Consider the following 57671-nt stretch of genomic DNA (forward strand, 5'->3'; position numbering starts at 1 on the left):
TCCGGGGGTGGGGTGCGAGCGGGTGGGCTTCCGGGGCTGCGCCCCGGGCCCCCTGCTTCCGACTGCGGACCGTGGGGGCCGTTCGCGCAGTTCCCCGCGCCCCTGACCCCGTACTCGTCCGTCCACCGTGCGTGGCTGGTCGCGCAGTTCCCCGCGCCCCTGGCAGTGCCGGTGGCATGGGCATCCTCAGCCCGTCCGGCGATTGAGGACGAGCGCCGTTCAGGCGCGAACGGGGGTGCAGGGGGCGGAGCCTCGGCGGGCTACGGGGTGCCGAACTCGGCGCGGCACGGGGCGAGCCCCGTGACCCGGACCTCCATCGTCCGCACCCTCTCCCACTCCACCCGATCAAGCCGCAGCCGGCACAACGTGGCGGGCCGGTCGCGTACGACGGTCGTGGTGAGCCCGTCGTCGCGGTAGCCGAGGCGGCGCGAGACGCCGAGAGAGCGCGGGTTGTCGGCCATCGCCGCCGACACCGCGGCGCGCGCGCCGAGCCCGGCGAACGCCAAGTGCAGAGCCGCGGCCCGCATCTCCGTGCCGATGCCCCGGCCCTGGTGGGCGAGCCCTACCCAGGACCCCGTCTCCACCTCGCGAGTCACCGCGAAGCGCCGCCCCATCAGGTCCTGGCGGCCGACCGCCCTCCCCTCGTGCAGCACGGCGAGGCTCAGGTGCCAGTTGTCCGGGGACCAATTGGCAATGGTGGACAGGACGTTCTGATAGGTGGCCCGGCCGCGGTCGGCGGGGGAGCCGTCGGTCCACGGGACGGAGAACGGCATACGGTCCGGTTCGTGCAGACCGTCAGCCGCCACCTGGGCCAGCTCGGACAGCAACTCGCCCTCGGGCAGGCGCAGTTCGAGGCGAGGGGTGTGTATGCGGAGGCCGTACAGGGGCCACCAGGGGTTCGGTTCTGCGAGCGGGGGTGCCATGAAAAGACTCTGCCGGGCCGAGCCGCCCCTGTCGAACGAATAGCCCGCCCCTACCTGCCCAGCAGGGACGCCTGGCGGGTCAGGGGGGCGTAGGTGAAGCGGACCTTGTGGGAGGCGCTCGGCTCGTAGCTGCGGCGGCAGGCCGTGCAGTGCCAGTGCCAGCGGTCCGCGGCGCCCGGGGCCGTGGAAGAGGTGTCCTTCCACAGCGGGGGACGGCTCGCGCAATTGGGGCAGTTCGGCGGGTTCACCCTGACAGGGTGGGGCCCCGGGCACCCCGGAGCGGCGGCGACGCGTGCGCCACCACTCCATCGGGGGACCCGGGGCCCAGGGGCGCAACGGTCAGGCGGGCAGACCCAGTTCGCGGGCGATCAGCATCCGCTGCACCTCGCTCGTGCCCTCGCCGATCTCCAGGATCTTGGAGTCGCGCCACATGCGGGCCACCGGATACTCGTTCATGAACCCGTAGCCGCCGAAGATCTGCGTGCCCTCCCGGGCGTTGTCGACCGCCACCGTCGAGGAGTACAGCTTCGCGAGCGCCGCCTCCTTCTTGAACGGCTCGCCGTGCACCAGCCGGGACGCGGCGTCGCGCCAGCCGACCCGCGCCATGTGGGCCCGCAGCTCCATGTCCGCGATCTTGAACTGGATGGCCTGGTTCTCGCCGATCGGCCGCCCGAACGCGTGCCGCTCCTTGGCGTACTTCAGCGACTCGTCCACACAGCCCTGCGCGAGCCCCGTCGCGAGCGCCGAGATCGCGATGCGGCCCTCGTCCAGGATGCGCAGGAACTGGGCGTAACCGCGGCCCTCCTGGCCCAGCAGGTTCGCCACCGGGACGCGGACGTCCGAGAACGCCAGCTCGCGGGTGTCCGAGGCGTTCCAGCCGACCTTCGAGTACGGCGCCGCGACCGTGAAGCCCGGCGTGCCGGACGGCACGATGATCGAGGAGATCAGCGGGCGGCCGTCGTCCTTGCGGCCGGTGACCGCCGTGACGGTGACCAGGCCCGTGATGTCCGTACCGGAGTTGGTGATGAAGCACTTCGAGCCGTTGATGACCCACTCGTCGCCGTCCCGCACCGCCGTGGTGCGCGTGCCGCCCGCGTCCGAGCCGCAGTCCGGCTCGGTCAGGCCGAACGCGCCCAGCAGCTCCCCGGAGCACAGCTTCGGCAGCCACTGGCGCTTCTGCTCCTCCGTGCCGAACCGGAAGACCGGCATCGCGCCGAGCGAGACGCCCGCCTCCAGGGTGATCGCCACCGACGAGTCGACCCGGGCCAGCTCCTCCAGGGCGATGCCGAGCGCGAGGTAGTCGCCGCCCATGCCGCCGTACTCCTCGGGGAAGGGCAGCCCGAACAGGCCCATGCGGCCCATCTCGCGGACGATCTCGTACGGGAACTCGTGGCGCTCGTAGAAGTCGCCGATCTTCGGGGCGACGACGTCGTGCGCGAACTCCTCGACGGTACGGCGGAGTTCCTCGTGCTCGGCAGTGAGGCGGTGGTCGAGGGGCATGGCTACGACTCCTGGTGGGAGAGGGCACGTACGGTGCGTGAGGGGCTGGGGCGGCCCAGTTGTCCGGCCATCCACACGCTGGTGGCGGTGAGCAGGCCGAGGTCGACCCCGGTGTCGATACCGAGGCCCTGGAGCATCCACACGAGGTCTTCGGTGGCGAGGTTTCCGGTCGCGGACTTGGCGTACGGGCAGCCGCCGAGGCCGCCCGCCGACGCATCCACGGTGCTCACTCCGTGCTGGAGGGCGGCGAGGGTGTTGGACAGGGCCTGGCCGTACGTGTCGTGGAAGTGCACCGCGAGGGAACTGGTCGGCACGCCCTCCTCGTTGAGCTCGGCGAGCAGGCTCTGCACATGGGCCGGGGTGGCGACCCCGATGGTGTCGCCCAGGCTCAGTTCGTCGCAGCCCATGTCGACGAGGGCCTTGGCGACGCGGACCACCTGGTGCACCGGCACCGCGCCCTCCCACGGGTCGCCGAAGCACATCGACAGATAGCCCCGGACATGCGCCTTGTGCTCCTTCGCGCGCGTCACCACCGGCTCGAACATCGCGAGCGACTCGTCGACCGTCCGGTTCAGATTGGCCTTGGCGAAGGACTCGGTGGCGCTGGCGAACACCGCGATCCGGTGGGCGCCGAGCGCGAGCGCCCGGTCCAGGCCCCGCTCGTTCGGCACCAGGACGGGCAGCGCCACGCCGTCGAGATCGCCCAGCATCGGGAACAGGGCTTCCGCGTCCGCGAGTTGGGGCACCCACTTGGGGTGCACGAAGCTCGTCGCCTCGACGGTGGTCAGGCCGGCGGCGGCCAGCCGGTGCACGAACTCGGCCTTCACCTCGGTCGGTACGACCGACTTCTCGTTCTGCAACCCGTCGCGCGCTCCCACCTCGTGGATGCGGACCCGGGCGGGCAGGTCCTGCGCCGGGACGACCATGGGGAGGGTCATGAGGTCTCCTCGGGTGCGGCGGAACCGGCATCGGCGGCCGGGGTGACGACGGCCAGGACCTGGTCCATGGCCACGGTCGAGCCGGGGGTGACGTCGAGCTCGGTGACCGTGCCCGCGTGCGGCGCGGAGATCACGTGCTCCATCTTCATCGCCTCGACCACCAACAGGCTCTGCCCGGCGTCGACTTGGTCGCCGACCGCCACCTTGACGACGGTGACGGTGCCGGGCATGGGCGCGGCAAGCGTGTCCGCCCCGGCGTGCGTCCGGCCGGACAGGGCGGCCTCGACGGCGTCGTGGTCCAGCACGTTCCAGCTGTCGCCGTCGCGGCCCAGCCAGCTTCCGGACCGGTGGAAGGTGTGCGTGATCCCGTCCAGCTCCACGGTGACGCGGTCGGCCGTGACCGTGGCCGCCGGTGCCGCGTGCGTGACGGGTTCGAGTCCCGCGATGCGCAGCGGGAAGGCGAGCGGGGCCGGCTCGCCGCCCAAGCGCCAGCCGCTCGGCACCGAGAACGGGTCGGTCCAGCCCTCGGCCGGGGCGGGCCTCAAAGCGTCGAGGCGGACCGCCGCCGCTGCCGCGTACACCTCGTCGGGCACGCCGTCGGGGACCAGGGAATCGGCCTCGCGCTCGACCAGGCCGGTGTCCAACTCGCCTGCCACCACGTTCGGATGGGCCAGCAGGCGGCGCAGGAACCCGGCGTTGGTGGGCACGCCGAGCGTGACCGTGTCGGCGAGCGCGGCGCGCAGCTTGCGCAGCGCGGTCGCCCGGTCGGGGCCGTACGCGATGACCTTCGACAGCATCGGGTCGTAGAGGCTGCCGACCTCGGTGCCCTCGCTCAGGCCCGAGTCCGTACGCACTCCGTCGCCCTGCGGCTCGCGCAGCGCCAGGACCGTGCCGCCGGAGGGCAGGAAGCCGCGGGAGGGGTCTTCGGCGCAGAGGCGGGCCTCGATGGCGTGTCCGGTGAGCGTGATGTCCTTCTGCTCGTACGGCAGTCGCTCGCCGGCCGCGACCCGCAGCTGCCACTCCACCAGGTCGACGCCGGTGATGAGCTCGGTCACCGGGTGCTCGACCTGGAGGCGGGTGTTCATCTCCATGAAGTAGTACGAGGACGGGTCGCGGCCCGGGACGATGAACTCGACCGTGCCCGCGCCCGAGTAGCCGCACGAGCGGGCCGCCTGGACGGCCGCCTCGCCCATCGCCGCGCGGGTCTCCTCGTCGAGCAGGACGCTGGGGGCCTCCTCGATGATCTTCTGGTGGCGGCGCTGGAGCGAGCACTCGCGCTCACCGAGGTGGATCACGTTTCCGTGGCCGTCGGCGAGCACCTGGATCTCGATGTGGCGCGGCCGGTCGACCCAGCGCTCCACGAGAAGGGTGTCGTCGCCGAAGGAGGAGCGGGCCTCGCGGCGCGCGGCCGCGATCTCGTCGCCGAGCAGCGCCTCCTCGCGCACCAGGCGCATGCCCTTGCCGCCGCCGCCCGCGCTCGGCTTGAGGAGCACCGGCATGCCGATCTCCCGTGCGGCGAGCGCCAGTTGATCGTCCGTCAGGCCGCTGCCCGAGGAGCCCGGCACGACCGGGACCCCGGCCTCGCGCACGGTCGCCTTGGCGCGGATCTTGTCTCCCATCAGGGAGATCGCCTGGGCGCTCGGCCCGATGAAGACCAGGCCCGCCTCGGCGCAGGCCGCGGCGAAGCCCGCGTTCTCGGCGAGGAAGCCGTAGCCCGGGTGGACCGCCTGGGCGCCGGTGCGCAGCGCCGCGTCGATGAGCAGCTCGGGGCGCAGATAGCTGGCGGAGGCCGCGGCGGGGCCGATGCGCACCGCGGTGTCCGCCTCGCGGACGTGGCGCGCCTGGGCGTCCGCGTCCGAGAAGACGGCCACCGAGCGGATGCCGAGCCGGCGCAGGGTGCGGATGACGCGGACCGCGATCTCGCCCCGGTTGGCGACGAGCACTGTCGTGAACATGGGAGCCCTCAACGTAGAAGTCGACGTGGGTGCCGTCTCAGGTGTCTCAGCCATCGCGGGCGTCACATCCGGAAGACGCCGAAGGCGGGGTCGGCCAGCGGGGCGTTGGCGCAGGCGGTCAGGGCCAGGCCGAGCACCTGGCGGGTGTCGACCGGGTCGATCACCCCGTCGTCCCAGAGCCGGGCGGTGGCGTAGTAGGCGTTGCCCTGCGTCTCGTACTGCTCGCGGATGGGGGCCTTGAAGGCCTCCTCGTCCTCGGCACTCCAGTCGTCCCCCAACTGGTCGCGCTTGACGGTCGCGAGGACGGACGCGGCCTGCTCGCCGCCCATGACCGAGATCTTGGCGTTGGGCCACATCCACAGGAAGCGGGGGCTGTAGGCCCGGCCGCACATCGAGTAGTTGCCCGCGCCGTAGGAGCCGCCGACGACGACGGTCAGCTTCGGCACGCGCGTGCAGGCGACGGCCGTCACCATCTTCGCGCCGTGCTTGGCGATGCCGCCCGCCTCGTAGTCCCGGCCGACCATGAAGCCCGAGATGTTCTGCAGGAACACCAGCGGGATGCCGCGCTGGTCGCACAGCTCGATGAAGTGGGCGCCCTTCTGGGCGGATTCGGAGAACAGGATGCCGTTGTTGGCGACGATCCCGACCGGGTGGCCGTGGATCCGCGCGAAGCCGGTGACCAGCGTCTGGCCGAACTCCGCCTTGAACTCCTGGAAGCGCGAGCCGTCGACGACCCGGGCGATCACTTCCCGTACGTCGTAGGGGGTGCGCGAGTCGACCGGCACCGCGCCGTAGAGCCCGAACGGGTCGGCCTTCGGCTCCTCGGCCGGCTCCACGGACCAGGGCAGCGGGCCGCGCTCGGGCAGGGTGGCCACGATGTTGCGGACGATCCTGAGCGCGTGCGCGTCGTCCTCGGCCAGGTGGTCGGTGACGCCGGAGACCCGTGAGTGCACCTCGCCGCCGCCCAGCTCCTCGGCCGTGACGACCTCGCCGGTCGCCGCCTTCACCAGCGGGGGGCCGCCCAGGAAGATCGTGCCCTGGTTGCGGACGATCACGGCCTCGTCGCTCATCGCGGGAACGTACGCGCCGCCGGCCGTGCAGGAACCGAGCACGGCGGCGATCTGGGGGATGCCCGCGCCCGACATCCGGGCCTGGTTGTAGAAGATCCGCCCGAAGTGCTCGCGGTCGGGGAAGACCTCGTCCTGCATCGGCAGGAACGCGCCGCCCGAGTCGACCAGATAGAGGCAGGGCAGCCGGTTCTCCAGCGCCACCTCCTGGGCGCGCAGGTGCTTCTTCACCGTCATCGGGTAGTACGTGCCGCCCTTGACCGTGGCGTCGTTGGCGACGATCACGCACTCGCGGCCGCTCACCCGCCCGATCCCGGCGATCACGCCCGCGGCGGGCGCCTGCCCGCCGTACATGCCCTCGGCGGCCAGTGGGGCCAGCTCAAGGAAGGGCGAGCCGGGGTCGAGGAGCGTGTCCACGCGGTCCCTCGGCAGCAGCTTGCCGCGCGCGACATGCCGCGCGCGGGAGCGCTCGCCCCCGCCGAGCCGGGCCGCGGCGAGCCGGGTCCGCAGCTCGTCGCCGAGCGCGCGATGGGCCGCCTCGTTGGCCTGCCAGGCCTCGGATGCGGGATCCTCCGCACTCCCCAGGACCGGTGCCTGCTGCATCGTGTCGAGCCCCCTTGCCCGTACGCGCCGAAGTCAACGGATGTTAGTGACCGTTAACTCATTGCCTTCAGGTTAACGAGCGCTAACCGCATTGTCTAGAATGAATTCCCATGAGCACCCGTACCGACGCCCCCACCCGCCGCGAGCAGATCCTGCGCGAGGCCGCCCGGCTGTTCGCGGAACGCGGCTTCCACGGCGTCGGCGTCGACGAGATAGGCGCCGCGGTCGGCATCAGCGGCCCCGGCCTGTACCGGCACTTCGCCGGCAAGGACGCGATGCTGGCCGAGCTGCTGGTCGGGATCAGCGGGCGGCTGTACGACGGCGGCCGCAAGCGGGTCGCCGAGGCGGCGGGCGACCCCGAGCGGCTGCTCGGCTCGCTCATCGACGGGCACATCGACTTCGCCCTGGACGACCGGTCGCTGATCACCCTGCACGACCGCGAGCTCGACCGGCTCCGCGACAGCGACCGCAAGCTGGTGCGCCAGCTCCAGCGGCAGTACGTCGAGCTGTGGGTCGGGGCCGTGCGGGAGCTGTATCCGCCGGTGCCGGAGGCGGAGGTGCGCGGGGCGGTGCACGCCGTGTTCGGGCTGCTCAACTCGACGCCGCACCTCGGCTCGAACGGCTCCGGGCTGCCCGGCCGCACCGCCACCGAGACGCTCCTTCGCCGACTGGCGCACGGGGCCTTCGCCTCGCTCGACGCGGGCTGAGCGGGCTGAGCGGGCCGGACGGGGTGCGGCGCCGCGGGCTGCGGTCCGGCCCCTCTGCGTTTCGCCGCGCGGTCGGTACGGGTCCGCTGCTCGGGACGGACAGGTCGTGCGCGGCTTGCTCGGGGCAGAATGGGCGGCATGCCGATACCCAGCCGTGCCGCCCTTGTCGACCACCTCGTCCGCACCCGTATCGCCGGTGATGTCGCCACGCCCCGCGACAACAACCTCTCCCACTACCGCAAGCTCGCCAACGGCGACCGCCACTACTGGCTGGGCCTTGAGCTGGGGGACCGCTGGACGGACGAGCAGGACGTGCTCGCGGTGATGGCCGAGCGCTGCGGCGTCGTGGACGACCCCGGGCACCGCACCGGCCAGGACACCATCGACCCCGAGCTGACCGTCGACGGCCTGGACCGGATGGCGGCGCGGCTGCGCAAGGCCGCGGCGGGGCGGGAGCGGGTCCTTTTCGCCACCGGGCACCCCGGTGCGCTCCTCGACGTGCACAGCCGGACCGCGGCGGGGCTGCGGGCGGCGGGCTGCGAGATCGTACGGATCCCCGGCGGGCTCACCGCGGACGAGGGGTACGTCGTGCAGTTCGCGGACGTGGCCGTCTTCGAGCGGGGCGCGTCGCTGTGGCACACCCATTCGCCGGAGCCGATGCGGGCGATTCTGGACGCGCTGGAGACTCCGCCGGACCTTGTGGTCGCGGACCACGGGTGGGCGGGGTGTGCGGGGCAGCGGGGCGTGGACTCTGTGGGGTACGCGGACTGCAATGACCCCGCGCTGTTCCTTGCGGAGGCGGAGGGTTTGCTCCAGGTGACGGTTCCCCTGGACGACCACGTCCTGGACCCGCGCTTCTACGAGCCCATGACGGCGTACCTCCTCGCGGCGGCGGGCCTGGAGGCCTGACCCCCGCCCCATCCCGTTGCCCGGGGTTGGTTGGTTCCGGCCCCTGGGGGCTCCGCCCCCAGACCCCCGTTCGCGCCTGAACGGCGCTCGTCCTCAAACGCCGGACGGGCTGAAATGCCCCGGTGCGGGCCGGCACAGTACTGCCAGGGGCGCGGGGAACTGCGCGACCAGCCACGCACGGTGGCCGGACGAGAAGGGGGTTGGGGGCGCGAGGAACTGCGCGAATGGCCCCTACGGTCTGCGGACGAAGGCGGGTTCAGGGGCGCGGGGAACTGCGCGACGAGCCACGCACGGTGGGCGGACGAAAACGGGGTTGGGGGCGCGGGGAACTGCGCGACGAGCCACGCACGGTCTGCGGACGAAGGCGGGTTCAGGGGCGCGGGGAACTGCGCGACCAGCCACGCACGGTGGACGGACGAAAACGGGGTGGGGGGCGCGGGGCGCGAGCCACCCCGGGGCCGGGGCCGGGGCAGGGCGCTACGCGGCGGAGGGGGTCGGGTCCAGGTAGACCCGGCGGATGGCCGGGAAGCGGGCGCGCAGGCGGGCCTCCGCCTCGTCGCAGGCCCGCTCGACCTCCGCCGCCGTCGACACGTCCCGGAAGTCGATCTTCGCGGCGATCAGGATCTCCTCCGGCCCCTGGATCAGCGTGGTCAGGTCGAGCACCGCTTCGACGTGCGGCACCCCGAGCAGCACGGCCCGCACCCCGTCCCGCATCTCCGGCGGCAGCGGACGGCCGATCAGCAGGCGCGCGTTGGACCGGCCCAGCTCCCACGCCACGTACACCAGGAGCAGGCCGATCAGCACGGACGCCGTACCGTCCCAGACGCCGGAGCCCGTGAGCTGGCCGCCGAGCAGGCCGCCCGCGGCGAGCAGCAGTCCGGCCAGGGCGGCGGAGTCCTCCATCACCACCGCCTTGACCGCGGTGTCCGGGGTCAGGCGGAAGTAGCGGCCCACCGGCGCCCCGAGCCGCGCCGCCTCCGCCTTCACCTGGCGCAGGCCGGTCCGCAGGGAGTAGCCCTCCGGGAGGAAGGCGACCGCGAGGACGAGGTAGGAGACGAGCGGGTCGCCCAGTTCCTCGCCCGCCACCAGCGTGTGGATGCCGTCGTAGACCGAGAACACCGCGCCGCCGACGAACGTGGCGACCGCCGCGAACATCGCCCAGATGTAGCGCTCGGGCCCGTACCCGAGCGGGTGTTCCTCGTCGGCCGGCTTCTCGCTGCGCTTGAGCGCGGTGAGCAGGAGCAGTTCGGTGACCGTGTCGGCGAGCGAGTGCGCGGCTTCCGACAGCATCGCGCTGGACCCGCTGATCACCCCGGCGACCGCCTTCGCCAGCGCGATCCCGAGGTTGGCGGTCGCCGCGACGACGACCGTGATCGTGCTCTCGCCGCCGCCGCCGCCGTCGCCGACGACGCCCTCGTCCGATGCGCTCATACCCGGACGGTATGTCCGATCCCCGGGCCCGGCGACGTCAGCGCGGGATGCGGACGACGCCCTCCTGGATCACCGTGATCGCGAGCCGCCCGTCCTGCGTGTAGATCCGCGCCTGCCCGAGCCCGCGTCCGCCGGACGCCGAGGGCGACTCCTGGTCGTAGAGCAGCCATTCGTCGGCGCGGAAGGGGCGGTGGAACCACATCGCGTGGTCGAGCGAGGCGCCCACCACGTCCCCGACCGCCCAGCCGCCCCGCCCGTGGGCGAGCAGCACCGAGTCGAGCAGCGTCATGTCGGAGACGTAGGTCGCCAGGCACACGTGCAGCAGCGGGTCGTCGGCGAGCTTGCCGTTGGTGCGGAACCACACCTGCGAGCGCGGTTCGCGCGGGGTGCCGACGCTGCCCCACGGCGGCGCGTCCACGTACCGCAGATCGACGGCCGCGCGGGCCTCGATCAGCCGGTCCACCACGCCCGGGTCGCGGAAGGCGTCCGCGTACCGCGGCAGCATCTCGGCGGCGGTCGGCAGCGACTCCGGGTCCGGCGCGGTCGGCATGCCGGCCTGGTGCTCCATGCCCTCCTCGTACGTCTGGAACGACGCGGAGAGGTGGAAGATCGGCTGCCCGTGCTGGATGGCGACGACGCGGCGGGTGGTGAAGGAGGCGCCGTCGCGGATGCGGTCGACGGTGTAGACGATCGGCGCGCCCGGGTCGCCGGCCCGCAGGAAGTAGGCGTGCAGCGAGTGCGCCATCCGGTCGGCGGGCACGGTGCGGCCCGCGGCGACCAGCGCCTGCGCGGCCACCTGGCCGCCGAAGACGCGCGGCACGAGTGCCGAGCGGGACCGGCCGCGGAAGATGTCCTCCTCGATCCGCTCCAGGTCGAGCAGATCGAGGAGGGTCTCAAGTGCCTGATGCATGAAGGTAGTTGTATCCGACCGCCGTGACGGTTCCTACAGGCCCATGTTCTTGGCGATGATCGACTTCATGATCTCGCTCGTGCCGCCGTAGATCCGGTTCACCCGGTTGTCGGCGTACAGGCGGGCGATCGGGTACTCGTTCATGAAGCCGTAGCCGCCGTGCAGCTGGAGGCAGCGGTCGATGACGCGGTGCGCGACCTCGGTGCAGAACAGCTTCGCGGACGCGGCCTCGGCCGGCGTCAGCTCGCCCGCGTCCAGCGCCTCCAGGGCGCGGTCGGCGACCGCCTCGGCGGCGTCCACCTCGGCCTGGCAGGCGGCCAGTTCGAACTTGGTGTTCTGGAACGAGGCGACCGTCTTGCCGAAGACCGTGCGGTCCTGGACGTACTCCTTGGCGAACCGGACGGCCGCCTTGGCCTGGGCGTACGCGCCGAACGCGATGCCCCAGCGCTCGGAGGCGAGGTTGTGGCCGAGGTAGTAGAAGCCCTTGTTCTCCTCGCCGAGCAGGTCCTCGGCGGGGACCTTGACGTCGACGAAGGCCAGCTCGGCGGTGTCGGAGGTCTTCAGGCCGAGCTTGTCGAGCTTGCGGCCGACCGAGTAGCCCTCGGACTTGGTGTCCACCGCGAACAGCGAGATGCCGTGGCGGCGGTCCTCGGCGGAGGGGGCGTCGGTGCGGGCGCAGACGATCACGCGGTCGGCGTGCACACCGCCGGTGATGAAGGTCTTGGCGCCGTTGAGGACGTAGTGCGAGCCGTCCTCGGAGAGCTTGGCGGTGGTCTTCATGCCCGCGAGGTCGGAGCCGGTGCCCGGCTCGGTCATCGCCAGCGCCCACATCTCCTCGCCGGAGACGAACTTCGGCAGGAAGCGCTTCTTCTGCTCGTCGGTGGCGAGCATCTTGATGTACGGCAGGCCGAGCAGCACGTGCACGCCCGAGCCGCCGAACTGGACGCCCGCGCGGGCCGTCTCCTCGTACATCACGGCCTCGAACTTGTACGAGTCGATGCCGGCGCCGCCGAACTCCTCGTCCACCCGGATGCCGAAGATGCCCAGCTCGGCGAGCTTGTAGTAGAACTCGCGCGGCACGATGCCCTGCGCGAACCACTCGTCGTAGGCCGGGACGACCTCGGCCTCGATGAAGGCGCGCAGGGTCTCCCGGAACGCCTCGTGGTCTTCGTCGAATACCGTACGGCGCACGGTCGCCCTCCTCGGCTCACACATTCGGCTAAGCGCTTGCTCAGGTTGAATAACGAAGTTACCCGGCAGTCACCGGCACTGTCCAGAGGTCCGGGGATCCGGAGGCACAGAGCCAGAGTGAGACGCCCCACTGTCGGACGCCACCCGGCCCCGCTCCGCCGGGTTCAGCCCTGCTGCTTCAGCGCCAGCCACAGCTCCGTGCGGACGTCCATGTCGTCCAGGTCGGAGCCGAGCAGCGCCGCGCAGCGGCCGATCCGTTGGCGGACGGTGTTGCGGTGGACCCCGAGCGCCACCGCGCTGCGGTCCCAACTCCCGTGCAGCGAGAGCCAGGTGCGCAGGGTGGTGCGCAGGGTCTCGGTGAGCGGGGCGAGCAGTTCGCGGGCGTACGCGGCGGCCTCCCCGGGGTCCACGAGCGCCCCGAATCCGGCGGACCGGTGCCGGGCGAGGGCGGCGCGGGTCGCCTCCGCGCGCTCCAGGGCGCGAGCCGCCTGGGTGTCGGCGACCGCGAGCCCGTCCAGCGCGGCCGGCGCGCTGATGCCCAGCGTCCAGCCGGGGTGCGGGGTGACCTCGCGGTCGGCCGGTGCGAGGGCGCGCAGGCGGGGGCCGTCCGCCTCGACCAGCGGAGTGCCGAGGTCGGGGGCCGGGCCCTGGCCCCGGGCGTGCACGACGGTCCACGGCCCCGCGCCGAGGAGCTCGGCGGTGTCCAGCGGGGTGCCGCCCAGCAGCATCCGCACCAGCGCGGCCGAACGGGCCGCCTCGTCGGCGCCCGGCCGCTCCGCGGTGAGCAGCGTGAGCAGCACGGCCGCGACCCCGGCGATGGTGTGGTCGCCGGGGGCGCGGTGCGGGGTGGCGAGGGCGAGCACGCGGGGCCCGGCGAGGGCGTAGGCGGTGAGGTGGGTGCCGGCCACGGTGTCGCTGGCGGTCAGTGCCCCCACGCCACCCCGCCCCTTCCCGCTGTGGCACTCAGCGGCTCCGCCGCGAGCCTCCGGGGGCGTGTACTCCGGAGGCGCTGGGCTGTTCGGCCCCTCCGGCGCTTGAGCAGCGGGGTCCGGGGCGGAGCCCCGTGTCCGGCGGCCCGCGGCCTGCACATCATCCGCCGGCGGCCTGCGGGGAGGGGCGGGGTGGGGAAAGTCCGCCGAAGGCGCCACCACCCGCACCAGCCCCCGCACCCCCGCCCGCACGGAATCGGACGGCTCCGGCCCCGCCGAATCCACCACCGACCCCGCCGGGGTCATGAGCGCCGCCCACCCCCCGAGCCGACCCGCCAGCACCCGCAGCACCGCCCCCACCGGCTCGGGCCGGGCCGCAGCCGTGGCCAGCGCCCGCTGGCCCCCGCTCACCCTCCGCAACTCGTCCTCCCGCGCCCGCGCCATCAGCAGCCACACCGCCCGGGCCACCCCCGAGAACGTCGTCTGCGGCGGCACCTCCAGAAGGGGGAGGCCGTGGCGGGCGCAGGCCGCCACCAGGGCGGGCGGGACCGCGTCGTACACGGGGGCGACGCCGAAGCCGAGGGCCGCCGCCCCCGCCGCCGCCACCCGGGACACGTACACCTCGGGGTCGGGGAGCTGCACCCCCGCCGTCAGCAGCAGCTCCCCGCCGAGCAGGTACGGGAACGGGTCGGCCATCTCGGAGGTGTGCACCCAGCGGATGGACGCGTCCGGGGGTCCCGCCAGCTGCCGCAGACCGAGGTCGGCGCGGGCCAGCAGCGCGGCGAGCGCGACCGGCGGGGTGGGGGGTGCGGTCGGCGCGGCCGGTGCGGTCGGGCTGGACGGGCTGGGCGGGTCGGTCGGGTCCGGCATGGTGGACGATCCATCCATCGGCGGCGTCAGGAGTGGAGGAAACGTACACTTCAGCGTTGCTTTCCGGCCACCTAGGGTCGTGCCGAACCGAAGGCCGCGGGTACGGGCGGATGTCCCCGCGAACAGCCGACGGAACCTCGGTGCCCCCCTGGTACGCCGAGGTCTCCCCGCACGACACGCCACCGAGTGAGCGCGAAGGAGGGCCCCGCATGGCCGTCGACTACACAGTGATCGTCGTCTATCTCGCCGGGATGCTGGCGATGGGCTGGTGGGGCATGCGCCGCGCCCGGTCGAAGTCCGAATTCCTGGTCGCCGGGCGGCGGTTGGGGCCCGCGATGTACTCCGGCACCATGGCCGCCATCGTGCTCGGCGGCGCCTCCACCATCGGCGGCGTCGGCCTCGGCTACAAGTACGGCCTGTCGGGCGCCTGGATGGTGTTCACCATCGGCCTCGGCCTGCTCGCGCTCTCCGTGTTCTTCTCCGCCCGCATCGCGCGGCTGCGCGTCTACACCGTCTCCGAGATGCTGGACCTGCGCTACGGCGGCCGGGCCGGGCTCATCTCCGGCCTCGTGATGTGGGCCTACACGCTGATGCTCGCGGTCACCTCGACCATCGCGTACGCCACCATCTTCGACGTCCTGTTCGACCTGAACCGGACGGTCGCGATCATCCTGGGCGGGGCCATCGTCGTCGCGTACTCGACGCTCGGCGGCATGTGGTCCATCACCCTCACCGACATGGTCCAGTTCGTCGTCAAGACGATCGGGGTGCTGCTGCTCCTGCTGCCCATCGCCGTCGTCAAGGCCGGCGGCTTCGGCGCGATGAAGGCGAAGCTGCCCACCGGCTACTTCGACCCGCTCGGCATCGGCGGCGAGACGATCTTCACGTACGTCCTGATCTACACGTTCGGCATGCTCATCGGGCAGGACATCTGGCAGCGCGTGTTCACCGCGCGCAGCGACAAGGTCGCCCGGCTCGGCGGCACCGTCGCCGGTACGTACTGTCTGGTGTACGCCGTCGCGGGCGCTGTCATCGGCACCGCCGCCAAGGTGCTCTACCCGGACCTCACCAGCGCCGACGACGCGTTCGCCACCATCGTCAAGGCCGAACTCCCCGTCGGCGTCAGGGGGTTGGTGCTCGCCGCGGCCCTCGCCGCCGTGATGTCCACCTCCTCCGGCGCGCTCATCGCCTCGGCCACCGTCGCCAACAACGACATCTGGGCGCGGCTGCGGGGCAGGTCCGGGCAGAGCGGCGCCGACCACGACGAGGTCCGGGGCAACCGGGTCTTCATCCTGATCATGGGGATCGCGGTGATCGTCATCGCGACCCGGCTGAGCAGCGTCGTCGAGGGCCTCACCGTCGCCTACGACCTGCTCGTGGGCGGGCTGCTCGTGCCGATCCTCGGCGGGCTGCTGTGGAAGCGCGGCACCGCCTCGGGCGCGCTCGCCTCGGTGGCCGTCGGCGGCCTCGCGGTCGTCGCGCTCATGGTCCGCTACGGCATCCTCGCCAACGAGCCCGTCTACTACGGACTGCTCGCCTCGCTCCTCGCGTACGTCGTCGTGTCGTACGCGACGAAGCCGACCGACGCCGCGGTGCTCGCCGTCTGGCGCGAGCGGCTGGCCGGCCGCGGGGCGCATCCGGACGGGGACGAGCCGGCGGCGGCCGAAGCGGCACCGGCACACAGCTAGAGTCACACTGATAAAGCGCATAAACGCTGAAACGAAGGGCAATTCAGATGAGCAGCAACGAAACGCCGCGCGGTCCGATCGACTCGTCCCGCATTCCGCGGTACGCCGGGCCCGCGACCTTCGCCCGGCTGCCCCGCCTCGACGAGGTCGGCACCGCCGATGTCGCCGTGGTCGGCGTGCCCTTCGACAGCGGTGTCTCCTACCGGCCCGGCGCCCGCTTCGGCGGCAACGCCATCCGCGAGGCCTCCCGCCTGCTGCGCCCGTACAACCCGGCGCAGGACGCCTCGCCGTTCGCGCTCGCCCAGGTCGCCGACGCCGGTGACATCGCGGCCAACCCGTTCAACATCAACGAGGCGGTCGAGACGATCGAGGGTGCGGCCGACGAGCTGCTCTCCACCGGCGCCCGCCTCATGACGCTCGGCGGCGACCACACCATCGCGCTGCCGCTGCTGCGCTCGGTCGCCAAGAAGCACGGGCCGGTCGCGCTGCTCCACTTCGACGCGCACCTCGACACCTGGGACACCTACTTCGGCGCCGAGTACACCCACGGCACCCCGTTCCGCCGGGCCGTCGAGGAAGGCATCCTCGACACCGAGGCGCTCTCGCACGTCGGCACCCGCGGCCCGCTGTACGGCAAGCAGGACCTGACGGACGACGAGAAGATGGGCTTCGGCATCGTCACCTCCGCCGACGTCTACCGGCGCGGCGCCGACGAGGTCGCCGACCAGCTCCGCCAGCGCATCGGCGACCGCCCGCTCTACATCTCCATCGACATCGACTGCCTGGACCCGGCCCACGCGCCCGGCACCGGCACCCCCGAGGCCGGCGGCATGACCTCGCGCGAGCTCCTGGAGATCCTGCGGGGCCTCGCCTCCTGCAACCTGGTCTCCGCCGACGTCGTCGAGGTCGCCCCGGCCTACGACCACGCCGAGATCACCAGCGTGGCCGCCTCGCACACCGCCTACGAGCTGACCACGATCATGTCCCGGCAGATCGCGGCCGCCCGCGCCTGAGCGCGGAACGGAACGGACCGGGAAACGATCAGCGGCCGCGGCCCGGCGGCCGGGGGACCGGCGCCGGGCCGAAGCCGAGCTCCAAGGACTCCAAGGAGAGGACGCGATGACCCACGACCACGACCTCGTGCTGCGGCCCACGCCGCGCCAGGTGGAGGCCGCCCTGAACCCCCCGCCCGGGCGCAACGGCGGTGACCTGGTGGTCGAGACCCTCGCGGGGCTCGGCGCCACCACCGTGTTCGGGCTGCCCGGCCAGCACGCGCTCGGCATGTTCGACGCGCTGCGCCGCTCGGACCTGCGCTACATCGGCCTCCGGGTCGAGAACAACGCGGGCTTCGCCGCCGACGCGTACGGCCGGGTCACCGGCGAGGCCGCCCCGCTGCTGCTCTCGACCGGCCCCGGCGCGCTGACCTCGCTGGCCGCGCTCCAGGAGGCGGCGGCCGCCTCGTCTCCCGTCATCGCGATCTCAAGTCAGGTCCCCACGGCGGGACTTGGCGGCGGACGGCACGGCTATCTGCACGAACTGCGCGATCAGAAGGCGTCGTTCCGCGATGTGGTCAAGTCGGTCCACACCGTACGCAGCCAGTCGCAGATCCCCTCCGCGATCGCGGCGGCCTGGGAGTCGGCGCTGACCGCGCCGCACGGTCCGGTGTGGGTGGAGATCCCGCAGGACGTGCTGCTCGCCGAGACGGCGCTGCCCGTCGTCACCCCCATGGACGCCTTCCCCGAGGATGTCGTCCCGCGCCCCGAACTCACCGCCGTGGCAGCCGAGTTGCTGGCGAACGCGGTCCGCCCGGCGATCATCGCGGGCGGTGGTGTGGTACGCGCCGACGCCGCGGGCAAGCTGCTCGCGCTCGCCGAGCGCCTCGACGCGCCGGTCGTGACGACCTTCGGCGGCAAGGGCGCCTTCCCGTGGGAGCACCCGCTCTCGCTCCAGTCCTGGCTGGAGGACCGGCACACCACGGACTTCCTGGAGGACGCGGACGTCCTGCTGGTGGTGGGCTCCGGGCTCGGCGAGCTGTCGTCGAACTACCACACGTTCAAGCCGCGTGGCCGGATCGTCCAGATCGAGGCGGACCTCGGCAAGCTGGAGTCCAACCACCCGGCGCTCGGCATCCACGCGGACGCCCGGATCGCGCTCCAGGCCCTGCTCGAAACGGTCACGGAGCGTCACGACGAGACGGCCGCCGAGCAGGTGCGGACCGTCCTCGACAAGGTCCGGGCCCGGATCGACGCCCAGGACCTCGGCGAGGAGCGGCGCATCCTGGCCGCCGTGCGCGAGGCGCTGCCCACCGGGGCGCCCAGCTTCTGGGACATGACGATCCTGGCCTACTGGGCCTGGTCGGCGTGGCCCGGCGCGATGCACTCGGCCCAGGGCGCCGGCGGCCTCGGCTACGGCTTCCCGGCGGCGCTCGGCGCGGCCGCCGCCGATCCCGGGCGCCCGGTCCTCGCGGTGTCCGGCGACGGCGGCGCGATGTACTCGATCGCCGAACTCGCCACGGCCAAGCAGTACGACCTGCCCGTCACCTGGCTCATCGTCGACGACGGCGGCTACGGCATCCTGCGCGAGTACATGACCGACACGTTCGGTGCGGCCACCGCCACCGAACTGGCCCGGCCGGACTTCGTGGCCCTCGCCGAATCCTTCGGCGTCCCGGCCGCCCGCACCACCCCGGACACCCTGACCGCCGACCTCGCCAAGGCGCTGGCGGCCCCCGGGCCCTCGGTGGTCGTGCTGCCCGCCCTCCTGAAGATGTTCGCGCCGACCCACCTCTGAGGCCCGGCCGGACTTCGGACAGTACCTAGGACCTGGGTCCCGTATTTGTTGCGGCGGGATGAAATCCGCAGGCCCCCGTGTTGGGGCTTGCGGCAGGACCAGGTACCAACGGGAGGAAAGTCGTGACGGAGGGTGCGCAACAGGGGTGGGCGCGCAGGCTGACCGGGTACGCCTGGCGGTACCGGCGCAATGTGGTGCTCGCGCTCGGCTCCTCGCTCGGCGGCATGGCCGTCATGGCGCTCGTCCCGCTGATCACCAAGGTGGTCATCGACGACGTCATCGGCGCCCACACCCGCTCCCTGGCCGTCTGGACCGGCCTCCTCATAGCCTGCGCCGCCGTCGTGTACGGGCTCACCTACATACGGCGGTACTACGGAGGGCGGCTCGCCCTCGACGTCCAGCACGACCTGCGGACCGAGATGTACCGCACGATCACCCGGCTCGACGGGCGGCGCCAGGACGAGCTGTCCACCGGACAGGTCGTCGGCCGGGCCACCAGCGACCTCCAGCTGATCCAGGGCCTGCTCTTCATGCTGCCGATGACCATCGGCAACGTCCTGCTCTTCGTGATCTCCATCGTGATCATGGCGTGGCTCTCGCCCCTGCTCACCCTCGTCGCCCTCGCCGTCGCCCCCGCCCTCTGGTTCATCGCCAAGCGCAGCCGCACCCGCCTCTTCCCCGCCACCTGGTACGCCCAGGGCCAGGCCGCAGCCGTCGCCGGGGTCGTCGACGGGGCCGTGTCCGGGGTCCGGGTCGTCAAGGGCTTCGGCCAGGAGGACCAGGAGACCGGCAAGCTCCGCGAGGTCGGCCGCAAGCTGTTCGCGGGCCGCCTTCGCACCGTCAAGCTGAACGCCCGCTACACCCCCGCCCTCCAGGCCGTCCCCGCGCTCGGCCAGGTCGCCATGCTGGCCCTCGGCGGCTGGCTCGCCACCCGCGGCCAGATCACGCTCGGCACGTTCGTGGCGTTCTCCACCTACCTCGCCCAGCTCGTCGGGCCGGTCCGCATGCTCGCCATGGTGCTCACCGTGGGCCAGCAGGCGCGGGCCGGCGTCGAACGCGTCCTGGAACTCATCGACACCGAGCCGTCGATGCGGGACGGCAGCAAGGAGCTGTCGCCCGACGCCCCCGCCACCGTCGAGTTCGACGACGTGAGCTTCGGCTACGACGCCGAGCGGCCCGTCCTGAAGGGCTTCTCGCTCGACATCCGGCCCGGCGAGACCGTCGCGGTCGTCGGCTCGTCCGGCTCCGGCAAGTCCACCGTCTCGCTGCTGCTGCCCCGTTTCTACGACGTCGAGCACGGCGCCGTCCTCGTCGGCGGCCACGACGTGCGCGAGCTGACGCTCTCCTCGCTGCGCGCCGCCATCGGCCTGGTCCCCGAGGACTCCTTCCTCTTCTCCGACACCGTCGGCGCCAACATCGCCTACGGAAAGCCGGACGCCACCCAGGAGGAGATCGAGAAGGCCGCCCGCGCCGCCCAGGCCGACCGTTTCATCGCCGAGCTGCCCAAGGGCTACGACACCACCGTCGGCGAGCACGGCCTGACCCTCTCCGGCGGCCAGCGCCAGCGCATCGCACTGGCCCGAGCCATCCTCACCGACCCCCGGCTGCTCGTCCTGGACGACGCGACCTCCGCCGTCGACGCCCGCGTCGAGCACGAGATCCACGAGGCCCTCAAGTCGGTCATGGCGGGCCGCACCACGCTGCTCATCGCGCACCGCCGCTCCACCCTCGCCCTCGCCGACCGCATCGCCGTCCTCGACGGCGGACGGCTCGCCGCGATCGGCACCCACGACGAGCTCCAGCGCGACAGCGCCCTCTACCGCCGCCTGCTCACCGACCCCGACGAACTCGGCGCGGTCTCCCCGGGCCACACCCCGCCCGCCCCGCACACCGGGGACGAGGACCACTCCGTACGGGACGAGCTGGACGCGGAGTACGACGTCGAACGCGGCATCACCCCGCCGCTGTGGATCCGCGAGGAGAAGACCGAGTCCGCCGCCCCCGGCGGCATGCCGGCCACCCCCGAACTGCTCGCCCAGGTCGAGGCGTTGCCGCCCGCCACCGACGTACCCGCCATAGACGAGGCCAAGGCCGTCCGGGCCGAGGACTCCTACGGCCTGCGCAGGCTGCTGCACGGCTTCGGCCTCCCCCTGCTCGTCTCACTCCTGCTCGTCGCGATCGACGCGGGCGGCTCCCTCATCCTGCCGATCCTGATCCGGCACGGCATCGACCAGGGCGTCACCCAGCTCGCGCTCGGCGCGGTGTGGGCGGCCTCCGGGCTCGCCCTGCTCACCGTCACCATCCAGTGGCTCGCCCAGACCGGCGAGACGCGGATGACCGGACGCACCGGCGAACGCGTCCTGTACACCCTGCGCCTGAAGATCTTCGCCCAGCTCCAGCGGCTCGGACTCGACTACTACGAGCGGGAGTTGACCGGCCGGATCATGACCCGCATGACGACGGACGTGGACGCGCTGTCCACGTTCCTCCAGACCGGCCTCGTCACCGCGTTCGTCTCCGTCGTCACGTTCTTCGGCATCATGGTCGCGCTGCTCGTCATCGACATCCAGCTGGCGCTCGTCGTCTTCGCCACGCTTCCGTTCCTGGTCGTCGGCACGTACGTCTTCCGCAAGAAGAGCGTCCAGGCCTACGAACTGGCCCGCGAGCGGGTCAGCGTCGTCAACGCCGACCTCCAGGAGTCGGTGTCGGGCCTGCGCATCGTGCAGGCGTTCCGGCGCGAGCACGACGGCTCCGCGCGGTTCGCCGGGCGCAGCGACCACTACCGCCAGGCGCGGGTGCGCGGCCAGTGGCTGATCTCGGTGTACTTCCCGTTCGTGCAGCTCCTGTCGTCGGTGGCGGCCGCCGCCGTACTGATCGTGGGCGCGCACCGGGTCGACGGCGGCACCCTCACCACGGGCGCGCTCGTCGCCTACCTGCTCTACATCGACCTGTTCTTCGCCCCCGTCCAGCAGCTCTCGCAGGTCTTCGACGGCTACCAGCAGGCGGCGGTCTCCCTCAAGCGCATCCAGGAACTCCTGCGCGAGAAGACCTCCACGGCCGAGGCCGCCGAGCCGCTCGACGTCCTGTCACTTCGCGGCGAGATCGCCTTCGAGAACGTCGACTTCGCGTACGGCTCGGCCGACGAGCCGGAGGAGGCGCTCAGCGGGGTCGATCTGCGCATACCGGCCGGGCAGACCGTCGCCTTCGTCGGCGAGACCGGTGCGGGCAAGTCCACCCTCGTCAAGCTGGTCGCGCGCTTCTACGACCCGACCGGCGGGCGGGTCACCGCCGACGGCACGGACCTGCGCGACCTGGACATCACCGCCTACCGGCACCGGCTCGGCGTGGTCCCGCAGGAGGCGTACCTCTTCGAGGGCACGGTCCGCGACGCCATCGCCTACGGCCGCCCCGACGCGAGCGACGCCGAGGTGGAGGCGGCGGCCCGTGCGGTCGGCGCCCACGACATGATCGCCACGCTCGACGGCGGCTATCTGCACCAGGTCGCCGAGCGCGGCCGCAACCTCTCCGCCGGGCAGCGCCAGCTGATCGCGCTGGCCCGTGCCGAGCTGGTGGACCCGGACATCCTGCTGCTCGACGAGGCGACGGCCGCGCTCGACCTCGCGACGGAGGCCCAGGTCAACCAGGCGACCGAGCGGCTCACGGGGCGCCGCACCACCCTGGTCGTGGCCCACCGCCTGACCACGGCGGCCCGGGCGGACCGGGTGATCGTGATGGACGGGGGCCGGGTTGCCGAGGACGGTACGCACGACGAACTCCTCGCCGCGGACGGCAAGTACGCCCGCCTGTGGCGCACGTTCATCGGCCTCCCCGACGAGGAGGGCGAGCCCCTCGCAGCCCGCTGAGCCACCTGCCCGGGGCACGTTGCCCACCCTCCTACCCCGGGGTTGGTCGGGTTCCGGCCCCGTGGGCTCCGCCCCCAGACCCCCGTTCGCGCGCTTTCCCACCCACCTCCCGTGCGGCGGGGTCAAGAGGTCCGGCCCCTGGGGCTCCGCCCCAGACCCCGTTCGCGCAGCTGAGGATGCCCATGCCACCGGCGCCGCCAGGGGCGCGGGGAACTGCGCGAGCAACCACGCACGGTGCGAGGCCGATGGAGGGTTGAGGGGCGCGGGGAACTGCGCGAGAAGCGGGCGCGGTCCGCGGACGAGAACGGGGTTGGGGGCGCGGGGAACTGCGCGAACAATGCCGGGCGCGGACAGCCGGGTGGGCCGCCACCCCCCCACCCTGAGAACCGTCGGACGACTTACCGCGTCCCTCCCCTCGTACGCGCACGTGACGGAAGGGTGCAAGCGTGTTCGATGGGGTGAGATTGAGCGGCTCAGCGCGCCCAGGGCGCATAGGGCCCGTGCTGGCCGTGCTCGCGGCGGGTGGCCTGGTCGTGTTCGGGCCGGCCGGCGGCAGCGCGGACGCGGCGGCGGCCTGCGCGGGGCGGCCGGTGAAGACGGTGGGGTTCGGCGCGGGCGAGCTGCGCCTCTACAAGGGCAACGGGTACGCGTGCGCGGTGACCGCCGCGAAGAACCCCGGGGCGCGGCGCCGGATGTCGGTGACGATCCAGGCCCGGGGCAGCGCCCCGGCCGGCGACTCCGGCGCCTATACGCGCCTCGCGGGCCCCGTCACCGTGCACGCCGGCAGCCGCTGCGTCCGGGCCACCGGCGCGATATCGGGCGGCGGCTCGGCCCAGACGGGCTGGGTCTGCTGACCGGCCGCTGAAAGGCCACCCGTGGGGAACAACCGGGTCTGGCGGGGCCGGTGTTGACACCGCTAGGTTCGCGAGGCCACGTTCCGAGCCCACAGGGGCCCCACAGGGGAGTGTGAATGCGCAAGGCGTTCAGATGGCTGCTGTCGCTGGCCGTGCTGATAGGCACGCTGACCGCGACGGGAGCCACGGCAGGGGCGGCCACCGCCGCCGAGCCGGACATCAAGGACCGCATCCTGGCGATACCCGGGATACGTCTCATAGAAGAGAAGCCCTACACCGGCTACCGCTACTTCGTCCTCTCCATCACGCAGCCGGTCGACCACCACAATCCGTACAGCCGGGCCACCTTCCAGCAGCGCTTCACCCTGCTGCACAAGGACACCGACCGCCCGACGGTGATGTACACCAGCGGTTACGACGTCTCGACGACCCCCAGCCGCAGCGAGCCGACGCAGATCGTCGACGGCAACCAGGTCTCCGTCGAGTACCGCTACTTCCCGCAGTCCCGGCCGCAGCCCACCGACTGGTCCAAGGACGACATCTGGCAGGCGGCGAGCGACCAGCACGCCATCTTCCGGGCCCTGAAGCCGATCTACACGAAGAACTGGCTGACCACGGGCGGCTCCAAGGGCGGCATGACGGCCACGTACTACAAGCGCTTCTACCCGCGTGACATGGACGGCGTCGTCGCGTACGTGGCCCCCAACGACGTGGTGAACAACGAGGATTCGGCCTACGACCGGTTCTTCACGTCGGTCGGCACCAAGGAGTGCCGCGACAAGCTGGAGGGCGTGCAGCGCGAGGCGCTCGTGCGGCGGACGTCCCTGGAGAAGAAGTACCGGGACTACGCGACCGCGAACGGCTACACCTTCACGACGGTCGGCTCCCTCGACAAGGCCTACGAGGCGGTCGTGCTCGACTACGTCTGGGGCTTCTGGCAGTACCACCTGCTGGCCGAGTGCTCCACGATCCCGGCGGACGCGGCGCACGCCACCGACCAGGCGATCTGGGACTCGATCGACACGATCTCGGGCTACTCCTTCTACACCGACCAGGGCCTCGCCCCCTACACGGCGTACTACTACCAGGCCGGTACGCAGCTGGGCTCGCCCACCATCAAGCAGCCCTGGCTCGGCAAGCTGAGCCGCTACGGCTACCAGCCGCCGCGCAACTTCGTACCCCGGGACATCCCGATGCGGTTCCAGCCGTGGGCGATGGCGGACGTCGACGGGTGGGTCAAGCACCACGCGGACCACATGCTGTACGTCTACGGCCAGAACGACCCGTGGGGCGCCGAGCGGTTCTCGCTCGGTGCGGGGGCGCGTGACTCCTACGTCTACACGGTCCCGGGCGGCAACCACGGCTCCAAGGTGGGCGCGCTGCCGGCCACGCAGAAGGCCGCGGCGACGGCCGCGATCCTCCGCTGGGCGGGGCTGCCCTCGGCCCCCGCGAAGCCGCGGGCGTCCTTCGACGCGACCCTGGACGCAACGCCGCCGAACCGGGCGGGGGCCCTGCGCCCCTAACCCCCTGGGGCTCCGCCCCAAACCCCGGGAGTTCGCCCCGCCCCGCCCTTTCCCTAAACCCTCCGGGGGTTGAAGGACACTGGGGGCTCCGCCCCCAGACCCCCGTTCGCGCAGGCTGGGTACGCCTGTGCGGGCCCGCACCAAGGTCTTTAGGGGCGCGGGGAACTGCGCGACCAGCCACGCACGGTCCGCAGCCGAACCAGGGGGCCCGCGGGCGCAGCCCCCGGAAGCCCACCCACCCCCACTTCTACCCCCCGGAGGGTTTAGGGAAGGGGCGGGGCGGGGCCAAAACCCGGCGGGCTAGGCGCGCCGGGCGCAGCCCACCGGGGGCTGGGGGCCGGCCAGGGCGACGTACAGCGTGGTGGACGGCGGGCACAGCGCCCGGCGGGCCACCGCCGACGCCACCCGGTGCTGGGGCGCCCGCGCCCCCGACCCGTCGCACGGAGTCTCCCGCACCTGGTCCGACCCTGTCGCGTACACACAGTCCCCCACCACCGTGAAGGGCCCGCCCCCCGCCCCGGGGTCCCCGGGATGCGGGGGCTCCAGGTTCCGCATACAGGCGTAACCCCGGGCAGCAGGCGTCCCCTCGGACACGTACAGCACGAAGTCCGTGGCGAGCGGGCAGTCGACGGCCGCCCCCGCCGCAACCGCCCCCGCCCGGCGGACCAGCACCCTCGCCGCCGCCCGCTCGCTCGTGCAGGACACCTCCAAGAAGGCCGGCGAACTCGCCACCCCCTCGCGGGCGGCGCACCCACCGGTGTCGAGGAACGTCGGCGCGGGGCTCGGCGCCGACGTCGGCGAGGGCGTGCTGTCGGCCACCGGCCCGGCACCCCGGCACCCGACCACCACGAGCACCAACAGGCACACCAACCCTGCCCAACGGAACGTACGCATACTTCCCCCCGGATACGGCTCAAGCCTGTCCCGCCGGAGCGGGCGCACGCCAGGCGTTCGGGGGGCTTTGGGTCACTTGGGGTAGTGCGCCGGGTCTGCGTCGTACGCCTAGTACGTCAGGCCGTGACCGATCGGGTAGAGGTCGCGCGCAGGGTCGTCGGCCCGGGGCACGGCGACCGGAAGGCGGCCGCGCGGACGGGCTCGCCCCGCCAACACCCGTGCCGCGGACCGGAGTTCGACATCGGTCCAGCAGTACGTGGCGAGCGAGGCCGCGTACCCGCTCAGGTACGCGATGTCGTAGGGATTGCGGAGCGCGAGGTGGACCACCGGCACCCCGCTCGCACCGAGCGCGGCCACCAGCTTGCTCTGCGCGCCGCCCGGCCCCGTGTTGTACGTGCCCACGAGCACCGCGTCCTGGCCGTCGGAAGCCGCCCGCACGGCCGCGTCGATCCGGGCCTGGGACGGCAGCGTGCCCGTACTCAACACCGTTGTGCGGAAGCCGAGTTCGGTGAGCGCGCGGGCCAGCACCTGGGTGGGCGGTCCGGTCGTGCCGGAGGGGGAGTCGGGGTCGGCGCCCACGATCAGGAGCCGGCGGTGGCTGTGCCGGGAGAGGGGGAGCAGCCCGCGCGGGTTGGCGAGCAGGGTCGTGGTGCGCTCGGCCATCTCGTCGGCGGCGGCCAGATGGGCCCGGGTGCCGACCGTACGGTCCACGCCCCGCGCGGTGACGTACGGCCGGGCGAACAGCCCTCGCCGCTCCTTGAGTCGCAGGATGCGAAGGAGCGACTCGTCCAGGCGGCTCTCGCTCAACTCGCCGCTCGCCACCGCCGCCCGTACCCCGTTGAAGGCCACGTCCAGCTTGGGCGGATCGAGGAGTTGGTCGACGCCCGCCTTCAGGGCGAGCACGGGCACCCGGTCGTCGCCGTACTTGTCGCGGACGCCCTTCATGCCGAGGGAGTCCGTGATGACGACCCCGTCGAAGCCGAGCTGCTCGCGCAGGATGCCGGTCAGGATGGGACGGGAGAGGGTCGCGGGGTCGTTGCTCGGGTCGAGCGCCGGGAACTGGATGTGTGCCGTCATGATCGCGTCGATCCCGGCGGCGATCGCGGCCCGGAACGGCGGCGCGTCGAGCCGGTCCCACTGCTCGCGGGTGTGGGTGATCACCGGGATGCCGGTGTGGCTGTCGACGCTGGTGTCGCCGTGCCCGGGGAAGTGCTTGGCGGTGGCCGCGACCGAGGAGTCCTGGTAGCCGCGCACCTCGGCGGCGACCATACGGGCCACGGCGGCGGGATCCGCGCCGAAGGACCGTACGCCGATGACCGGGTTGGCCGGGTTGATGTTCACGTCCGCGTCGGGGGAGTAGTCCTGCCGGATGCCGATCGCCGCGAGTTCGGCGCCCGAGATGCGGCCGAGCGTGCGGGCGTCCTCCGTCGAGCCGCCCGCCCCCATCGCCATCGCGCCCGGGAAGAGCGTGGCCGGCGCGCCGACCCGGCACACCGCCCCGTGCTCCTGGTCGGTGGCGATGAGCAGCGGCACCGGTACGCGCTGGGCGAGCCCGGCGGCCTGGATGCCGTTGGACAGCCCCGCGATCTGGTGCGGATCGCGGGTGTTGTGCGCCCAGCTGAAGTAGATGATGCCGCCGACGTGGTACTTCGCGATCAGCTCGGCGGCATCGCGCACGCCGAGCTCGCGGAGGTTGGCGTCGATGTCCGCCTGGTCGGGGGCGGTCGCGGAGTGCCCGTAGACCCGAGTGACGAAGAGCTGCCCGATCTTCTCCTCGACCGACATGCGGCCGATGAGCGCGCGCAGGCGGCGATCGGTGCCGATGGCGTCCGACGCGTCCGACGCCCGGGCGGGGAGCCCGGGGCCGAGGGCGGTCATGGCGGCCGCGGCGGCGGCGGTGGTCAGGAGGCTGCGTCTTGAGGTGCGGTGCTGCTGGTGCACGTGCGTCGCTCCTTCCGGCGGTGGTACCCGGCGAACCAGGAAAATGGAAGAAACTTCCAAACTGAACCGATATCCGGAAAGTTATTGTCAGTCAAGGCTATGCGCACGGGCGCCGTCCGGCGTGGCTGGTGGCGGCAAGTGGGAGGGGGCTCCGCGGCCGACCCCGTGGCACGCGTCGCCTCTCCCCATTGCCGCCCCGGAGGCCGGGCCCGGTCTACCAGGCCGCGCCCGCGACCTGCCGGGTCGTGGCGTTGAGCCGGTTGAAGAGATTGGTCACGCCGATCATGAGGACCAGCGAGGCCAGCCCCTTCTCGTCGTAGTGCCGGGCGGCCTCGTCCCAGACCTCGTCGGACACCGCGTCCGGCCGGTCGGCGAGCCGGGTGGCCGCCTCGGTCAGCGCGAGGGCCGCGCGCTCGGCGTCCGAGAAGTACGGCGCCTCGCGCCAGGCGACGACGGTGGCCAGCTTGTCCTCGCCGACCCCGCCCTTGCGGGCCTGCTTGACCCCCTGGTCGATGCACGGGGCGCACCCGTTGATCTGGCTGGCCCGCAGATGCACCAGCTCCAGCGTGGACTCGTCCACCCCGCCCTCCTTCGCGGCCTTGAGCACGCCGAGGACGGCGGGCAGCGCGCTGGGGATGACCTGGACGGGGTTCGTCATACGTGCCTGCATGGCGGTGGCTCCTGTGTGTAGTGGGTGGCGTGGGAGGTGTCTCCGTTCGCCTTCACTGCACTGACCGAGCGGAGCCGCGAAATGTGACAGCCTCGCCGAAATTCTTTCCGCGAGTGCCGGACGGGGCATGACGTACGGCTCCCACGTGCGCCCCCCGTCCCGCGAAATCCGCAAACGCGAGCGGCGGCCCCGCTACCAGCGCCCCCCATGCCGGACGGCCTTCTCCCTCAGCCATGCGCGTACCTCTCCCTCCTCCTGGGCGGAGGCGGTGCGCAGATCACGCGCGGCGATCGTCGCGACGAAGTACACGAACCGGACGCGCCGCCAGTCACCGTCCGTGCCGATCACCTTGCCGGGCCCGTACACGTCCGTCCCGGTGTGGGCGACGTATGCCCCCACGTCGTGGGCTCCCATCGCACCGCCTCTCACCTTGTTCTTTATGGTCTGAGTCGGTTTCGTTCGGTGATGCTCTCGGGCCGTTTCACGGTCTTGCCCACGTCGTAGTGGATGGCGGGTCGCCGGTTCTTCGACCCAAGTGGCCGTCCAGGGCCGGGTGTTGATGGTTTCGGTGCTCGGGCCGGACAGGTGAGATGTGGGCGGAGGTTTCTGAACCCCCGGCGGACTCTGGCCGGGGTGAGCCGGCCGTGCTCGGCGGGCTTCTCCCACGGCCGCCGCAGGTCGGCGGCGGCCTCGCGTAAAAGGCGGATCTGGGTGTGGGCGGCGATGATCAGCCAGGTCCAGCGCTCACCGGCCTCGGGAGTCCGCAGCTTCGGCCGGGTCCACCCGAGGGTCTGCTTCATCAGCCTGAAATGGTGCTCGATGTCGAACCTTCGCAGGAACGCCTGCCAGCGCACGTCGACGTCCTCGCTGTTCAGGCCGGTGGCGGACGACCAGAGCCAGAGCGGGAGCGGGTCGCCTCCGCCGGGCAGGCGGTCGACCTGTAGACGGATCAGCGTGCCTTCGATGATGGGGAGTTCACCGGCGTGGTCGATCCATGCGGAGCGGGTGGTCAGGCGGGGGTGGAGGCGGTCCCATGCCATCGCGCGGGCGGTGCCGTACCGGTCGGTGACCTGCGTTGTGGCCGCGTCTGGCTCGCCCCAGGTGTCCGGATTGGCGAAGCGGAACTCCTTGCCGTGCTTCGGCGGTCGCCCGCCCTGGGGATAGGCCAGGGCGTACTCCTTGAGCGTGGGCGTCCGCCGTCGCATGACGCGGTCGGAGCGCATCCGTCCCAGTACCTCGACCGGGAGGCCGGTAAGGAGGTGAGCCATGCGCGGAGCGTCGTAGCCGGCGTCGAAGACGACGAGGATGTCGCGGTCGCCGAAGTGCCAGCGGCCCATCTCGATCAGGTCCGTGACCACACGGCGGAGCTGGGCGGCGGTGACCTCGGCGACATCGTCCTCGGGGCCGAGACGGACGGCGTCCAGGAGCTGGCACCAGGACGTCCGGCCCGATTCGAGGGCGGCGACGAACGAGTACGGCCAGCCGGGGATGAACTGGTCCGAGGACCGTCCGCTGCGGCCGTAGACGTGGCAGAACAGACGCTCCGCGCTGGTCGGCGCGTCAGGGCGGAGCCAGTTGCTGACGTCGACCGCCAGGACCAGACGCCCGTCGGCGGCCCGCGGCATCGGCAGCCCTGCCAGCACCTGCCGCAGCCGGGGCACGTCCACGTTCCCGTGGTTCAGCGCCTCGTACATCGCTCCGTGCCCGCGCCGGTGCTCGGCCACCAGCGTCAGGTCCACGGGCGAGGTCACCGGACCGTCCGCGCACAGCAACGCGTCCACGAGCTCGAACAGTTCGTCCCCGCGCGCGGTCCGACAGTCGAATAAGTCCTCCCGGAAGCGTGATGCTTGCGCGAACGCCTCCGCCGGAACAACATCAGGCAGCAGACTCACCTTCACGGCCTTCGTACTGGTCAAGTGCCTCTTTGGTCGGAGCACATGATCGTGCGGAGGCCGCCCGCACGTCCGCCGAACAGCGGAAGCAGAGATCAAGTTCGAGTGGCGTTCGGACGCCGGTAAGCAGGTCAGGCGGCAACCAGTGAGGCGTGGATCCGGCTGACGGCACGCAGGACCTCGTCTCGGTTCTTTGCCCTCTTGATCCATACCGGAAGACGGGCCACCAAGGTCATCTTCTGTCCGGTGTCGTACCAGGGCGCTCGTTCCCGCAGCGACGCCTGGACGAAACGACGGATCAAGTCGAGGTGTTCGAGGTTGTACGCCCACAACCACCCGTGCCGGGTCTCGACCTGGAGCCACAGCGGCATACCGAAGTACGGATCCGTCGCTGGTTGAGCTGTGCCGGCAGAGAGCGTGACAAGGCGGCCACTCCACACCCGCGACAGTCCGCAGCCATGACAGACCAGGCGCCGCGGCGTGAACAGAATCCGCCCCCCAGGACTGGCGTCTTCGGGCGCCGGAACGACGCGGGCGGCCTTCTCACAACCGGGACACCGCACCATGATCAAGGTGATGAAGTCGTACTCGGTGCTGCGCGGGTCTCGGAACCGAGCAGAGAACGTGGCCATGCGGTGAGTATGCAACTGCCGTACAGAACAGCGCATCCCGATTCGACCGCTGATGCTCAGGCCCGCCAGCCACCATGCCAGGGCCAGACGGAGGTTAAAGAACAAGCTCACTGTGTGTGCCGAATTGCTCACAGCTTGGGGTCGCCCTGGATAGGCTCACCAGGGGGTATTCGGTGTCAATGCGGATGACACATAAGGGAGTTAGGTGTGTGGCGATCGAGGACAACCCCGAATCCCGTACCAGTTACGGGGACGAGTTGCGCCGTCGGCGAGAGGAAGCGGGGCTCACGCAGGAGGAGTTGAGTGTGCGGGCGATTCTGTCGCGCTCCTACATTGCGCACATCGAGGCGGGCCGGAGAAGGCCGTCGGGGGATGATGCGCGCCGCCTCGACCAGGTGCGGGGTGCGAACGGGTTCTTCGAGCGGTTCCTGCCGACCCTCGACGGGCGCAAGGTCGCCGAACATTTCGAAGCGGCCAAGGAGTTCGAGCAGCAGGCGACGGTGATCCGGGAGTACGCACCAGAGCTGGTGCCCGGCATTCTGCAGACCGAGGCCTATGCGCGTGCGGTGTTCCAGACTCGTTTTCCGCCCATGACGGATGAAGAATGTGACAAGGCCCTTGTAACGCGCCTGGGGCGCTCCCGCATCCTGGACCACGCCAAGACCCCCGCCATGTGGGTGATGCTGAACGAAGCCGTGCTTCGTCGGCGAGTGGGCGGACCAGCGGTAATGGCAGCCCAGTTGAGACACCTCGTGGATCTGGGCGAACGCCGCCGCATTCGGCTCCAAGTACTCCCCTTTGGGGCAGGGGCACACTCGTTGATGGAGGGGATGGTCTCGTTGATGTGGTTCGCCGACCTCCCTCCGGTTGTATACGTGGAGGGTTGGCGAACGGGGAAGCTCTGGGAACTCCCGTCGGTGGTGCAGCAGTGCCTCTCGGCCTACGATCTTGCTCTGGGCGACGCGCTGTCACATCAGCAGTCGCTGGCCCTGGTCCGGTCTGCCGCAGAGGATTACGAGCATGAAGCGCACTGAGCACATCATCCCGGACGCCTCGGCCCTCCCGGGGTGGCGCAAGTCCAGCTACAGCGGGGCGAACGAAGGTAGCTGCCTCGAAGTCAGCGATGCCTGGCGGAAGTCCACGTACAGCGGCGGCACCAGCGGCGAGTGCCTGGAGTTCAGCGACGCCTGCTCCGCGTGCGTCCCCGTACGGGACAGCAAGAACCCGACCGGGCCGGCCGTCGTGTTCGGGCCGACGGCCTGGACGGAGTTCGTCGGCGCGGTCAAGGGCGGGGGCTTCAGTCGCTGAGGGCGGCCCAGGCGTCGTGGAGGGCGTGGATCGTGGTCTGGATCGCGGGGCGGCGGGCCGCGCCTGTGCGCCACAGGGCGTAGAGGCGGCGGGTCGGGATCGGGTCGAGGGGTAGGGCCACTACGCCCTCGGGGAGGGGGCCACGGCCGAGGCGTGGGACCAGGGCTATGCCCAAACCGGCTGACACCAGGGCGAGTTGGGTGTGGTACTCGCCGGCCTGGTGGCGCAGATACGGTTCGTGGCCGTCGGCGCGCAGGGTGCGGACGAGCCAGTCGTGGCAGACCGAGCCGGGCGGCTGGCAGATCCACGGTTCGCGGGCGAGGTCGGAGCGGTGGAGCACGGCGCGGGACGCGAGCGGATGGTCCGCCGGGACCAGTACGTCGCAGTGGTCGTCGCCGATGGCCGCGTACTCCACGCCCTCGGGGGCGGGCAGCGGGGCGATGTCCCAGTCGTGGGCGACGGCCAGGTCGATGATGCCCTTGGCCACGAGGTCGACCGAGACGTGCGGATCGACTTCGGACAACCGGGTTTCCAGGCTGGGGTGTTCACGGGCCAGGACGGCGAGGGCCTGTGGGAGCAGTCCGCGCGCGGCCGTGGCGAAGGCGCCGACCGTGAGGACGCCGGTGGGCAGACCGCGCCGCTCTTCGAGCGCGGTCTCCGTACGTTCGACGATGTCCATCAACTCCCGTGCGGCGGAGGCCAGATGGAGGGCCGCGTCGGTGAGGGCGATGCCCCGGCCGCGGCGTTCGAGGAGCGTCGTACGGGTCTCGCGCTCCAGCTTGGTGATCTGCTGGGAGATCGCGGACGGGGTGTACCCGAGCGCGGCGGCAGCGGCGGCGACCGAGCCGTGCACATGGACGGCGTGCAGTGCGCGCAGCCGGGCCAGGTCGAGCACGGGTCCTCCCAGGTGTCGTGGTGGTGACGATTAAGCGGTGCTACCGGCCATCATCAATGAATCCGCGCTGGTGCTGAATGGTCGAGGACCGTGATCCTCGACGCATGCGTCCCGTACACATCGCCCTCGCCGTGCTCGTCGCCGCCGTCTGGGGGGTCAACTTCGTCGTCATCGACGTGGGCCTCGGTCACTTCCCGCCGCTGCTGTTCTCCGCGCTGCGCTTCCTGGTCGCGGCGCTGCCCGCCGTGTTCTTCGTGGGCCGGCCCAAGGTCGCCTGGAAGTGGATCGTGGCGGTGGGGCTGGTGCTCGGGGGCGCCAAGTTCGGGCTGCTGTTCATCGGGATGAGCCAGGGGATGCCGGCCGGCCTTTCGTCCCTCGTCCTTCAGGTGCAGGCGGTCTTCACGGCGGTCGTGGCGATGGCGGTGCTGGGTGAACGGCTGCGCGGGCTGAGGCTGTTGGGGATGGGGATCGCCCTCGCGGGGATCGCGGTGGCAGGGGTGGACGAGGGCTCGGGCGGCCCGCTGCTCGGCTTCGTGCTGACGGTGGGGGCGGCGGCATGCTGGGGTGTGTCGAACGTCCTGACCCGCCGGGCCGCCCCGCCCGACGCGCTGAACTTCATGGTGTGGGTGTCCGTCGTTCCGGTACTCCCGCTGCTCGCCCTCTCCCTCCTCTTCGAGGGACCGGCCCGGGACGCCGAGGCGCTGGCCGGGTTCGACTGGAGCGGCGCGGGGGCGCTGGTGTACGTGGCGTGGATCAGTACGGTGTTCGGGTTCGGGGCGTGGGGGATGCTGCTGCGCCGCTACCCGGCGTCGTCGGTGGCCCCGTTCAGCCTCCTTGTCCCGGTGTTCGGGATGTCCTCGGCGGCGGTGCTCCTTGGGGAGTCCGTGACGCCGCTGCGGTGGGGTGCGGCGGCGCTGCTCGTGGGCGGGGTGGCGCTCACGTCGCTGGTCCGGCCGGGTGGGCCGGCGGGTGCCGCGGGCCTGCCGCGATCAGTTATGGGAGGGCGCGGCGCGGTCCGCTCGTCCGGTCCGGGCTCGGCCGGCCATGGCTCGTCCGGCGGATCACGGGCCGGGGTGGCGCCGGGCCGGGGCGAGAACTGGTCAGTGCCCTAATCGTGTTGACCGCCCCCGGCAGGCGGTGCTGGAGTCGGCACGTGGACAGCATCCCCGCCAACCGGCGGCTCTGGAACCAGATCAGCAGCGCCTACCAGCACGAGCACGACCCGCAAATCGGCGCCGCACCCCGACTGTGGGGCATGTACTCCATTCCCGACGCGCACCTGCACGCCCTCGGCGACGTCTCCGGCCGGCGCGTCCTCGAACTCGGCTGCGGCGCCGGCCAGTGGTCCAGAGTGCTCGCCGACGAGGGCGCCACCGTGGTCGGGGTGGACCTGTCCGAAGCCCAACTCACCGCAGCGGCGGCGGCGATGGGACCCACTCGGTACTCGCTCGTGCAGGGCGCCGCCGAGCAGCTCCCCTTCGCCGCCGACAGCTTCGACCTGGTGTTCTGCGACTTCGGTGGGCTCAGTTGGGCGCCCCCGCACCTGGCCGTCCCGCAGGCCGCACGCGTCCTGCGCCGGGGCGGCCGTCTGGTGTTCAACGTCGCCAGCCCATGGTTCGAGGCCTGCTACGACGAATCCGCCAGGCGCGTCACCACGACGCTTCAGCGGGACTACTTCGGGCTCAACACCATCGCCGAAGGCGACGGCGCTACCAGCTATCAGCTCACCTACGGCGACTGGGTCAAGGTCCTGCGCGGCGCGGGGCTCGCCATCGACGACCTCATCGAGCCGCGGCCCGAACCCGGAACACCCAACGGCTACAACGAGACCGACCCACCCGACTGGGCACACCGCTGGCCGGCGGAACTGCTCTGGGTGACTCACAAACCGTAAGGTCGGTTCTGCTGTCTTGTCTTGTCCTGTGCCGCGCCGCGCCGCGCCGCGCCGCGCCGCGCCGCGCCGCGCCGCGCTGCTCAGATTTCGCTCAGCGCCGTGAGGTACGCCCGGCCCGCCGCGAGCAGCCCCGGCAGGGGGGCGGCGTCCGGGTACCAGCGTTTCTCGTACTCCCAGCACAGCCAGGCGTCCGGCGGGAGTTGGGCGAGGCAGTCGCCGAGGGGGAGCGCGCCGGTGCCGAGGGGGAGGGGAGTGGTGTCCTCGGCGGACGCGATGTCCTTCACCTGGGTGTAGCCGAGGTGGGGGGCCAGGTGGGCGTAGGACTCGGCGGGGGTCTCGCCGCCGAGCCAGGTGTGCATGACGTCCCAGAGTGCGCCGATGCCCTTTCTGTCCACACGGTCGAGGAGGGTGGCTGCGGCGGCGCCGGTGCGGTGGGAGTCGTGGGTTTCCAGGAGGATGCGTACGTTGCTGTCCTCGGCCAACTGGGCTGCCCGGGTGAGCTGTTGTACGGCACGGGCGTCGGCTTCGGGGGTGCCGTCGCCGCCCGGGAACACGCGGACGTAGCTCGCGCCCAGGTCGTGGGCGAGCGCTACGAGCTCGGGCAGCTCCTGGGGGGTCAGGGGGGTGGTGACCTTCGCGTAGCCGGCGACGGTCAGGATCTCGATGCCGAGGGCCTCGAACTCCGCTCTGGCGGCGGCTCGCTCGGGCTTGCCGATGCCGGGGTGTACGGGTTCCTCGGGGTGGGCCCGTAGCTCCACGCCCTGGTATCCGGCGGCGCTGGCGAGGCGGGCCACGTCCGGCATGGGCATGCCGGGGAGGCCGAGGGTGGAGAGGGCGAGCCTGTGTGTCATGGTGCGGGTCCTTTCGACTGCGGTTCCTTTCCCCACCCCGCCCCTTCCCGCAACCCTCCGGGGGGTGTGAGGGGGCCGAGCTTTCCTAGTGCGGCGGGGCTGCGCCTCGGGCCCTGGGGCCCCCAGACCCCCTTGAGGGGCTGCGCCCCTCGGACCCCCGCAGGGGGCTCCGCCCCCTGCACCCCCGTCGCGCCTTAAGGGCGCTCGTCCTCAATCGCCGGACGGGCTGAGGATGCTCATGCCGGCCCGCATCGAGCAGCCGGACGGGCTGAAGTGCCCGGTGCGGGCCAGGAGCGAGGCATTCAGGGGCGCGGGGAACTGCGCGAGAGGCGAGCACGGTCCGCGGACGGAAACGAGTTTGGGGGCGCGGGGAACTGCGCGAGAAGCGAGCACGGTCCGCAGGCAAGGGCGGGGTTGAGGGGTGCGGGGCTGCGGCCTTTGCGTGGCTCGGCCGTGGTGGGCGCGACCGGGGGACTCCGGGTCGCCTCCAGGGGTGCGGGGCTGTGACCCTTGCGTGGCTCGGCCGTGGTGGGCGCGACCGGGGGACTCCGGGTCGCCTCCAGGGGTGCGGGGCTGTGACCCTTGCGCGGCTCGGCCGTGGTGGGCGCGATCGGGGCAGCCGGGTCGCCTCCAGGGGTGCGGGGCTGTGACCTTTGCGTGGCTCGGCCGTGGTGGGCGCGATCGGGGCAGCCGGGTCGCCTCCAGGGGTGCGGGGCTGCGGCCTTTGCGTGGCTCGGCCGTGGTGGGCGCGATCGGGGCAGCCGGGTCGCCTCCAGGGGTGCGGGGCTGCGGCCTTTGCGCGGCTCGGCCGTGGTGGGCGCGACCGGGGGACTCCGGGTCGCCTCCAGGGGCGCGGGGAACTGCGCGACCGGCCACGCACGGTCCGCGGCAAACGAAAACCGGAGCTTTCATCGCCGGAGCCACGCGGTGGCGTCGCAGGGTGGTTCAGCCGGGGAAGGGGCGGGGCGAGGCGAAGCCCGGGGGTCTGGGGCGGAGCCCCGGGAGCCGGGCCCATCCCATCCGGGGTAACGGGCGGGAGGGTGGGACAACCCCCGGGCCGGGGCGGAGCCCCAATGCACCAGGGCGGAGCCCAGCGCACCCCGGGCCGAGCCCAGCGCACCCCGGGCGGAGCCCAGCGCACCCCGGGCCGAGCCCAGCGCACCCCGGGCCGAGCCCAGCGCACCCCGGGCGGAGCCCAGCGCACCCCCGGCCGAGCCCAGCGCACCCCGGGCCGGGGCGGAGCCCAGCGGATCTCCGGCCTAGCCCAGCAGCTCCGCGAAGCGGGTCGCCGTGTCGGACAGCAGCGCGACCCCGTCCCCGGCCCACAACCCGTCGTTGAACAGCTCCACCTCGACCGGCCCCGCATACCCCGCCATGTCGACGAGCGAGGCCCACCACGCCAGGTCGATGGACCCCGTCCCCAACTGGCCCCGCCCGTTCAGCACGCCGGCGGGCAACGGCGTGACCCAGTCCGCCAGTTGGAAGGAGTGGATGCGTCCGGCCGCCCCGGCCCGTACCACCGCGCCCGGCGCCCCGTCGTCCCACCACACGTGGTACGTGTCGACCACCACCCCCACCTGTGAGGGAGGGAAGGCCGACGCCAGGTCGAGCGCCTGGTTCAGCGTGGACACCACGCAGCGGTCCGAGGCGAACATGGGATGCAGCGGCTCGATCGCGAGCCGCACACCCCGCGCGGCGGCGTACGGCCCGAGCGAGGCCAGTGCCTCGGCCACCCGTTCCCGGGCGCCCGCGAGGTCCTTGGAACCGGCCGGGAGCCCGCCCGAGACCAGGACCAGGGTGTCCGTGCCGAGGGTGGCCGCCTCGTCGATCGCGGCACGGTTGTCGGCGAGGGCGGCGGCACGGGCGGCCGGTTCGATCGCGGTGAGGAAGCCGCCGCGGCACAGCGTGGTGACATCGAGGCCCGCGTCCCGTACCAGCTTCGCCGACGCTTCGAGCCCGTACTCCGCCACCGGCTCGCGCCACAGGCCCACCCCGTGCACCCCGAGCCGTACGCACGCGTCCACCAGTTCCGGCAGGCTGAGCTGCTTCACCGTCATCTGGTTGATGCTGAAGCGGGGTGGCAGAGCGGGGATCGTCATTGGGGAACTCCGGAGACGTTCAGGAGGGACTTCATGCGGGCGGCGGCGAGCGCGGGATCGGGGAACAGGCCCAGCCCGTCGGCCAGTTCGTACGCGCGCGCGAGATGCGGAAGGGACCGCGCCGACTGGAGGCCGCCGACCATCGTGAAGTGCGACTGGTGGCCGGCCAGCCAGGCCAGGAACACAACACCCGTCTTGTAGAAGCGGGTTGGGGTCTGGAACAAGTGGCGGGACAGTTCGACCGTCGGGTCGAGGAGGGTGCGGAAGGCGGCCGTGTCGCCCTTGTCGAGCAGGCGTACCGCTTCCGCCGCCAGCGGGCCCAGCGGATCGAAGATGCCCAACAGGGCGTGGCTGAAGCCCTGTTCGTCGCCCTCGATCAGTTCGGGATAGTTGAAGTCGTCGCCCGTGTAGCACCGTACGCCGTCCGGGAGGCGACGCCTCAGTTCCACCTCGCGGCGGGCGTCGAGGAGGGAGACCTTGATGCCGTCGACCTTGTCGGGGTGCGCGGCGATGACCTCAAGGAAGGTCTCCGTCGCGGCGTCCAGGTCGGACGAGCCCCAGTAGCCGTCGAGCGCCGGGTCGAACATCGGGCCCAGCCAGTGCAGGATCACGGGCTCCGCGACCTGGCGGAGGAGGTCGGTGTAGACCGTCAGATAGTCCTCGGGCGAGCGGGCCGCCGCGGCGAGGGCGCGCGAGGCCATCAGGATCGGCTGGGCCCCGGCGCCCTCGACCACGGCCAGCTGTTCCTCGTACGCGGACCACACCTGCGGCAGGGTGGCGGACGGACCGAGCTGGTCCGTGCCGACGCCGCACGCGATGGTGCCCCCAACCGCCCTGGCCTCGGCGGTACTTCGGCGGATCAGCTCGGCCGCGGTCGGCCAGTCGAGGCCCATGCCGCGCTGTGCGGTGTCCATCGCCTCGGCGACGCCGAGTCCGTGCGCCCACAGGTGGCGGCGGAAGGCGAGCGTCGCCTCCCAGTCGACGGCCGCGAGGGAGCCGGGGGAGTCGGGGGAGACGTCCGCGTAGGGGTCCGCCACCACGTGTGCCGCCGAGAAGACCGTACGGGAGACGGGACTTGGGCCGGGGGAGAGGGTGAGCGGCGTCGCGCGCGGCTCGTACGGCCTCGTCGTGCCGTCCGGGGACGGGAGTCGCAGCGTCACAGGGCGATCTCCGGTACGTCGAGGCGGCGGCCCTCCGCGCTGGAGCGCAGGCCGAGCTCGGCGAGCTGGACACCGCGCGCCCCGGCGAGCAGGTCCCAGTGGTACGGCTCGTCGAGCACGACATGCCGCAGGAACAGCTCCCACTGTGCCTTGAACCCGTTGTCGAACGTGGCGTTGTCCGGGACTTCCTGCCACTGCTCACGGAACGGCTCGGTGGCCGGGAGATCCGGGTTCCACACCGGCTTCGGAGTCGAACTGCGGTGCTGGACGCGGCAGTTGCGCAGTCCGGCCACCGCCGAGCCGTCCGTTCCGTCCACCTGGAACTCGACGAGTTCGTCGCGGTTGACGCGTACCGCCCAGGAGGAGTTGATCTGCGCGACCGCGCCGCCCTCCAACTGGAAGATGCCGTAAGCCGCGTCGTCGGCGGTGGCCGCGTACGGCTCGCCCCGCTCGTCCCAGCGCCGCGGGATGTGGGTGGCGGTGTGCGCGGTCACCGAGGTGACCCGGCCGAACAGCTCATGCAGGACGTACTCCCAGTGCGGGAACATGTCCACGACGATGCCGCCGCCGTCCTCGTGGCGGTAGTTCCACGACGGGCGCTGCGCGGACTGCCAGTCGCCCTCGAAGACCCAGTAGCCGAACTCGCCCCGCACGGACAGGACGTGGCCGAAGAAGCCGCCGTCGATCAGGCGCTTCAGCTTCAGCAGTCCCGGCAGGAAGAGCTTGTCCTGCACGACGCCGTGCTTGACGCCCGCGTCTCGGGCGAGGCGTGCCAGGTCCAGCGCGCCGGACAGGCCGGTGGCGGTGGGCTTCTCGGTGTAGAGGTGCTTGCCCGCCGCTATGGCCTTGGCGAGCGCCTCCTCGCGGGCGGACGTCACCTGGGCGTCGAAGTAGATGTCCACGGTCGGGTCGGCGAGAACCGCGTCCAGGTCGGTCGACCACTCGGTCAGGCCGTGCTGGTCGGCCATCGCCTTCAGCGCGTGCTCGCGCCGGCCGACCAGGACCGGCTCGGGCCACAGGGTGGTGCCGTCGCCGAGGTCGAGTCCGCCCTGCTCGCGGATGGCGAGGAGGGAACGAACGAGGTGCTGGCGGTAACCCATGCGTCCGGTGACGCCGTTCATGGCGATCCGCACGGTTCTGCGTTCCGTCATGTGATCCCTCCGGGGGTGAGCTTGAGCTGGTACGGGGGCCGTGGCCGGTGGTGCCCACTGCCGCCCGAGGGGGCGCGGGCGGGCGGGCACGGCTGTGCGGAAGGCGCCCGGAACCTGGGAGAATGCTGATAGCAAGCGCTTTCTACTGGGCAGGACGCTAGCCTGCGCACAGCGCCTCGGACAAGAGGCCGAAAGCTTGAACGGCGCGCGATGCTCGAACGGCACGATCGCGCCCGACCGGTGCGGAGGCAGAGATGACAGCGACCCTGGCGGATGTGGCGGCCCGGGCCCAGGTGTCCCCGGCCACCGTCTCCCGCGTGCTCAACGGCAACTACCCGGTGGCGGCGGCCACTCGGGAACGGGTGCTGCGCGCGGTGGACGAGCTGGACTACGTCCTGAACGGGCCCGCGAGCTCGCTCGCGGCGGCCACCTCCGACCTGATCGGCATTCTCGTCAACGACATCGCCGACCCCTTCTTCGGCATCATGGCCGGGGCGGCCCAGGCGGCGATCGGCGAGGGCCGGGGGGCGCGCGAGAAGCTCTCCGTCATCTGCAACACCGGGGGCTCGCCGGAGCGCGAACTCACCTATCTGACGCTGCTCCAGCGGCAGCGCGCGGCCGCCGTCATCGTGACCGGCGGGGCGCTTGAGGACCCCGCGCACCAGGCGGCCGTCGGGGCGAAGCTCGCGCGGCTCGCGGGCGCGGGCACCCGCATCGTGCTGTGCGGGCGGCCGCCGCTGCCCGGCGACAGCGTCACCGCGACGCTCGCGTTCGACAACCGGGGCGGCGGCAGGCGCCTGACCGAGCACCTCATCGGCCTCGGCCACCGCAGGATCGGTTACGTCGCCGGGCCCACGGAACGCACCACGACCCGGCACCGCCTGGAGGGCCACCGGGCCGCCCTGGCTGCGGCGGGCCTCGCGAACGCGCTCGACGCGCGGGTGGTGCACGGGTCCTACGACCGCCGTTCCGGTTACGACGCGGTCCTCGAACTCCTGCGGCGGGAGCCGGAGTTGACGGCTGTGGTGGCCGCCAACGACACGGTGGCGCTGGGGGCGTGTGCGGCGCTGCGGGACCGGGGGCTCTCCGTCCCCGGGGACGTCTCGGTGGCGGGTTTCGTGGACCTGCCGTTCAGCGCGGACGCGGTGCCGGCGCTGACGACGGTGCGGTTGCCGCTGTACGAGGCCGGGGCTCGGGCGGGCCGGCTCGCCCTCGGCGCCGAGCCGGCTCCGCCCGGGGGGATTGCCACGGTGCACGGGGAGTTGATGGTGCGGGCGTCCACGGCGGGGCCGCGCACCGCCTGAGACCTGGGCCCCGCCCCGGGCCCCACTCTCGTTCGGGTGCGGACGGTGCCCGCTTTTTGCGCCGTTCCCCGCGCCCCTGGGTCCGCTTTGGGCTGCGGGCCGTGCGTGGCTGGTCGCGCAGTTCCCCGCGCCCCTGAACCCGCTTCGGTCTGCGGATCGTGGTCGCTTCTCGCGCAGTTCCCCGCGCCCCTGACCCCGTTTCCGTGTGCGGGCCGTGCGTGGCTGGTCGCGCAGTTCCCCGCGCCCCTGAACCCCTTTCCGTGTGCGGATCGTGGTCGCTTCTCGCGCCGTTCCCCGTGCCCCTGTAGGTGACCCTGAATGGCTCGGTGCTGGCCGGCATTGGGTATTTCAGCCCGTCCGGCGTTTGAGGACGAGCGCCGTTCAGGCGCGAACGGGGTCTGGGGCGGAGCCCCAGGGGGGCCCGGGGCCAACCAACCCCGGGTCACGGGCGGGTGGGTGGGCAAACCCCCAGGGGGAACGGGTCAGGGCTTCGGGCCGGGGGCCAGCGCCGCGCACGGCCGCAGGGAGGCCAGCCGGTCCGTGACGGACTTGGCCGCCGCCCCGGACTGGGGCATGGGGACACCCCGGTTGTCCACCACCGCAGGGGTGAAGCCCTGCTTCACAACCCTCCCGTGGGCGATCGTCAGCGTCGCGATCCCGCTGTCGTCGGAGCGAGGGTACGGCGACCTCCCGTACCAAAGCAGGTTCCCCAGGCCGTAGTTGACGTACGACGGACCGAGCATCCCCGACCCCAGCATCACGTGCGCATGCGTACCGACCACCACCGTCGCCCCCGCCGCCGACAACTTCGCGGCGATCGACTTCTGCTCGGGGCCGGGGCAGGACTGCCCCTCGGTGCCCCAGTGCAGATAGACCACGACGACGTCCGCCTCCGCCTTCGCCCGCTTCACCGCCGCGAGCAGCTTCGTCCGGTCGAGCGCGGACGCTATGCCCGGTTTCTTCGGCCCCGCGCGGAACCTGTCGTTCGTCAGGTCCACCACCTGGCTCGCCGCGACGACGGCCAGCCGCACCCCGCGGATGCTCTTGACGTACGGCCGGTACGCCTCGGCCTCGTTCGCGCCGATGCCGAGCACCGGAATGGGGGCGTGGTGCACCGCGTCGAGGGTGTCGGCCAGGCCCGCGGGTCCGTAGTCGACGGCGTGGTTGTTGGCCATCGACACCGCGTCCACGCCCGACTGCTGAAGGGCCGTCAACGCGCTGGGCGGAGTGCGGAAGTGGTAGAGCTTCGGCTCCGCCGCGCCGCGCGTCGTGATGGCGGTCTCCAGGTTGACCATCGCGAAGTCGGCGGCCGCGACCGTCTTGGACATCGGCCCGAGGGCCGGGTCCGCCGGGGTCGCGTTCAGGCGGGACGCGGTCCGCCCGGTGAAGTGGACGTCCCCGCCGAACGCGAGGGTGATCGTGCCCGGCGGAAGGTCCGGCGTGGGCTGGGCCGTCACGGCGACCGCCGCCTCGGGGCTCGCCGGGGCGGACCGTACGGCTGCGGGGGCGGCGGACGGCGACCCGGAGCACGCCGTGGACGCCAGCAGGACGCCGACGGCCAGCACGGATGCCGTCGCGGCGGTGGTGTGGCGCGAGTGAGCCCTGAGGCGGGCGGGGGCGGGCATGCGCGTCAGGGTATTCGCGCGGGTGTGCGAGACGGGGTGCGGGGTGCCCGTTCCCGGTGCGGGCCCGATCGGGCGTACGCAGGAGCATGTGCGACCGGGATGGGGGAAGTGATGCCACGACGGGGCACGATCACGAACGGAGGCGGTCATGGCAGGTTTTCTCGACCGGGCCAAGGAGCAGGCGCAGAGCGCACTCAACCAGGGCAAGCAGAAGGTCGACGAGGTTCAGCAGCAGCGGGCCGGCAACGACCTGCTGAAGCGGCTCGGCGCGGCGTACTACGCCGAGCGGCACAGCGGCGGCACACCGGCCGACACGCAGTTGGCCCTGGCCGCGGTGGAGGCGCACATCACCGCGCACGGCGACGCGTTCCTGCGCGGAGCGAGCGGAGCGGCCGGAACCGGCGGAGCAGGCGGGACCGGCGGAACGAACTGAGGGGCCGTATCGGTCCGCCCGCGGTCCGGGCCCGCCGCGTCACTCCGGCTGCGGCGGCCCGGTCCTGACCCGCGGCCGGTGAAAGTTTCCCGGCCCGGGCGACCCGCCACCGGCCGTCCCGGGCGACCCGCCACCGGCCGTCCCGGGCGTCGCACCGCCGGCCGTCCCGGGCGTCGCACCGCCGGCCGTCCCGGGCGTGCCGGCCCGGGCGGGTCCGGCCCGCTCCGGCGAGGGGTTCCCCGCCATCGGGAGCGGGGACGCGCTACTTCTTGCCCGCCCCGCCCAGGATCTGACCCAGGATGTCTCCGAGGCCGCCCGTGTTCGCCCCGGCGGCCGGACCCGCCGCGCCCGGCCCGGTACCCGGCGCGGCACCGGGGGCGGCACCCGAAGCCGAGGGCCTCGATGCCGCCCGCTTCGTGAGCACGGCCAGCGCGACCGGGAGCAGGACCTCCAGCGCCTTGGCCACCGTGGCCGGCGGCAGGCCCGTCTTCTTGGCCACGGCGTTCGCCACCGGACGGGCCACCTTCGCCAGGACGCCGGCCGCGAGACCACCGCTCAGCATGCCGCCGAGGCCGCCGCCCAGCGTGGCCACGCCCTGCAAGGGGGCCTCCTCCGGCGGTGCCTCCGCAACCGCCTGGCGGACCTCCTCCTGGGTGTCCGGGGGCAGCCCGCCCGACAGCGCGGACATCGTCGTACCGACCACGTCCTGCGCGCCCGCCGCGTCCGTGCCGAGCAGCCCGGCGATCTGCTGGAGTCCGTCGTCGCCCAGCTCGTCCATGACGTCCTGGTGGAAGGACCGCTGCGAGGACCCGCCGTCAGGAGTGGGGGAGGGATTGTCGCTCATGCACCAAACGCTACGTTCGCCCCGCTCCGTCGGCATGTCGAGCGGCGCGGTGAGCGGTCGCGGGGCTTCCGGAAAAATTACCGCTCGCAGTCGTACAACCCTTCCGGGGTGACGGAGGTCTTAAGGGCGTCAGTGCTTCAGGGGAGGGATCCGGGGGGATTTCGGGAAGCGCTGACGGGGAGGGAAATCGAGGGGCCCGGTCGACGGACCGGGCCCCCTTGACTTCGGCCACGCATGCGGCCATGCATCCGGCCGCGCATGCGGCCTTGAATGCGGCGGGCCGGGCCCGCGCGATACCGCCGACGGCTGCTGCCGCACCCCGACTCCCGTGCGCCGCAACCGGGTTGTCCGGGCTGTCAGTGCGGGGCGGTAGCGTCGGGGCATGTCCAGTCTCACGGGTGTGGCGGTGGTGGAGGGGGTCCTTGAGCGGATCACGTACGCCAATGAGGAGAGCGGCTACACCGTCGCGCGGGTCGACACCGGCCGGGGCGGCAACGACCTGCTCACCGTGGTCGGCTCGCTGCTCGGCGCGCAGCCGGGGGAGTCGCTGCGGATGGAGGGGCGTTGGGGCTCCCACCCGCAGTACGGCAAGCAGTTCACCGTCGAGAACTACACGACCGTCCTGCCCGCCACCATCCAGGGCATCCGGCGCTACCTCGGCTCCGGCCTGATCAAGGGCATCGGCCCGGTCTTCGCCGACCGCATCACCCAGCACTTCGGCGCCGACACCCTCGACATCATCGAGCAGGAGCCGGGGCGGCTGATCGAGGTCCCGGGGCTCGGCCCCAAGCGGACCAAGAAGATCGCCGCCGCGTGGGAGGAGCAGAAGGCCATCAAGGAGGTCATGGTCTTCCTCCAGGGCGTCGGCGTCTCCACCTCCATCGCCGTGCGCATCTACAAGAAGTACGAGGACGCGTCGATCTCGGTCGTCAAGAACCAGCCCTACCGGCTGGCCGCCGACGTCTGGGGCATCGGGTTCCTCACCGCCGACAAGATCGCCCAGGCCGTCGGCATCCCGCACGACAGCCCGGAGCGCGTGAAGGCGGGCCTGCAGTACGCGCTGTCCCAGTCCACCGACCAGGGGCACTGCTTCCTGCCCGAGGAGCGCCTGATCGCGGACGCGGTGAAGCTGCTCCAGGTCGACACCGGCCTCGTCATCGAGTGTCTGGCCGAACTCATCGCCGAGGAGGGGGCCGTACGCGAGAAGGTCCCGGGGCCCGACGGGGGCGAGCCCGTCGCCGCCGTCTACCTCGTGCCGTTCCACCGCGCGGAGCTGTCGCTGGCCGCCCAGGTCGGCCGGCTGCTGCGGACCGGCGAGGACCGGATGCCGTCCTTCGCCGGGGTCGACTGGGACAAGGCGCTCGGCTGGCTGGCCACCCGCACCGGCGCCGAGCTGGCCCCCGAGCAGCAGGAGGCCGTGAAGCTGGCGCTGACCAGCAAGGTCGCCGTGCTCACCGGCGGCCCGGGCTGCGGCAAGTCCTTCACCGTCCGCTCGGTGGTGGAGCTGGCCCGCGCCAAGAAGGCCAAGGTCGTGCTCGCCGCGCCGGCCGGGCGGGCCGCCAAGCGCCTGGCCGAGCTGACCGGAGCCGAGGCCTCCACCGTGCACCGCCTGCTCGAACTGAAGCCGGGAGGGGACGCGGCGTACGACAAGGACCGGCCGCTGGACGCGGACCTGGTCGTCGTCGACGAGGCCTCCATGCTCGACCTGCTCCTCGCCAACAAGCTGGTCAAGGCGGTGGCACCGGGCGCCCATCTGCTGATGGTGGGAGATGTCGACCAGCTGCCCTCGGTCGGCGCCGGTGAGGTGCTGCGCGATCTGCTCGCCGAGGGCGGCCCCGTCCCCCGCGTGCGGCTGACCCGGATCTTCCGGCAGGCCCAGCAGTCCGGCGTCGTCACCAACGCCCACCGCATCAACTCCGGCTCCCAGCCGCTCACTTCGGGCCTGGACGACTTCTTCCTGTTCGTCGAGGACGAGACGGAGGACGCGGGGCGTCTCACCGTCGACGTGGCGGCCCGGCGCATCCCGGCGAAGTTCGGGCTCGACCCGCGCCGCGACATCCAGGTCCTCGCCCCCATGCACCGGGGCCCGGCCGGAGCCGGCGCCCTCAACGGCCTGCTCCAGCAGGCGATCACGCCCGCCCGGCCCGACCTGCCGGAGAAAAGGTTCGGTGGAAGGGTGTTCCGCGTCGGCGACAAGGTCACCCAGATTCGCAACAATTACGAGAAGGGCAAGAACGGCGTCTTCAACGGCACCGTCGGCGTGGTCACCGCGCTCAACCTCGACGACCAGCGCCTGACGGTCCTGACGGACGAGGACGAGGAGGTGCCGTACGAGTTCGACGAGCTGGACGAGCTGTCCCACGCCTACGCCGTGACGATCCACCGCTCCCAGGGCAGCGAGTACCCGGCCGTCGTCATCCCGGTCACCACCAGCGCCTGGATGATGCTCCAGCGCAATCTGCTCTACACGGCGGTGACCCGGGCCAAGAAGCTCGTCGTCCTGGTGGGGTCCCGCAAGGCGATCGGCCAGGCGGTCCGTACCGTTTCCGCAGGCAGGCGCTTTACCGCACTCGCTCACAGACTGGCAGGGGGCACTTTGGTGTGAAACCCCACCCCGGACTTTCCTAACCGGGGCGAAGGGGGCAGGATGAGCAGGTTGACGGCACTGAGTGCCGTGAATAAGCCCAATGGGCGACCCCGAGTGCACTCTGCTGAGCCAAATGGGGGATGGTAGAGACAGTCAGGGCACCTCGAAGAAGAGGCACTACGTCGGTGAGGGATGACGTGAGCGAGAACGCGAACAACGCTGTAGTACTGCGGTTCGGCGATGGCGAGTACACCTACCCGGTGATCGACAGCACCGTCGGCGACAAGGGCTTCGACATCGGGAAGCTCCGAGCCCAGACCGGACTGGTCACCCTCGACAGCGGATACGGCAATACCGCCGCCTATAAATCCGCCATTACCTACCTGGACGGCGAGCAGGGCATCCTGCGCTACCGCGGGTACCCGATCGAGCAGCTGGCGGAGCGCTCGACCTTCGTCGAGGTCGCGTACCTGCTGATCAACGGCGAGCTTCCGACCGTCGACGAGCTTTCCAGCTTCAAGAGCGAGATCACCGGGCACACGCTGCTCCACGAGGACGTGAAGCGGTTCTTCGACGGCTTCCCGCGTGACGCCCACCCGATGGCGATGCTGTCGTCCGTGGTCTCCGCGCTGTCCACGTTCTACCAGGACAGCCACAACCCGTTCGACGAGAAGCAGCGCCACCTGTCCACGATCCGGCTGCTCGCCAAGCTGCCCACGATCGCGGCGTACGCGTACAAGAAGTCGATCGGCCACCCCTTCGTCTACCCGCGCAACGACCTCGGCTACGTCGAGAACTTCCTGCGCATGACGTTCTCGGTGCCGGCCCAGGAGTACGAGCTGGACCCGGTCGTCGTCTCGGCGCTGGACAAGCTGCTCATCCTGCACGCGGACCACGAGCAGAACTGTTCGACCTCCACCGTGCGTCTGGTCGGCTCCTCGCAGGCGAACATGTTCGCCTCGATCTCGGCCGGCATCAGCGCCCTGTGGGGCCCCCTGCACGGTGGCGCCAACCAGTCGGTCCTGGAGATGCTGGAAGGCATCCAGGCCAACGGCGGCGACGTGGACTCCTTCATCCGCAAGGTGAAGAACAAGGAGGACGGCGTCCGCCTGATGGGCTTCGGCCACCGGGTGTACAAGTCCTTCGACCCGCGCGCGAAGATCATCAAGGCCGCCGCGCACGATGTCCTCTCGGCCCTCGGCAAGTCCGACGAGCTGCTCGACATCGCGCTGAAGCTGGAAGAGCACGCGCTGAGCGACGACTACTTCGTCTCGCGCAACCTGTACCCGAACGTGGACTTCTACACGGGTCTGATCTACCGCGCCATGGGCTTCCCGACCGAGATGTTCACGGTCCTCTTCGCCCTCGGCCGTCTGCCGGGCTGGATCGCCCAGTGGCACGAGATGATCAAGGAGCCCGGCTCCCGCATCGGCCGCCCGCGCCAGATCTACACGGGTGAGGTCCTTCGCGACTTCGTGCCGGTCGAGGGTCGCTGACCCGAGGCCTGCTGCAAGCTTCCCCAGGCCTTCGGCGAGCTTCCGCGGGCCTGCCGCAAGCTTCCGTAAGTCGGAAAGCGCCCCGCTGCCAATCCCCCCACGGGTTGGCAGTCGGGGCGCTTCCCTGTTTCCCGGTGCGGATTCCCCCCACGGGATCCGGCCGGGGGTCTAGGCGGTCTGCCGGGGTACGTACCTGTCGGGTGGGCCGCTCAAAGCTCCCGACGTACGTGCCCCGGCCAACGCGTTGCCTGGAACGTCCCCCAAGACATTCCATGGACGTCCCCCAAGACATCCGCGGCATCGCACACTTAGACTCCCGACCCCTCCCGATGGTTACCTCAAAACCTCTGTGATCTAGATCTCTTTGTGGAGGTCAGGTGAAGGAACGCAACCGTAGGCTGTTGGTTACCACGAACACGGACGAGAGCGCCATAGCCGCGCCCGCGATCATCGGATTCAGCAGGCCCGCGGCGGCCAGCGGGACCGCGGCCATGTTGTAGCCGAATGCCCAGAAAAGGTTGCCTTTGATGGTGGCCAGGGTGCGCCGGGACAACCGGATCGCATCCGCGACAACCCGCAGGTCACCGCGGACGAGCGTGAGATCGGCCGCCTCGATCGCGGCGTCCGTGCCGGTCCCCATGGCAAAACCCAGATCGGCGATGGCGAGGGCGGCCGCGTCGTTGACGCCATCGCCGACCATCGCGACCGTACGGCCCTGTCCCCGAAGGCGCTCGACGACCGCGGCCTTGTCCTCGGGCCGGACCTCCGCGTACACGGCGTCGGCCGCGATGCCGACCTCCGCGGCCACCGAGAGGGCGGCCGTGCGGTGGTCGCCGGTGAGCAGTACGGGGGTCAGCCCGAGTGCGCGCAGCCGGGCGACGGCCTCGGCGCTCGTCTCCTTCACGGTGTCCGACACGGCGAGGACGCCCCGGGCCACCCCGTCCCAGGCGACCGTGACGGCCGTACTCCCCTGGGCCTCGGCGGTGCTCCTGGCCTCGGCGAGCCCGGGCGGCAGCTCCAGCTCGCGGTCCCGGCCCACGTACACCCGGTGGCCCTCCACGACCCCCTCCACGCCCCGGCCCGGCAGTGCGCGGAAGTCTTCGGCGTCGGGCAGGGCGCCGGCCCGGTCCTCGGCGCCGGACGCGATCGCGCGGGCGATGGGGTGCTCCGAGGCGTGCTCCAAGGCCCCGGCCAGGCGCAGGAGTTGCTTCTCCTCGATGCCGTCGGCGGTGTGGACCTCGGTCAGGCTCATACGTCCCGTGGTGACCGTGCCCGTCTTGTCCAGGACGACGGTGTCCACGCGGCGGGTCGATTCGAGTACCTCCGGACCCTTGATCAGGATGCCGAGCTGGGCGCCGCGTCCGGTGCCGACCATCAGCGCGGTCGGAGTGGCCAGACCGAGCGCGCACGGGCAGGCGATGATCAGTACGGCGACGGCCGCGGTGAAGGCGGCGGTGGCGTCGCCGGTGGCGAGCAGCCGGCCGGCCAGGGTGGCCGCCGCGATCAGGAACACCACCGGCACGAAGACGCCCGCGACGCGGTCCGCGAGGCGCTGCGCCTGGGCCTTGCCGTTCTGGGCGTCCTCCACCAAGCGCCCCATGCGGGCGAGTTGGGTGTCCGCGCCGATCCGGGTCGCCTCGACGATCAGACGACCGCCGGCGTTCACCGTGGCGCCGGTGACGGAGTCGCCCACGCCCACGTCCACCGGGACGGCCTCGCCGGTCAGCATCGAGGCGTCGACCGCGGAGGCGCCCTCGACGACGGTGCCGTCCGTGGCGATCTTCTCCCCGGGGCGTACGACGAAATGGTCATCGGTACGCAACTGGTCTACGGGAACGCGTAGTTCGGTCCCTTCGCGCAGTACGGCGACGTCCTTGGCGCCCAGCTCCATCAGGGCGCGCAGGGCGGCCCCGGACTTCCGCTTGGCGCGGGCCTCCAGGTGGCGGCCGAGCAGGATGAACGTGACGACTCCGGCGGCCACTTCGAGGTAGATGGTTCCCGCGCCGTCCCCGCGTCCGGTGCCGAAGCTGAACCCGTGCCGCATGCCCGGCATGCCTGCGGTCCCGAAGAACAGCGCCCACAGCGACCAGCCGAACGCGGCGAGGGTGCCGGTGGAGACCAGGGTGTCCATCGTGGCGGCGCCGTGCCGCAGGTTGGTCCATGCGGCGCGGTGGAAGGGGAGGCCGCCCCAGATGACGGCCGGGGCGGCGAGGGTGAGGGAGAGCCACTGCCAGTTGTCGAACTGGAGCGGGGGGATCATCGCCAGCGCGACGACGGGCGCGGAGAGGAGGGCCGTGATCCTCAGCCGCGTCCTCAGGGTGGCCGGGGCCCCTGCCTGCCCCTGCGGGGTGCCCTGCCCCTGCGGGGGGTGCTGCCCCTGCGGGGTGCTGCTCGGCGTCGGCGTCTGCGGATCGGTGGCTGCCGGGGCTCCGCCCCGGACCCCGTTCGCGCCTGAAGGGCGCTCGTCCTCAAACGCCGGACGGGCTGAGGTGGGTTGCCGTTCGGGCGGGGTGGGTTGCTGCCCGTCTGGGGTGGGTTGCCGTTCGGCCGGGGTGGGTTGCCGCCCGTCTGGGGTGGGTTGCCGCCCGTCTGGGGTGGACTGCTGCCCGTCTGGGGTGGGTTGCCGTTCGGGCGGGGTGGGTTGCTGCCCGTCTGGGGTGGGTTGCCGCCCGTCTGGGGTGGACTGCTGCCCGTCTGGGGTGGGTTGCCGTTCGGGCGGGGTGGGTTGCCGGCCGTCTGGGGTGGGTTGCCGTGCGAACGGCGTGGGTTGGCGCTCGGCCGTATAGCCCGTTTTCACCACCATGGCGATCACGTCGTCGACGTCCACCCCCTCGCCGAAGGCAACCCGCGCCTTCTCCGTCGCGTAGTTGACCGTCGCCGTCACCCCCGGCATCCGGTTCAGCTTCTTCTCGATGCGGGACGCGCACGCCGCGCAGGTCATCCCGCCGATGGCGAGTTCGATGCGCTGGGCGGGGTCGGGGGTCTGCACGGGGGGCTCCAGAAAGCGGGCCGGGCCGCACGGCGCCGGCGGGTAGCCGGGCGGGTGCGGCCCGAGGGGTGAGCGAGGGGACGCGCTCCGGTCAGGCGAGGCCGACCAGTTCGTAGCCCGCCTCGTCGACGGCCGCGCGGACCGCTTCCTCGTCGAGTGGGGCGGCCGAGATCACGGTGACCTCGCCGGTGGCGGCGACGGCCTTGACCGAGCCGACGCCCGCGATCTCGGAGATCTCGCCGGACACCGCGCCCTCGCAGTGCCCGCAGCTCATGCCGGAGACCTTGTAGACGGTGGTGACGGTGCCCACCTGGACGTCGGCGGCTCCGCCGTCGTGGCAGCCACCGGCGGGCGAGCAGCAGGAACCGGTCGCGGCGACGGTGGTCTCGGTCTCGGCGGTCATGGCGTTCTCCTCTTCACGGGCGTACGGATCCATGGTGCATGAGGGGGCCAAGGGGAGGCCGGGCCGCCCTCACGTTCCCCAGGTTATACCCCTAGGGGGTATCACGCGACCGTCGTGGCCGCGGCCGGGGGCGTTTCGTGGTGTCAACGACGCGATCGCCGCCCCCGGTGCGCCCCCTCTCAATCGCGGCGGCCCCGGTTGCCTGGGCGGCGGGCGACCCAGGCGCGGATCGTGTCCGCGAACCAATAGGGCTTGCCGTTCTCCACGAGGTCCGGGGCCGGAAGGAGTCCGTGTTTGCGATAGGAGCGCACGGTGTCGGGCTGTACCCGGATGTGCGCGGCGATTTCCTTGTAGGACCAGAGCCTTCGGTCGGTCATGTAAGGCACCTCCCTGCGTGCGTCGCAGCGGCGGCCGGACGGTCGTCGGGGGAGCTGCGGCGCGAGCGCTTGGCGATCACTCAGCCTGTGCCCGTTGAACGACAGAGAGTGAGGCTCGGGGGCCTCCTGTCGACCGCCTGTGACGCAAGACCCGCGTAATCGAGACATGTGTGACGGGAGGGAGATCGTTGTGACGTGCGTGACGAAAAGGGCGGTTGGTGCAAACGAGTGAACGCCCCCTCCGCCCGGCGGGGCCGAGGGGGCGCCCAGGAGTGCGTCAGGCCCCGCAGGAGCGCAGGAAGGCCCGGGTGCGCTCGGCGATGGGCAGCGGCTTGCCGGGGTCGCACGGGTACATGTCCTGCTCCACGATCGCGAAGAGGTCGACGTCCAGGGCCTGCGCCGCGGCCAGCACCGGTTCGAGCGCCGGCACCCCCCGCGGCGGCTCGCACATCACGCCCCGCGCGACGGCCGGCCCGAACGGCGTTCCCTCCGCGCGGACTTGGGCCAGCACCTCTGGGTCCACCTGCTTGAGGTGGAGGTAGCCGATCCGCTCCCCGTACGTCTCGATCAGCTTGACGCTGTCGCCGCCGCAGTACGCGTAGTGCCCGGTGTCCAGGCACAGCGAGACCAGGTCGGAGTCCGTGGCGTGCAGGAAGCGGGCCACGTTCTCCTCGCTGTCGATGTGGGTGTCGGCATGCGGGTGCACGACCACGCGCAGGCCGTACCGGTCCCGCACCTCGCGGGCCAGACGCTCGGTCTGACCGGCGAGATCGCGCCACTGCGCGGCGGTCAGCGTGCTGCTCTCCAGGACCTCGCCGCTCTTGTCGTCACGCCAGAAGGACGGGATGACGACGAGGTGGCCGGCGCCGGTGGCCCGGGTGAGGGCGGCCACCTCCGCGACGTGCGCCCAGGTCTCCTCCCACACCGCCGGGCCGTGGTGCAGGCCGGTGAAGACGGTCCCCGCCGAGACCCGCAGGTTCCGTGCGGCGGTCTCCTCGGCGAGGCGCGCCGGGTCGGTGGGCAGATAGCCGTACGGTCCGAGTTCGATCCACTCGTAGCCCGCGCTCGCGACCTCGTCGAGGAAGCGCCGCCAGGGGACTTGGCGAGGGTCGTCGGGGAACCAGACGCCCCAGGAGTCGGGGGCCGAACCGATCCGGATGCGGGTCTTCGCCGTCGTCATGGAGCCAGCCTTCCGGGGGCCCGGGAGGGGTGTCAAGGCAACGTCCGAATGTAAGGACAAAAGATTGACAGGGGTGGGAGCGTACGGCTAGACCTGGGGTCACCGGCGGTCCGGCGGTCCGGCGGTCCGGCGTTCCGGTGCTCCGGTGCTCCGCGATCAACAACCCGGCGATCAGTGACCCAGCTGTCCGACCGTTCGACCGTTCGACCGCCCGGCTGTCCGGCCGTCCGGTTGTCCGGTCGGCGATCCGAGGGGATGTGCATGGACGACGTGCCGTACGACCTGATCACGATGGGCCGGATCGGGGTCGACCTCTATCCGTTGCAGAGCGGGGTGTCGCTCGCGGAGGTCGGCTCGTTCGGGAAGTTCCTCGGCGGCTCGCCCTCCAACGTGGCCGTCGCCGGGGCCCGGCTCGGCCGCCGTGTCGCCGTCGTCACGCGTACCGGGCGCGATCCGTTCGGGGACTATCTCCGGGCGGAGCTGGGCCGGTTCGGGGTGGACGCGCGCTGGGTCACCCCCGTGGACGGGCTGCCCACGCCGGTCACCTTCTGCGAGGTGTTCCCGCCGGACCACTTCCCGCTGTACTTCTACCGGCTGCCCAAGGCACCCGATCTGGAGCTGTGGGAAGGGGAGTTGGACCTCGCCGCGATCCGGGCGGCGCGGATCTTCTGGGTCACCGGGACGGGGCTGTGCGCGCAGCCGAGCCGGGCGACGACGCTGGCCGCGCTGCGGGTGCGGGGCGCCGCATCCCGGGCCGCCGGCGGCGCTCGCTCCTGCACCGTCCTCGACCTCGACTGGCGGCCCGTGTTCTGGGCGGATCCCGCCGAAGCCCGGGCCCACTACCGCGAGGCCCTGGCCCATGCCACCGTCGCCGTCGGGAACATCGACGAGTGCGAGGCCGCCACGGGGGAGCGCGAACCCCGCGCCGCCGCCGATGCGCTGCTGAGGGCCGGGGTCGAGCTCGCCGTCGTCAAACAGGGCCCCGAGGGAGTGCTCGCCGTGCACCGGGACGGGACCGTGGCCGAGGTGGCGCCGGTGCCGGTCGACGTGGTCAACGGGCTCGGAGCGGGGGACGCGTTCGGCGGGGCGCTCTGCCACGGGCTGCTCGCCGGGTGGGAGCTCGAACGCGTCATGCGGTACGCCAACGCCGCCGGGGCCATCGTCGCGTCCCGGCTCGCCTGTTCCGCCGCCATGCCCTTCCCCGCCGAGGTCGAGCACGTCCTGGAAGGGGGCCGCGCATGAGCGCGGTCCTCGGGCCCGGCGGGCTCGCGGCGATCCGGGCCCGCCACCCCGAGGCCGTCGCCGAGGCCGCCGCCCGCCGGGTGCGCAGACCGCTGCTCCGGGGCGACGGCGGGCGGCTGATGGTGATCGCCGCCGACCATCCGGCCCGGGGCGCGCTCGGTGTCGGCGGCGACGGGCTGGCCATGGCCGACCGGGGCGAGCTGCTCGACCGGCTCCGGCTCGCCCTGTCGCGGCCCGGCGTCGACGGCGTACTCGCGGGTGCCGACGTCCTGGAGGACCTGCTGCTGCTCGGCGCCCTCGACGACAAGGTCGTCATCGGCTCCATGAACCGCGGCGGCCTGGCCGGCGCCGCCTTCGAGCTCGACGACCGCTTCACCGGCCACCGCGCCCAGGACCTGGAGCGGCTCCGCTTCGACGCGGGCAAACTGCTGCTGCGCATCGACTACCAGGACCCGGGCTCGCTCGACACCCTGCACACCGCCGCCCGCGCCGTCGACGCGATGGCGGAGCGCCAACTCCCTTTGTTCATAGAGCCGTTCATCTGCCACCGGCGCAACGGCAGGGTGTCGCACGACCTCTCGGCCGAGGCCGTCACCCGGTCCGTCGCCATCGCCTCCGGCCTCGGCGGCACCTCCGCGTACACCTGGCTGAAGGTGCCCGTGACCGAGAACCCGGACGACATGGCCAAGGTCATGGCCACCAGTACGCTGCCCGCGGTGCTGCTCGGCGGCGACACGGCGGGCGACCAGGACGCCGCCTTCGAGAAGTGGCGCGGGGCGCTGCAACTGCCCACCGTGCAGGGCTTGGTCGCGGGGCGACCGCTGCTCTATCCGGCCGACGGCGATGTGGCGGCTGCCGTCGATACCGCCGTCGGGCTGCTGTAGCGGGTGGAGCGGGTGGAGCGGGTGGAGCGGGTGGAGGGTGGAGGGTGGAGGGTAGGGATCGGATCATGGATCACCAGGAACTGCACGTACGGGCCGGGACTGCGGGCCGCGACGCGTACGCCCTCGACATCGGCCCGGCGCGCGACGCCCCGCACCACACGACCCCGCACCACTCGTCCCCGCGCTACTCGTCCCTGCGGGTCCTCGACCTGCCGCCCGGCGGCTCGCACCTGCTGGCCGCCGGGGACAGCGAGTGGCTCGTGGTGCCGCTCGGCGGCGGCTGCACGGTGCGCACCGAAGGGCTCGACCTCGAACTGACCGGGCGCACGGGTGTGTTCGAGGGGCCCACCGACTTCGCCTACGTTCCGCGAGACGCGGACGCCCTGATCACCTCCGGCGCGGGAGGCCGCTTCGCCCTGGCAGGAGCGCGGTGCGAGCGACGACTCCCCGCTCGCCGCGGCCCCGCGCCGGAGGTACCCGTCGAGGCCCGGGGTTCGGGCAACTGCGCCCGTACGGTGCGCAACTTCGCCGCCGCGGACGCCTTCGCCTGCGACCGTCTGATCGCCGTGGAGGTGATCACGCCGGGCGGCAACTGGTCCTCGTACCCGCCGCACAAGCACGACGAGCACGTGCCGGGCCGGGAGAGCGAGCTGGAGGAGATCTACTACTTCGCGTTCGAGCGCCCTGGCGGCTACGGCTACCACCGGATCTCGCCGTCCCGCGCGGGCGGCGCCGAGCTGCTCGCCGAGGTCCGCTCCGGCGACGCGGTGCTGGTGCCGGACGGCTGGCACGGGCCGTCCATCGCCCAGCCGGGCAACGCCATGTACTACCTGAACGTGATGGCGGGGCCGGGGCCCGAGCGGGAGTGGAAGATCTCCTTCCACCCCGACCACGTGGAGGGATACCAGTGACCGGTACGACGCGCCGCCTCACCACCGCCCAGGCCCTGATCGCCTTCCTGGCCCGCCAGCACACCGCGTGCGACGGCGTCAACCACCGCCTGATCGCGGCGACTTGGGGCATCTTCGGGCACGGGAACGTCGCCGGGATCGGGCAGGCGCTGCTCGAAGCCGGGCCGGACGCCATGCCCTTCCACCAGGGCCGCAACGAGCAGGCCATGGTGCACGCCGCCGTCGGCTACGCCCGCCAGACGTCCCGGCTCTCCACCCACGCGGTGACCACCTCGATCGGTCCCGGCGCCACCAATCTCGTCACCGGCGCGGCCCTGGCCACCGTCAACCACCTGCCGGTGCTCCTGCTGCCCGGTGACACCTTCGCCACCCGGCCCGCGGATCCCGTCCTCCAGCAGCTCGAAGTCCCCTACGCCGGCGATGTGTCGGTCAACGACTGCCTGCGCCCGGTCTCCCGCTACTTCGACCGGATCAGCCGCCCCGAGGCGCTCCTGACGGCCGCCCCGAACGCGATGAGCGTCCTGACCGACCCGGCGAACACCGGCGCGGTCACGCTCGCGCTGCCGCAGGACGTCCAGGCCGAGGCGTACGACTGGCCCGAGGAGTTCTTCCGGGAACGGGTCTGGCGGGTGCGGGCGCCCGCCGTGGATCCCGAGGAACTGGCCTTCGCCGCACGCGAGTTGAGGTCGGCCCGGCGGCCGCTGATCGTCGCGGGCGGCGGGGTGCGGCACGCCCGTGCGCAGGACGTGCTCGGCGCACTCGCCGAGGACACCGGCATCCCGGTCGCGAGCACTCAGGCCGGCAAGGGCGCGCTGCCGCACGACCACCCCCAGGACGTCGGCGGCATCGGCCACACCGGCACCGCCACCGCCGACGAACTCGCCGGGACCGCCGATGTGGTGCTCGGCGTCGGCACCCGCTGGACCGACTTCACCACCGCCTCGTCCACCCTCTTCCAGAACCCGGACGTCCGCTTCCTCAACCTCAATGTCCGCCCCGCCGACGCGCACAAGGTGGGCGGCCGCCAACTGGTCGGCGACGCCCGCACCGGGCTCGCCGCGCTGCGCGACGCCCTGAAGGGTCACCGCGTGGCCGCCGACTACGAGGCCGGGTGCGCGCGCCTGAAGGCCGCGTGGGAGGTGCGCGTGAGCGCCGCCTACGCGCCCGGATCCGACGACGTGCGCCCCACGCAGGCCCAAGTCCTCGGCGTACTCGACACGTTGGTCACCGGGGACGACATCCTGATCAACGCGGCCGGCTCGCTCCCCGGCGACCTGCACAAGCTGTGGCGGACCCGCTCGCGCGACCAGTACCACGTCGAATACGGCTACTCCTGCATGGGCTACGAGATCCCCGCG

47 protein-coding genes (1 of these 47 only partly in view) are annotated in these 57671 nt (G+C 72.1%); 20 read left to right on the forward strand and 27 right to left on the reverse strand.

Going from position 1 to position 57671, the window contains the following annotated elements:
• Nucleotides 1–260: 260 nt before the first annotated feature.
• From CG740_RS30025 to CG740_RS30050, 6 genes are all read right to left on the reverse strand, one after another.
• The gene (locus tag CG740_RS30025; RefSeq protein WP_199846619.1) at nucleotides 261–923 is read right to left on the reverse strand and encodes a GNAT family N-acetyltransferase; all 663 of its coding nucleotides are present in this window, start codon (nucleotides 921–923) and stop codon (nucleotides 261–263) included.
• Nucleotides 924–973: 50 nt separating this feature from the next.
• Nucleotides 974–1171 (reverse strand): hypothetical protein, encoded by a 198-nt coding sequence (locus CG740_RS30030; RefSeq protein ID WP_100578424.1) that lies wholly within the window; start codon nucleotides 1169–1171, stop codon nucleotides 974–976.
• 91 nt (nucleotides 1172–1262) lie between these two features.
• On the reverse strand, nucleotides 1263–2423 hold the full coding sequence (locus CG740_RS30035) for an acyl-CoA dehydrogenase family protein (RefSeq protein ID WP_100578425.1): 1161 nt from the start codon (nucleotides 2421–2423) through the stop codon (nucleotides 1263–1265).
• Between the two features lie 2 nt (nucleotides 2424–2425).
• A complete protein-coding gene (locus CG740_RS30040) occupies nucleotides 2426–3361 on the reverse strand; it encodes a hydroxymethylglutaryl-CoA lyase (RefSeq protein ID WP_100578426.1) in 936 nt (311 codons plus the stop codon).
• Nucleotides 3358–5316, reverse strand: coding sequence for an ATP-binding protein (locus CG740_RS30045; RefSeq protein ID WP_100578427.1), 1959 nt, complete (start codon nucleotides 5314–5316; stop codon nucleotides 3358–3360). The genes CG740_RS30040 and CG740_RS30045 overlap by 4 nt, the downstream gene beginning before the upstream one ends.
• Nucleotides 5317–5378: 62 nt before the next feature.
• A complete protein-coding gene (locus CG740_RS30050) occupies nucleotides 5379–6986 on the reverse strand; it encodes a carboxyl transferase domain-containing protein (protein WP_100578428.1) in 1608 nt (535 codons plus the stop codon).
• A 110-nt stretch (nucleotides 6987–7096) separates the two neighbouring features.
• On the opposite strand from CG740_RS30050, the gene CG740_RS30055 reads away from it, so the two are divergent.
• On the forward strand, nucleotides 7097–7693 hold the full coding sequence (locus CG740_RS30055; RefSeq protein ID WP_100578429.1) for an SACE_7040 family transcriptional regulator: 597 nt from the start codon (nucleotides 7097–7099) through the stop codon (nucleotides 7691–7693).
• Between the two features lie 138 nt (nucleotides 7694–7831).
• Entirely contained in the window at nucleotides 7832–8602 is a 771-nt protein-coding gene (locus CG740_RS30060) for a phosphatase (RefSeq protein WP_100578521.1), read from the forward strand.
• Between the two features lie 477 nt (nucleotides 8603–9079).
• On the opposite strand, the gene CG740_RS30065 is transcribed toward CG740_RS30060, so the two are convergent.
• The 4 genes from CG740_RS30065 to CG740_RS30080 form a co-directional block, all read right to left on the reverse strand.
• Nucleotides 9080–10033 (reverse strand): cation diffusion facilitator family transporter, encoded by a 954-nt coding sequence (locus CG740_RS30065; RefSeq protein WP_100578430.1) that lies wholly within the window; start codon nucleotides 10031–10033, stop codon nucleotides 9080–9082.
• Between the two features lie 37 nt (nucleotides 10034–10070).
• Nucleotides 10071–10943, reverse strand: a complete 873-nt coding sequence (gene tesB, locus CG740_RS30070) for an acyl-CoA thioesterase II (protein WP_100578431.1) — start codon at nucleotides 10941–10943, stop codon at nucleotides 10071–10073.
• Between the two features lie 33 nt (nucleotides 10944–10976).
• Entirely contained in the window at nucleotides 10977–12134 is a 1158-nt protein-coding gene (locus CG740_RS30075) for an acyl-CoA dehydrogenase family protein (protein WP_100578432.1), read from the reverse strand.
• Nucleotides 12135–12298: 164 nt separating this feature from the next.
• Complete coding sequence (locus tag CG740_RS30080; protein ID WP_234376554.1) at nucleotides 12299–13933, reverse strand: PucR family transcriptional regulator; 1635 nt, start codon at nucleotides 13931–13933, stop codon at nucleotides 12299–12301.
• Nucleotides 13934–14142: 209 nt separating this feature from the next.
• On the opposite strand from CG740_RS30080, the gene CG740_RS30085 reads away from it, so the two are divergent.
• From CG740_RS30085 to CG740_RS30110, 6 genes are all read left to right on the forward strand, one after another.
• Nucleotides 14143–15621, forward strand: coding sequence for a sodium:solute symporter (locus CG740_RS30085; RefSeq protein ID WP_100578434.1), 1479 nt, complete (start codon nucleotides 14143–14145; stop codon nucleotides 15619–15621).
• A gap of 47 nt (nucleotides 15622–15668) precedes the next feature.
• Complete coding sequence (gene speB, locus CG740_RS30090) at nucleotides 15669–16634, forward strand: agmatinase (protein WP_100578435.1); 966 nt, start codon at nucleotides 15669–15671, stop codon at nucleotides 16632–16634.
• A 106-nt stretch (nucleotides 16635–16740) separates the two neighbouring features.
• The gene (locus tag CG740_RS30095; RefSeq protein WP_100578436.1) at nucleotides 16741–18411 is read left to right on the forward strand and encodes a thiamine pyrophosphate-binding protein; all 1671 of its coding nucleotides are present in this window, start codon (nucleotides 16741–16743) and stop codon (nucleotides 18409–18411) included.
• Between the two features lie 122 nt (nucleotides 18412–18533).
• Complete coding sequence (locus tag CG740_RS30100) at nucleotides 18534–22274, forward strand: ABC transporter ATP-binding protein (protein ID WP_100578437.1); 3741 nt, start codon at nucleotides 18534–18536, stop codon at nucleotides 22272–22274.
• Nucleotides 22275–22774: 500 nt separating this feature from the next.
• On the forward strand, nucleotides 22775–23128 hold the full coding sequence (locus tag CG740_RS30105; protein ID WP_234376555.1) for a hypothetical protein: 354 nt from the start codon (nucleotides 22775–22777) through the stop codon (nucleotides 23126–23128).
• 116 nt (nucleotides 23129–23244) lie between these two features.
• A complete protein-coding gene (locus CG740_RS30110) occupies nucleotides 23245–24651 on the forward strand; it encodes a S28 family serine protease (protein ID WP_100578438.1) in 1407 nt (468 codons plus the stop codon).
• 300 nt (nucleotides 24652–24951) lie between these two features.
• Here CG740_RS30110 and CG740_RS30115 read toward each other — a convergent pair whose 3' ends face one another.
• From CG740_RS30115 to CG740_RS30140, 6 genes are all read right to left on the reverse strand, one after another.
• Complete coding sequence (locus tag CG740_RS30115) at nucleotides 24952–25470, reverse strand: hypothetical protein (RefSeq protein ID WP_234376556.1); 519 nt, start codon at nucleotides 25468–25470, stop codon at nucleotides 24952–24954.
• A 183-nt stretch (nucleotides 25471–25653) separates the two neighbouring features.
• Entirely contained in the window at nucleotides 25654–27423 is a 1770-nt protein-coding gene (locus CG740_RS30120) for a glycoside hydrolase family 3 protein (RefSeq protein WP_100578523.1), read from the reverse strand.
• Between the two features lie 277 nt (nucleotides 27424–27700).
• A complete protein-coding gene (locus tag CG740_RS30125) occupies nucleotides 27701–28156 on the reverse strand; it encodes a carboxymuconolactone decarboxylase family protein (RefSeq protein WP_100578440.1) in 456 nt (151 codons plus the stop codon).
• Between the two features lie 192 nt (nucleotides 28157–28348).
• Entirely contained in the window at nucleotides 28349–28570 is a 222-nt protein-coding gene (locus CG740_RS30130) for a hypothetical protein (protein WP_100578441.1), read from the reverse strand.
• 23 nt (nucleotides 28571–28593) lie between these two features.
• Complete coding sequence (locus CG740_RS30135; protein ID WP_100578524.1) at nucleotides 28594–30048, reverse strand: NF041680 family putative transposase; 1455 nt, start codon at nucleotides 30046–30048, stop codon at nucleotides 28594–28596.
• 131 nt (nucleotides 30049–30179) lie between these two features.
• Nucleotides 30180–30680 carry a hypothetical protein gene (locus CG740_RS30140; RefSeq protein ID WP_100578525.1) on the reverse strand — a complete coding sequence of 167 codons (501 nt, stop codon included), beginning with the start codon at nucleotides 30678–30680 and terminating at the stop codon, nucleotides 30180–30182.
• Between the two features lie 209 nt (nucleotides 30681–30889).
• Between CG740_RS30140 and CG740_RS30145 the strand changes: the two genes are divergently transcribed.
• Both CG740_RS30145 and CG740_RS30150 read left to right on the forward strand, forming a co-directional pair.
• The gene (locus CG740_RS30145; protein ID WP_100578442.1) at nucleotides 30890–31714 is read left to right on the forward strand and encodes a helix-turn-helix domain-containing protein; all 825 of its coding nucleotides are present in this window, start codon (nucleotides 30890–30892) and stop codon (nucleotides 31712–31714) included.
• Nucleotides 31701–31988, forward strand: a complete 288-nt coding sequence (locus CG740_RS30150; protein WP_100578443.1) for a DUF397 domain-containing protein — start codon at nucleotides 31701–31703, stop codon at nucleotides 31986–31988. The genes CG740_RS30145 and CG740_RS30150 overlap by 14 nt, the downstream gene beginning before the upstream one ends.
• Here the strand turns inward: CG740_RS30150 and CG740_RS30155 are convergent.
• On the reverse strand, nucleotides 31978–32883 hold the full coding sequence (locus CG740_RS30155; protein ID WP_100578444.1) for a LysR family transcriptional regulator: 906 nt from the start codon (nucleotides 32881–32883) through the stop codon (nucleotides 31978–31980). The two genes, CG740_RS30150 and CG740_RS30155, sit on opposite strands and share 11 nt — an antisense overlap.
• 104 nt (nucleotides 32884–32987) lie before the next feature.
• Between CG740_RS30155 and CG740_RS30160 the strand changes: the two genes are divergently transcribed.
• Together CG740_RS30160 and CG740_RS30165 are read left to right on the forward strand one after the other, a co-directional pair.
• Nucleotides 32988–33995, forward strand: a complete 1008-nt coding sequence (locus tag CG740_RS30160; RefSeq protein ID WP_100578445.1) for an EamA family transporter — start codon at nucleotides 32988–32990, stop codon at nucleotides 33993–33995.
• A 41-nt stretch (nucleotides 33996–34036) separates the two neighbouring features.
• The gene (locus CG740_RS30165) at nucleotides 34037–34777 is read left to right on the forward strand and encodes a class I SAM-dependent methyltransferase (protein WP_100578446.1); all 741 of its coding nucleotides are present in this window, start codon (nucleotides 34037–34039) and stop codon (nucleotides 34775–34777) included.
• 80 nt (nucleotides 34778–34857) lie between these two features.
• Here CG740_RS30165 and CG740_RS30170 read toward each other — a convergent pair whose 3' ends face one another.
• The 4 genes from CG740_RS30170 to CG740_RS30185 all read right to left on the reverse strand — a co-directional run bounded on the left by CG740_RS30170 (nucleotide 34858) and on the right by CG740_RS30185 (nucleotide 40038).
• Nucleotides 34858–35628 (reverse strand): sugar phosphate isomerase/epimerase family protein, encoded by a 771-nt coding sequence (locus tag CG740_RS30170; protein WP_100578447.1) that lies wholly within the window; start codon nucleotides 35626–35628, stop codon nucleotides 34858–34860.
• Between the two features lie 1259 nt (nucleotides 35629–36887).
• Complete coding sequence (locus tag CG740_RS30175) at nucleotides 36888–37727, reverse strand: sugar phosphate isomerase/epimerase family protein (protein ID WP_100578448.1); 840 nt, start codon at nucleotides 37725–37727, stop codon at nucleotides 36888–36890.
• Nucleotides 37724–38887: a dihydrodipicolinate synthase family protein gene (locus CG740_RS30180; RefSeq protein ID WP_100578449.1), complete on the reverse strand. Its 1164-nt coding sequence runs from the start codon at nucleotides 38885–38887 to the stop codon at nucleotides 37724–37726. Before CG740_RS30180 ends, CG740_RS30175 begins: the two co-directional genes overlap by 4 nt.
• The gene (locus tag CG740_RS30185; RefSeq protein ID WP_100578450.1) at nucleotides 38884–40038 is read right to left on the reverse strand and encodes a Gfo/Idh/MocA family protein; all 1155 of its coding nucleotides are present in this window, start codon (nucleotides 40036–40038) and stop codon (nucleotides 38884–38886) included. The genes CG740_RS30180 and CG740_RS30185 overlap by 4 nt, the downstream gene beginning before the upstream one ends.
• 254 nt (nucleotides 40039–40292) lie before the next feature.
• On the opposite strand from CG740_RS30185, the gene CG740_RS30190 reads away from it, so the two are divergent.
• Entirely contained in the window at nucleotides 40293–41342 is a 1050-nt protein-coding gene (locus tag CG740_RS30190; RefSeq protein ID WP_100578451.1) for a LacI family DNA-binding transcriptional regulator, read from the forward strand.
• 482 nt (nucleotides 41343–41824) lie between these two features.
• Here the strand turns inward: CG740_RS30190 and CG740_RS30195 are convergent, their stop codons facing one another.
• Nucleotides 41825–42967, reverse strand: coding sequence for a CapA family protein (locus CG740_RS30195; RefSeq protein ID WP_100578452.1), 1143 nt, complete (start codon nucleotides 42965–42967; stop codon nucleotides 41825–41827).
• Nucleotides 42968–43115: 148 nt separating this feature from the next.
• Here CG740_RS30195 and CG740_RS30200 point away from each other — a divergent pair, with 148 nt between their 5' ends.
• Entirely contained in the window at nucleotides 43116–43400 is a 285-nt protein-coding gene (locus tag CG740_RS30200; protein WP_100578453.1) for a hypothetical protein, read from the forward strand.
• A gap of 262 nt (nucleotides 43401–43662) precedes the next feature.
• Here the strand turns inward: CG740_RS30200 and CG740_RS30210 are convergent, their stop codons facing one another.
• Nucleotides 43663–44244 carry a DUF937 domain-containing protein gene (locus tag CG740_RS30210; protein WP_100578454.1) on the reverse strand — a complete coding sequence of 194 codons (582 nt, stop codon included), beginning with the start codon at nucleotides 44242–44244 and terminating at the stop codon, nucleotides 43663–43665.
• Nucleotides 44245–44626: 382 nt separating this feature from the next.
• Between CG740_RS30210 and recD2 the strand changes: the two genes are divergently transcribed.
• Nucleotides 44627–46849, forward strand: coding sequence for an SF1B family DNA helicase RecD2 (recD2, locus tag CG740_RS30215; protein WP_100578455.1), 2223 nt, complete (start codon nucleotides 44627–44629; stop codon nucleotides 46847–46849).
• A gap of 179 nt (nucleotides 46850–47028) precedes the next feature.
• A complete protein-coding gene (locus CG740_RS30220) occupies nucleotides 47029–48327 on the forward strand; it encodes a citrate synthase (RefSeq protein WP_100578456.1) in 1299 nt (432 codons plus the stop codon).
• Nucleotides 48328–48700: 373 nt separating this feature from the next.
• Here the strand turns inward: CG740_RS30220 and CG740_RS30225 are convergent, their stop codons facing one another.
• From CG740_RS30225 to CG740_RS30250, 4 genes are all read right to left on the reverse strand, one after another.
• Nucleotides 48701–51268 (reverse strand): heavy metal translocating P-type ATPase, encoded by a 2568-nt coding sequence (locus CG740_RS30225; protein ID WP_234376561.1) that lies wholly within the window; start codon nucleotides 51266–51268, stop codon nucleotides 48701–48703.
• 139 nt (nucleotides 51269–51407) lie between these two features.
• A complete protein-coding gene (locus CG740_RS30240; RefSeq protein WP_100578457.1) occupies nucleotides 51408–51719 on the reverse strand; it encodes a heavy-metal-associated domain-containing protein in 312 nt (103 codons plus the stop codon).
• A gap of 179 nt (nucleotides 51720–51898) precedes the next feature.
• A complete protein-coding gene (locus CG740_RS30245) occupies nucleotides 51899–52096 on the reverse strand; it encodes a helix-turn-helix transcriptional regulator (RefSeq protein ID WP_100578458.1) in 198 nt (65 codons plus the stop codon).
• A gap of 277 nt (nucleotides 52097–52373) precedes the next feature.
• On the reverse strand, nucleotides 52374–53276 hold the full coding sequence (locus CG740_RS30250) for a sugar phosphate isomerase/epimerase family protein (protein WP_100578459.1): 903 nt from the start codon (nucleotides 53274–53276) through the stop codon (nucleotides 52374–52376).
• A 261-nt stretch (nucleotides 53277–53537) separates the two neighbouring features.
• On the opposite strand from CG740_RS30250, the gene iolC reads away from it, so the two are divergent.
• From iolC to iolD, 4 genes are all read left to right on the forward strand, one after another.
• Nucleotides 53538–54518 (forward strand): 5-dehydro-2-deoxygluconokinase, encoded by a 981-nt coding sequence (iolC, locus tag CG740_RS30255; RefSeq protein ID WP_100578460.1) that lies wholly within the window; start codon nucleotides 53538–53540, stop codon nucleotides 54516–54518.
• Nucleotides 54515–55402: a Cgl0159 family (beta/alpha)8-fold protein gene (locus tag CG740_RS30260; protein ID WP_100578461.1), complete on the forward strand. Its 888-nt coding sequence runs from the start codon at nucleotides 54515–54517 to the stop codon at nucleotides 55400–55402. Before iolC ends, CG740_RS30260 begins: the two co-directional genes overlap by 4 nt.
• Nucleotides 55403–55467: 65 nt before the next feature.
• Entirely contained in the window at nucleotides 55468–56313 is an 846-nt protein-coding gene (gene iolB / locus CG740_RS30265; protein ID WP_100578462.1) for a 5-deoxy-glucuronate isomerase, read from the forward strand.
• Nucleotides 56304–57671, forward strand: partial view of a 3D-(3,5/4)-trihydroxycyclohexane-1,2-dione acylhydrolase (decyclizing) gene (gene iolD, locus CG740_RS30270; RefSeq protein WP_100578527.1) — the 5' portion only. Its footprint extends 522 nt past the window's final position; 1368 of the gene's 1890 nt are visible here — the first part of the coding sequence; its start codon is at nucleotides 56304–56306; its stop codon lies off the right edge, out of view. Before iolB ends, iolD begins: the two co-directional genes overlap by 10 nt.

It is taken from the genome of Streptomyces sp. CB01201 (genome assembly GCF_002803085.1).
Taxonomy (GTDB): Bacteria; Actinomycetota; Actinomycetes; order Streptomycetales; family Streptomycetaceae; genus Streptomyces; species Streptomyces hundungensis.

What these genes read in the sequence shown, in the direction of transcription:
- CG740_RS30185 (WP_100578450.1), bottom strand. Translation starts at nt 40,038, where the DNA reads ATGACGGAACGCAGAACCGTGCGGATCGCCATGAACGGCGTCACCGGA.
- CG740_RS30130 (WP_100578441.1), bottom strand. Translation starts at nt 28,570, where the DNA reads ATGGGAGCCCACGACGTGGGGGCATACGTCGCCCACACCGGGACGGAC.
- iolC (WP_100578460.1), top strand. Translation starts at nt 53,538, where the DNA reads ATGGACGACGTGCCGTACGACCTGATCACGATGGGCCGGATCGGGGTC.
- CG740_RS30260 (WP_100578461.1), top strand. Translation starts at nt 54,515, where the DNA reads ATGAGCGCGGTCCTCGGGCCCGGCGGGCTCGCGGCGATCCGGGCCCGC.
- CG740_RS30095 (WP_100578436.1), top strand. Translation starts at nt 16,741, where the DNA reads ATGACCCACGACCACGACCTCGTGCTGCGGCCCACGCCGCGCCAGGTG.
- CG740_RS30080 (WP_234376554.1), bottom strand. Translation starts at nt 13,933, where the DNA reads ATGCCGGACCCGACCGACCCGCCCAGCCCGTCCAGCCCGACCGCACCG.
- CG740_RS30045 (WP_100578427.1), bottom strand. Translation starts at nt 5,316, where the DNA reads ATGTTCACGACAGTGCTCGTCGCCAACCGGGGCGAGATCGCGGTCCGC.
- CG740_RS30040 (WP_100578426.1), bottom strand. Translation starts at nt 3,361, where the DNA reads ATGACCCTCCCCATGGTCGTCCCGGCGCAGGACCTGCCCGCCCGGGTC.
- CG740_RS30025 (WP_199846619.1), bottom strand. Translation starts at nt 923, where the DNA reads ATGGCACCCCCGCTCGCAGAACCGAACCCCTGGTGGCCCCTGTACGGC.
- iolB (WP_100578462.1), top strand. Translation starts at nt 55,468, where the DNA reads ATGGATCACCAGGAACTGCACGTACGGGCCGGGACTGCGGGCCGCGAC.
- CG740_RS30050 (WP_100578428.1), bottom strand. Translation starts at nt 6,986, where the DNA reads ATGCAGCAGGCACCGGTCCTGGGGAGTGCGGAGGATCCCGCATCCGAG.
- CG740_RS30190 (WP_100578451.1), top strand. Translation starts at nt 40,293, where the DNA reads ATGACAGCGACCCTGGCGGATGTGGCGGCCCGGGCCCAGGTGTCCCCG.
- CG740_RS30085 (WP_100578434.1), top strand. Translation starts at nt 14,143, where the DNA reads ATGGCCGTCGACTACACAGTGATCGTCGTCTATCTCGCCGGGATGCTG.
- CG740_RS30240 (WP_100578457.1), bottom strand. Translation starts at nt 51,719, where the DNA reads ATGACCGCCGAGACCGAGACCACCGTCGCCGCGACCGGTTCCTGCTGC.
- CG740_RS30160 (WP_100578445.1), top strand. Translation starts at nt 32,988, where the DNA reads ATGCGTCCCGTACACATCGCCCTCGCCGTGCTCGTCGCCGCCGTCTGG.
- CG740_RS30055 (WP_100578429.1), top strand. Translation starts at nt 7,097, where the DNA reads ATGAGCACCCGTACCGACGCCCCCACCCGCCGCGAGCAGATCCTGCGC.
- CG740_RS30060 (WP_100578521.1), top strand. Translation starts at nt 7,832, where the DNA reads ATGCCGATACCCAGCCGTGCCGCCCTTGTCGACCACCTCGTCCGCACC.
- speB (WP_100578435.1), top strand. Translation starts at nt 15,669, where the DNA reads ATGAGCAGCAACGAAACGCCGCGCGGTCCGATCGACTCGTCCCGCATT.
- CG740_RS30140 (WP_100578525.1), bottom strand. Translation starts at nt 30,680, where the DNA reads ATGGCCACGTTCTCTGCTCGGTTCCGAGACCCGCGCAGCACCGAGTAC.
- CG740_RS30035 (WP_100578425.1), bottom strand. Translation starts at nt 2,423, where the DNA reads ATGCCCCTCGACCACCGCCTCACTGCCGAGCACGAGGAACTCCGCCGT.
- CG740_RS30225 (WP_234376561.1), bottom strand. Translation starts at nt 51,268, where the DNA reads ATGACCTGCGCGGCGTGCGCGTCCCGCATCGAGAAGAAGCTGAACCGG.
- CG740_RS30175 (WP_100578448.1), bottom strand. Translation starts at nt 37,727, where the DNA reads ATGACGATCCCCGCTCTGCCACCCCGCTTCAGCATCAACCAGATGACG.
- CG740_RS30125 (WP_100578440.1), bottom strand. Translation starts at nt 28,156, where the DNA reads ATGCAGGCACGTATGACGAACCCCGTCCAGGTCATCCCCAGCGCGCTG.
- recD2 (WP_100578455.1), top strand. Translation starts at nt 44,627, where the DNA reads ATGTCCAGTCTCACGGGTGTGGCGGTGGTGGAGGGGGTCCTTGAGCGG.
- CG740_RS30110 (WP_100578438.1), top strand. Translation starts at nt 23,245, where the DNA reads ATGCGCAAGGCGTTCAGATGGCTGCTGTCGCTGGCCGTGCTGATAGGC.
- CG740_RS30120 (WP_100578523.1), bottom strand. Translation starts at nt 27,423, where the DNA reads ATGACCGCCCTCGGCCCCGGGCTCCCCGCCCGGGCGTCGGACGCGTCG.
- CG740_RS30065 (WP_100578430.1), bottom strand. Translation starts at nt 10,033, where the DNA reads ATGAGCGCATCGGACGAGGGCGTCGTCGGCGACGGCGGCGGCGGCGGC.
- CG740_RS30170 (WP_100578447.1), bottom strand. Translation starts at nt 35,628, where the DNA reads ATGACACACAGGCTCGCCCTCTCCACCCTCGGCCTCCCCGGCATGCCC.
- CG740_RS30245 (WP_100578458.1), bottom strand. Translation starts at nt 52,096, where the DNA reads ATGACCGACCGAAGGCTCTGGTCCTACAAGGAAATCGCCGCGCACATC.
- CG740_RS30250 (WP_100578459.1), bottom strand. Translation starts at nt 53,276, where the DNA reads ATGACGACGGCGAAGACCCGCATCCGGATCGGTTCGGCCCCCGACTCC.
- tesB (WP_100578431.1), bottom strand. Translation starts at nt 10,943, where the DNA reads ATGCATCAGGCACTTGAGACCCTCCTCGATCTGCTCGACCTGGAGCGG.
- CG740_RS30200 (WP_100578453.1), top strand. Translation starts at nt 43,116, where the DNA reads ATGGCAGGTTTTCTCGACCGGGCCAAGGAGCAGGCGCAGAGCGCACTC.
- CG740_RS30150 (WP_100578443.1), top strand. Translation starts at nt 31,701, where the DNA reads ATGAAGCGCACTGAGCACATCATCCCGGACGCCTCGGCCCTCCCGGGG.
- CG740_RS30195 (WP_100578452.1), bottom strand. Translation starts at nt 42,967, where the DNA reads ATGCCCGCCCCCGCCCGCCTCAGGGCTCACTCGCGCCACACCACCGCC.
- CG740_RS30210 (WP_100578454.1), bottom strand. Translation starts at nt 44,244, where the DNA reads ATGAGCGACAATCCCTCCCCCACTCCTGACGGCGGGTCCTCGCAGCGG.